The sequence below is a fragment of the Streptomyces sp. NBC_01314 genome (assembly GCF_041435215.1).
In the GTDB taxonomy this organism is placed as follows: Bacteria; Actinomycetota; Actinomycetes; order Streptomycetales; family Streptomycetaceae; genus Streptomyces.
The window spans coordinates 4,710,704-4,767,483 of sequence record NZ_CP108394.1 but is presented as its reverse complement, the minus strand read 5'-3'; the positions used below and the strand labels follow the sequence as shown (position 1 = coordinate 4,767,483).

The 56,780-nt window shown below is 70.4% G+C and carries 50 protein-coding genes and 3 pseudogenes (2 of these 53 running past the window's edge); 27 read left to right on the top strand and 26 right to left on the bottom strand.

The features are described 5' to 3' along the window. The 4 genes and pseudogenes from OG622_RS20950 to OG622_RS20935 all read right to left on the bottom strand — a co-directional run. Window positions 1-472, bottom strand: partial view of an SRPBCC family protein gene (locus tag OG622_RS20950; RefSeq protein ID WP_371578049.1) — the 5' portion only. Its footprint begins 737 nt before the window's first position; 472 of the gene's 1,209 nt are visible here — the first part of the coding sequence; the start codon lies at window positions 470-472; its stop codon lies off the left edge, out of view. 308 nt (window positions 473-780) lie between these two features. Further along, window positions 781-2,022: an NAD(P)/FAD-dependent oxidoreductase gene (locus tag OG622_RS20945; RefSeq protein ID WP_371578047.1), complete on the bottom strand. Its 1,242-nt coding sequence runs from the start codon at window positions 2,020-2,022 to the stop codon at window positions 781-783. Between the two features lie 644 nt (window positions 2,023-2,666). After that, a pseudogene (locus OG622_RS20940) lies at window positions 2,667-2,909 on the bottom strand (transposase); the annotation flags it as partial. Window positions 2,910-3,083: 174 nt separating this feature from the next. Further along, a complete protein-coding gene (locus OG622_RS20935; RefSeq protein WP_371578045.1) occupies window positions 3,084-4,016 on the bottom strand; it encodes a phosphotransferase family protein in 933 nt (310 codons plus the stop codon). A gap of 128 nt (window positions 4,017-4,144) precedes the next feature. On the opposite strand from OG622_RS20935, the gene OG622_RS20930 reads away from it, so the two are divergent. Continuing rightward, complete coding sequence (locus tag OG622_RS20930; RefSeq protein WP_371578044.1) at window positions 4,145-5,425, top strand: PLP-dependent aminotransferase family protein; 1,281 nt, start codon at window positions 4,145-4,147, stop codon at window positions 5,423-5,425. Between the two features lie 49 nt (window positions 5,426-5,474). On the opposite strand, the gene OG622_RS20925 is transcribed toward OG622_RS20930, so the two are convergent. Next, window positions 5,475-6,335: a DUF4253 domain-containing protein gene (locus tag OG622_RS20925; RefSeq protein WP_371578042.1), complete on the bottom strand. Its 861-nt coding sequence runs from the start codon at window positions 6,333-6,335 to the stop codon at window positions 5,475-5,477. Window positions 6,336-6,399: 64 nt separating this feature from the next. Further along, the gene (argS, locus tag OG622_RS20920; RefSeq protein WP_371578040.1) at window positions 6,400-8,172 is read right to left on the bottom strand and encodes an arginine--tRNA ligase; all 1,773 of its coding nucleotides are present in this window, start codon (window positions 8,170-8,172) and stop codon (window positions 6,400-6,402) included. A gap of 168 nt (window positions 8,173-8,340) precedes the next feature. Here argS and OG622_RS20915 point away from each other — a divergent pair, with 168 nt between their 5' ends. Together OG622_RS20915 and OG622_RS20910 are read left to right on the top strand one after the other, a co-directional pair. Next, on the top strand, window positions 8,341-8,916 hold the full coding sequence (locus OG622_RS20915) for an IS607 family transposase (RefSeq protein ID WP_371578038.1): 576 nt from the start codon (window positions 8,341-8,343) through the stop codon (window positions 8,914-8,916). Next, window positions 8,909-9,052, top strand: a complete 144-nt coding sequence (locus tag OG622_RS20910) for a hypothetical protein (RefSeq protein WP_371578036.1) — start codon at window positions 8,909-8,911, stop codon at window positions 9,050-9,052. Before OG622_RS20915 ends, OG622_RS20910 begins: the two co-directional genes overlap by 8 nt. 145 nt (window positions 9,053-9,197) lie before the next feature. Here the strand turns inward: OG622_RS20910 and OG622_RS20905 are convergent, their stop codons facing one another. The 3 genes from OG622_RS20905 to OG622_RS20895 all read right to left on the bottom strand — a co-directional run bounded on the left by OG622_RS20905 (window position 9,198) and on the right by OG622_RS20895 (window position 12,685). Next, complete coding sequence (locus OG622_RS20905) at window positions 9,198-10,151, bottom strand: sigma-70 family RNA polymerase sigma factor (RefSeq protein WP_371578034.1); 954 nt, start codon at window positions 10,149-10,151, stop codon at window positions 9,198-9,200. 10 nt (window positions 10,152-10,161) lie between these two features. Further along, window positions 10,162-11,250: an ABC transporter permease gene (locus tag OG622_RS20900; RefSeq protein ID WP_371578032.1), complete on the bottom strand. Its 1,089-nt coding sequence runs from the start codon at window positions 11,248-11,250 to the stop codon at window positions 10,162-10,164. Window positions 11,251-11,485: 235 nt separating this feature from the next. Next, complete coding sequence (locus OG622_RS20895) at window positions 11,486-12,685, bottom strand: NAD(P)/FAD-dependent oxidoreductase (RefSeq protein WP_371578031.1); 1,200 nt, start codon at window positions 12,683-12,685, stop codon at window positions 11,486-11,488. Window positions 12,686-12,791: 106 nt separating this feature from the next. On the opposite strand from OG622_RS20895, the pseudogene OG622_RS20890 reads away from it, so the two are divergent. Further along, window positions 12,792-13,530 (top strand): annotated as a pseudogene (locus tag OG622_RS20890) (IS200/IS605 family accessory protein TnpB-related protein); the annotation flags it as partial. A 213-nt stretch (window positions 13,531-13,743) separates the two neighbouring features. Continuing rightward, on the top strand, window positions 13,744-15,510 hold the full coding sequence (gene lysS, locus OG622_RS20885; RefSeq protein WP_371578029.1) for a lysine--tRNA ligase: 1,767 nt from the start codon (window positions 13,744-13,746) through the stop codon (window positions 15,508-15,510). A 72-nt stretch (window positions 15,511-15,582) separates the two neighbouring features. Here the strand turns inward: lysS and OG622_RS20880 are convergent, their stop codons facing one another. The 3 genes from OG622_RS20880 to OG622_RS20870 form a co-directional block, all read right to left on the bottom strand. After that, window positions 15,583-16,992 carry a DUF2637 domain-containing protein gene (locus OG622_RS20880; protein ID WP_371578028.1) on the bottom strand — a complete coding sequence of 470 codons (1,410 nt, stop codon included), beginning with the start codon at window positions 16,990-16,992 and terminating at the stop codon, window positions 15,583-15,585. A 133-nt stretch (window positions 16,993-17,125) separates the two neighbouring features. Next, window positions 17,126-18,097, bottom strand: coding sequence for a hypothetical protein (locus OG622_RS20875; protein WP_371578026.1), 972 nt, complete (start codon window positions 18,095-18,097; stop codon window positions 17,126-17,128). 113 nt (window positions 18,098-18,210) lie between these two features. Further along, complete coding sequence (locus tag OG622_RS20870; RefSeq protein ID WP_371578024.1) at window positions 18,211-19,101, bottom strand: DUF3558 domain-containing protein; 891 nt, start codon at window positions 19,099-19,101, stop codon at window positions 18,211-18,213. A 205-nt stretch (window positions 19,102-19,306) separates the two neighbouring features. Between OG622_RS20870 and OG622_RS20865 the strand changes: the two genes are divergently transcribed. Together OG622_RS20865 and OG622_RS20860 are read left to right on the top strand one after the other, a co-directional pair. Continuing rightward, on the top strand, window positions 19,307-20,500 hold the full coding sequence (locus OG622_RS20865) for an RtcB family protein (RefSeq protein ID WP_371578023.1): 1,194 nt from the start codon (window positions 19,307-19,309) through the stop codon (window positions 20,498-20,500). A gap of 100 nt (window positions 20,501-20,600) precedes the next feature. Continuing rightward, window positions 20,601-20,936, top strand: coding sequence for a YnfA family protein (locus tag OG622_RS20860; protein ID WP_371578021.1), 336 nt, complete (start codon window positions 20,601-20,603; stop codon window positions 20,934-20,936). Window positions 20,937-20,987: 51 nt separating this feature from the next. Here the strand turns inward: OG622_RS20860 and OG622_RS20855 are convergent, their stop codons facing one another. Further along, a complete protein-coding gene (locus tag OG622_RS20855; protein WP_371578020.1) occupies window positions 20,988-21,431 on the bottom strand; it encodes an ester cyclase in 444 nt (147 codons plus the stop codon). 106 nt (window positions 21,432-21,537) lie between these two features. On the opposite strand from OG622_RS20855, the gene OG622_RS20850 reads away from it, so the two are divergent. Further along, window positions 21,538-22,314: an SDR family NAD(P)-dependent oxidoreductase gene (locus tag OG622_RS20850; RefSeq protein ID WP_371578018.1), complete on the top strand. Its 777-nt coding sequence runs from the start codon at window positions 21,538-21,540 to the stop codon at window positions 22,312-22,314. After that, a complete protein-coding gene (locus tag OG622_RS20845; RefSeq protein WP_371578017.1) occupies window positions 22,314-22,502 on the top strand; it encodes a hypothetical protein in 189 nt (62 codons plus the stop codon). Before OG622_RS20850 ends, OG622_RS20845 begins: the two co-directional genes overlap by 1 nt. Here OG622_RS20845 and OG622_RS20840 read toward each other — a convergent pair. Beyond that, window positions 22,486-23,343 (bottom strand): DUF6597 domain-containing transcriptional factor, encoded by an 858-nt coding sequence (locus OG622_RS20840; RefSeq protein WP_371578016.1) that lies wholly within the window; start codon window positions 23,341-23,343, stop codon window positions 22,486-22,488. The two genes, OG622_RS20845 and OG622_RS20840, sit on opposite strands and share 17 nt — an antisense overlap. A gap of 157 nt (window positions 23,344-23,500) precedes the next feature. On the opposite strand from OG622_RS20840, the gene OG622_RS20835 reads away from it, so the two are divergent. Beyond that, window positions 23,501-24,616, top strand: a complete 1,116-nt coding sequence (locus OG622_RS20835) for an LLM class flavin-dependent oxidoreductase (RefSeq protein ID WP_371584163.1) — start codon at window positions 23,501-23,503, stop codon at window positions 24,614-24,616. Further along, window positions 24,613-25,251: an FMN reductase gene (locus tag OG622_RS20830; RefSeq protein ID WP_371578014.1), complete on the top strand. Its 639-nt coding sequence runs from the start codon at window positions 24,613-24,615 to the stop codon at window positions 25,249-25,251. Before OG622_RS20835 ends, OG622_RS20830 begins: the two co-directional genes overlap by 4 nt. A 57-nt stretch (window positions 25,252-25,308) precedes the next feature. On the opposite strand, the gene OG622_RS20825 is transcribed toward OG622_RS20830, so the two are convergent. Beyond that, window positions 25,309-26,613, bottom strand: coding sequence for a glycosyltransferase family 4 protein (locus tag OG622_RS20825; protein ID WP_371584162.1), 1,305 nt, complete (start codon window positions 26,611-26,613; stop codon window positions 25,309-25,311). A gap of 329 nt (window positions 26,614-26,942) precedes the next feature. Between OG622_RS20825 and OG622_RS20820 the strand changes: the two genes are divergently transcribed. Continuing rightward, window positions 26,943-27,692: a response regulator transcription factor gene (locus tag OG622_RS20820; protein WP_371578012.1), complete on the top strand. Its 750-nt coding sequence runs from the start codon at window positions 26,943-26,945 to the stop codon at window positions 27,690-27,692. Between the two features lie 13 nt (window positions 27,693-27,705). Further along, window positions 27,706-29,280: an ATP-binding protein gene (locus OG622_RS20815; protein WP_371578010.1), complete on the top strand. Its 1,575-nt coding sequence runs from the start codon at window positions 27,706-27,708 to the stop codon at window positions 29,278-29,280. Window positions 29,281-29,351: 71 nt separating this feature from the next. Here OG622_RS20815 and OG622_RS20810 read toward each other — a convergent pair whose 3' ends face one another. After that, window positions 29,352-30,104, bottom strand: coding sequence for a transglutaminase domain-containing protein (locus OG622_RS20810; protein WP_371578008.1), 753 nt, complete (start codon window positions 30,102-30,104; stop codon window positions 29,352-29,354). A gap of 579 nt (window positions 30,105-30,683) precedes the next feature. On the opposite strand from OG622_RS20810, the gene OG622_RS20805 reads away from it, so the two are divergent. Both OG622_RS20805 and OG622_RS20800 read left to right on the top strand, forming a co-directional pair. Continuing rightward, on the top strand, window positions 30,684-31,175 hold the full coding sequence (locus tag OG622_RS20805) for an ATP-binding protein (RefSeq protein ID WP_371578006.1): 492 nt from the start codon (window positions 30,684-30,686) through the stop codon (window positions 31,173-31,175). A gap of 99 nt (window positions 31,176-31,274) precedes the next feature. Continuing rightward, window positions 31,275-32,264, top strand: a complete 990-nt coding sequence (locus OG622_RS20800) for a phosphotransferase enzyme family protein (RefSeq protein WP_371578005.1) — start codon at window positions 31,275-31,277, stop codon at window positions 32,262-32,264. Window positions 32,265-32,360: 96 nt separating this feature from the next. Here the strand turns inward: OG622_RS20800 and OG622_RS20795 are convergent, their stop codons facing one another. The 4 genes from OG622_RS20795 to OG622_RS20780 form a co-directional block, all read right to left on the bottom strand. Next, window positions 32,361-32,756, bottom strand: a complete 396-nt coding sequence (locus tag OG622_RS20795) for a molybdopterin-binding protein (protein WP_371578004.1) — start codon at window positions 32,754-32,756, stop codon at window positions 32,361-32,363. Window positions 32,757-32,869: 113 nt separating this feature from the next. After that, window positions 32,870-34,045, bottom strand: coding sequence for a pyridoxal phosphate-dependent aminotransferase (locus OG622_RS20790; protein ID WP_371584161.1), 1,176 nt, complete (start codon window positions 34,043-34,045; stop codon window positions 32,870-32,872). A 190-nt stretch (window positions 34,046-34,235) separates the two neighbouring features. Next, complete coding sequence (gene bla / locus OG622_RS20785) at window positions 34,236-35,135, bottom strand: class A beta-lactamase (protein ID WP_371584160.1); 900 nt, start codon at window positions 35,133-35,135, stop codon at window positions 34,236-34,238. 108 nt (window positions 35,136-35,243) lie between these two features. Continuing rightward, a complete protein-coding gene (locus tag OG622_RS20780) occupies window positions 35,244-36,275 on the bottom strand; it encodes an Lrp/AsnC family transcriptional regulator (RefSeq protein ID WP_371578003.1) in 1,032 nt (343 codons plus the stop codon). Between the two features lie 149 nt (window positions 36,276-36,424). Between OG622_RS20780 and OG622_RS20775 the strand changes: the two genes are divergently transcribed. Together OG622_RS20775 and OG622_RS20770 are read left to right on the top strand one after the other, a co-directional pair. Beyond that, window positions 36,425-38,086, top strand: coding sequence for an AbgT family transporter (locus tag OG622_RS20775; protein ID WP_371578000.1), 1,662 nt, complete (start codon window positions 36,425-36,427; stop codon window positions 38,084-38,086). Between the two features lie 41 nt (window positions 38,087-38,127). After that, window positions 38,128-39,330 (top strand): M20 family metallopeptidase, encoded by a 1,203-nt coding sequence (locus OG622_RS20770; RefSeq protein ID WP_371577999.1) that lies wholly within the window; start codon window positions 38,128-38,130, stop codon window positions 39,328-39,330. Window positions 39,331-39,540: 210 nt separating this feature from the next. Here OG622_RS20770 and OG622_RS20765 read toward each other — a convergent pair whose 3' ends face one another. Further along, window positions 39,541-40,248, bottom strand: coding sequence for a nucleotidyltransferase domain-containing protein (locus OG622_RS20765; protein WP_371577997.1), 708 nt, complete (start codon window positions 40,246-40,248; stop codon window positions 39,541-39,543). Window positions 40,249-40,524: 276 nt separating this feature from the next. After that, window positions 40,525-40,962 carry a hypothetical protein gene (locus OG622_RS20760; RefSeq protein WP_003974483.1) on the bottom strand — a complete coding sequence of 146 codons (438 nt, stop codon included), beginning with the start codon at window positions 40,960-40,962 and terminating at the stop codon, window positions 40,525-40,527. A 1,145-nt stretch (window positions 40,963-42,107) separates the two neighbouring features. On the opposite strand from OG622_RS20760, the gene hemL reads away from it, so the two are divergent. The 9 genes from hemL to OG622_RS20715 all read left to right on the top strand — a co-directional run bounded on the left by hemL (window position 42,108) and on the right by OG622_RS20715 (window position 52,693). Beyond that, window positions 42,108-43,427, top strand: coding sequence for a glutamate-1-semialdehyde 2,1-aminomutase (hemL, locus tag OG622_RS20755; RefSeq protein ID WP_371577995.1), 1,320 nt, complete (start codon window positions 42,108-42,110; stop codon window positions 43,425-43,427). After that, on the top strand, window positions 43,424-44,098 hold the full coding sequence (locus OG622_RS20750) for a histidine phosphatase family protein (protein ID WP_371577994.1): 675 nt from the start codon (window positions 43,424-43,426) through the stop codon (window positions 44,096-44,098). Before hemL ends, OG622_RS20750 begins: the two co-directional genes overlap by 4 nt. A 316-nt stretch (window positions 44,099-44,414) precedes the next feature. Continuing rightward, window positions 44,415-45,683 carry a hypothetical protein gene (locus OG622_RS20745; RefSeq protein WP_371577992.1) on the top strand — a complete coding sequence of 423 codons (1,269 nt, stop codon included), beginning with the start codon at window positions 44,415-44,417 and terminating at the stop codon, window positions 45,681-45,683. A 338-nt stretch (window positions 45,684-46,021) separates the two neighbouring features. Then, the gene (locus tag OG622_RS20740) at window positions 46,022-46,624 is read left to right on the top strand and encodes a TlpA family protein disulfide reductase (protein ID WP_371577990.1); all 603 of its coding nucleotides are present in this window, start codon (window positions 46,022-46,024) and stop codon (window positions 46,622-46,624) included. A gap of 1 nt (window position 46,625) precedes the next feature. Continuing rightward, a complete protein-coding gene (locus tag OG622_RS20735) occupies window positions 46,626-47,420 on the top strand; it encodes a cytochrome c biogenesis CcdA family protein (RefSeq protein WP_371577989.1) in 795 nt (264 codons plus the stop codon). A 4-nt stretch (window positions 47,421-47,424) separates the two neighbouring features. Further along, entirely contained in the window at window positions 47,425-49,323 is a 1,899-nt protein-coding gene (locus tag OG622_RS20730) for a cytochrome c biogenesis protein ResB (protein ID WP_371577987.1), read from the top strand. Next, window positions 49,323-50,459, top strand: coding sequence for a c-type cytochrome biogenesis protein CcsB (ccsB, locus tag OG622_RS20725; RefSeq protein WP_371577985.1), 1,137 nt, complete (start codon window positions 49,323-49,325; stop codon window positions 50,457-50,459). Before OG622_RS20730 ends, ccsB begins: the two co-directional genes overlap by 1 nt. Window positions 50,460-50,580: 121 nt before the next feature. Next, entirely contained in the window at window positions 50,581-50,853 is a 273-nt protein-coding gene (locus OG622_RS20720) for a hypothetical protein (protein ID WP_371577983.1), read from the top strand. Between the two features lie 178 nt (window positions 50,854-51,031). Continuing rightward, window positions 51,032-52,693 carry an alpha/beta hydrolase gene (locus OG622_RS20715; protein WP_371584159.1) on the top strand — a complete coding sequence of 554 codons (1,662 nt, stop codon included), beginning with the start codon at window positions 51,032-51,034 and terminating at the stop codon, window positions 52,691-52,693. A gap of 160 nt (window positions 52,694-52,853) precedes the next feature. Here the strand turns inward: OG622_RS20715 and OG622_RS20710 are convergent, their stop codons facing one another. The 3 genes and pseudogenes from OG622_RS20710 to OG622_RS20700 form a co-directional block, all read right to left on the bottom strand. After that, window positions 52,854-54,797: a hypothetical protein gene (locus OG622_RS20710; protein ID WP_371577982.1), complete on the bottom strand. Its 1,944-nt coding sequence runs from the start codon at window positions 54,795-54,797 to the stop codon at window positions 52,854-52,856. A 73-nt stretch (window positions 54,798-54,870) separates the two neighbouring features. Continuing rightward, window positions 54,871-55,128 carry a DUF397 domain-containing protein gene (locus tag OG622_RS20705; protein WP_371577980.1) on the bottom strand — a complete coding sequence of 86 codons (258 nt, stop codon included), beginning with the start codon at window positions 55,126-55,128 and terminating at the stop codon, window positions 54,871-54,873. Window positions 55,129-55,165: 37 nt separating this feature from the next. Further along, window positions 55,166-55,954 (bottom strand): annotated as a pseudogene (locus OG622_RS20700) (Scr1 family TA system antitoxin-like transcriptional regulator); the annotation flags it as partial. Window positions 55,955-56,289: 335 nt separating this feature from the next. Here OG622_RS20700 and OG622_RS20695 point away from each other — a divergent pair. After that, the gene (locus OG622_RS20695) at window positions 56,290-56,727 is read left to right on the top strand and encodes a hypothetical protein (RefSeq protein ID WP_371577978.1); all 438 of its coding nucleotides are present in this window, start codon (window positions 56,290-56,292) and stop codon (window positions 56,725-56,727) included. A 14-nt stretch (window positions 56,728-56,741) separates the two neighbouring features. Here the strand turns inward: OG622_RS20695 and OG622_RS20690 are convergent, their stop codons facing one another. Continuing rightward, window positions 56,742-56,780 carry the final stretch of a GntR family transcriptional regulator gene (locus tag OG622_RS20690; protein WP_371577976.1) on the bottom strand. It continues 348 nt past the right edge of the window, so 39 of the gene's 387 nt are visible here — the last part of the coding sequence; its start codon lies off the right edge, out of view — the gene reads right to left on this strand; its stop codon occupies window positions 56,742-56,744.

Below are 56,780 nucleotides of genomic sequence, written 5' to 3'. Positions count from 1 at the left end.
CGAAGACGACGCCGTGGCGGATCTCGGTGCGGATGGGCAGCAGACCGTTCTTCTCCTTCTCGAAGAAGTGGTCGAAGTAGGTGCCGTTGAGGCTTTTCAGCTTGCCGTTCCGGTCGTACACCCAGCAGTGGTAGAGGCATACGAGGCTCTGCCGCTTGCCGCTGGCCTCCTCCACGAGCTTGTAGCCCCGGTGCCGGCAGTAGTTGTGGTACGCCTGGATGCCGTCGTCGCCGTGGAGGAGCAGGACGGAACCGCTGCCGATGTTCAGGGTGCTGTAGGCGCCCTTCTCCCTGAGGCGGGAGACATGGTCCACCGGGAGCCAGTGCCGGCCGTAGATACGGGACATCTCCCGCCGGAACTGCTCCCCACCGGTGTAGAACTCGTGCGACCGGCCGATGCCGCCGGACTCGAAGTAGGGCCGCTGCTCGGTCTGCTCGCTGATGAGGTCGAACATGCTGGACGCGCGCGTCATGTGCTGGGCTCCCTCGGGGTGAGGTGCGTGGAAGGCGGTGACGGAGTGCCGGGCCCGGGGCCCGGGGCGAGGGGAGTGTGCGCAGGGAGCCGTGGCGCCACCAGGCCGGCCGCCGGGGTGCGCGGGGACGCCCGTCGCCACGTGGTGCACGCCGTACGCAGGTGATCTCCGGGACGCGAGACGGTGCGGCGTGGGGTCACGGCGCCAGGCGCTCGGGGCGCTCGGCTGTCCGGTTCACGCCGGTCACTGCGATCGCTGAGGTCACTTCGCGGGTACCGGGGCCCGCCCGGGGCCCCGGTACCGGGAGGTCACGCGGTCGGGTCGTAGACCCGCTCCTCCTGCGGTACGCCCGCGTCGTCGTAGAGACGTTCCAGGGCCTCCGGCGCGTAGATCTCATAGTCCGGGACGACGCCGCCGATCAGGCCGAGCATCTTGTTGGTCCACTCCTGGTCGACGCTCATCGCGCTCATCGTCGCCTTGAAGAACGGCGGGAGTTCGGTGAGTTCGCCGAGCGTGGTGGTGAAGTCGTAGACGCCGGCGCTCTCCTCGTCACGCACCTTGTTGTACTCGGCCAGCGCCTCGTCCATCGGCCGTTCTCCGGACAGCCCCTGGTGGACGCGCTCGGCGAGCAGTTCACCATGGAGGAAGGCGTCGGTGATGCCCCATCCGGTGTAGGGGTCCTTGTGGTAGCCGGCGTCGCCGACGAGGGCCCAGCCCGGGCCGTGGGCGCGGCGGTAGTAGTTGTCGGGGTAGCGCATGGGGCGGAAGTCCTCCTCGCGCCGCCCGCTCTCGCGCAGTTGGGCGCCCATCAGCGGGTCGACGTCGTCGAAGACGGCCTGGAAGCGGCCCTCCACGTCCTGGCGGAAGTCCTTCAGCTGGCCGCGGGTACAGATGATGGCCAGCATGTTGAGCCCGTCGTTCGTGGGCCAGCTGCCGAACCAGCGCTCGTTGAGGCCCGTTTTGTGGTGCAGGCCCCAGTCGAGGCCGCTGTAGTACGAGTAGTAGATGAAGCCGGCCGCGGGGCGCACGTTGTACAGCGGCGCGCCGACCTTCTTCGCGACCGTGGAGTGGAAGCCGTCCGCGCCGATGACCAGCGAGGCCCGGAACTCCCGCTCCGGCCCGTCGCCCTCGCGTCCGCGGATGCCCGTCACCTGGCCGTCGGAGGCGATCACGTCGGAGACGGTGAAGCCCTCCAGCACCTCGGCGCCGGCCCGGCGGGCGGCGTTGACCAGAATCTCGTCGAGCACGGTGCGGCGCGGGCAGTACACGGCGTCGATCCCGTCGACGGGGTCGGCGAAGCCGTTGAGCTCGATGCCCCGGTAGGCATAGTGCATCGTGCGGAGCGCCGGCGTCTTGGCCGCCACGATCTCGTCCAGCAGTCCCCACTCCTGGAGCTTCAGCAGCCCTGCCTGGTGGATGTAGTGCGTCGAGACGGTGTCGCTGGGAAAGGAGGACCGGTCCACCACGAGGACCCGGTGTCCGAGCCGCGCCAGGAGCATGGCGACCGGTGATCCGGCGCAGCGGGCACCCACAACAATGACGTCGTACACGCAATCCCCCATGAATAAGTTCAGCGCCTGAGAGAGCATCAGGCACGGTTCCGGCGCTCCGTGGTCAGCGGCGCCGATATCGACACGCAGGCTATGCGTATTGGCCAAAGAAGTTCAAGAGTTGGTACTGGGATAGTAATTACACACCCACTGTCATAAGGCACCTGAATGTTTCATTCCGTTCCGCACGGTGAAACCCGGCCAACCTTATGGCCCGCTACGCACCCTTCGAGATGGTCGCTTTCTGACGTATTGGTGCTTATGTCACCGGCGGAACACCGGCTCGCACGACCACGCTCGGTGAGAGATCCCGCGCGTCCGACACATAGAGTAGGTAAAGTAAAAAGCCTGCTTCCGGGAATTTACTTTCCGCGCCCGCCTTCTAATTACCCGGTTGACGTAACCCGAGAAATTACACGAATAAATCGCGCCAGGGCATGGCCGAATCTCGTCATTCAGCCCTTTCGGGCGAGGGTGACGATTAACCTCGGAATTTCGTGACGGCTCGTCAGTGGAACTGGTGGGCCGTTTCGGCTTGCTGGGCTGATGGTGGGCAGCGTGTGGGCCCGGCTGTCGCGTCGGGTGGGCGCCGGGTTCCCACGGCTCCGTCGGGATGGCTACTCACGGAAAAGGGAACGTGCTGGTCAGTAGGGGTTCGGCAGGGCTTCGAGCCGGGCCGGGGCCTCGGTGACCACGCCGCTCCACGGCCAGTGGTGGGCGAGACGGAGGATGCGGCGGCGGCCGGTGGTGACGAGCTGGGCGGCGGTGGAGAACAGCCGCAGGCGCAGGCGGCGGGGTGCCGACAGGCGGGGCTCGCAGGTCAGGGCGAGCATCGGCATCCAGGCGAGCAGGCCCAGGGCGACCTGGACGATCTCCAGCCAGATCTGGCCTCCTCGGCAAGGGCGTCGAGCCGGTCCAGCAGCTCACGCAGCCGGTCACCGGTCGTCGGGTGCGGGGGCGTGGGGGCTGGTCGCGCAGTTCCCCGCGCCCCTGAAGGCGGGGCTTCGCCCTCCTTCATCCTCCAGCCGTCCCCCGGCCGCTCCGCCGGCCGTCCCCTTTCGTCATCCCCCGGTTCCGAACCAGGTCTCCGCCAGCGACTCGAAGTTCTGGCTGGGCGGGGCCGGCAGGCTGCGTAGGTACCAGTTCAGGTCGCTGTAGACGTGGAGGAGGGTGTAGGCCATCAGCTCGCGGGGGGCGAACGGAGGCCGGCCGTATGCCTCGTAGAAGAGTTTCAGCAGGGTGGGGTCGGCTCGGGTGAGGAAGAGGGCGACGCTGACGAAGTCGTAGGCGGGGTCGCCGACCATGGCCGGCTCGAAGTCGAAGAGGCCGGTGAGGCGCCAGCCGTCGTGCGGGTCGACGGTGAGGTGCTCGCGCATGAACTCGGTGTGCAGGAGGACCGGGCGGCGCCGGGCGGTCAGGGGCACGGACCGCAGGAAGTCCGGGATCTGTTCCAGCCAGGGGCCCGAGAGGCCGCCGCTCTGCTGCTGCTCGACCGCCGCCGCGCGCTGTGCGGCGATGAACCTGCCCCAGTCCGGCGGCCCGGTGAGGGGAACGACCGGGGTGGCGTCCAGGGCGTGCAGGGCGGCGAGACCCTCGGCGGCCTCGACGACGACCCGCTCCTGGTCCGGCCGGGGGATCCGGGGCCAGGCCTCGTTGAGGTCCTCGCCGGGCAGGCGGGACATCAGCACATAGCGCCAGCCGTTCTTGTACTGGTCGGCCGAGTGCAACCTGGGTGTGGGGATGGGAAGTTTGCCCCACAGTATCGACAGCAGGCGGGCCTCGCGGACGGCTTCGGCCGCTTCGAAACCCGGATAGAGCTTGAGGACGAGGGCATCGCCGACGGAGTACACCGGCAGCGAGCCCTCGGGGAAACGTACGATCCGCGCGCCTGCGAGACCGAGCTGACCGCAGAGATCCTGGGCAGCAGGTCGCAGCAGCGCCTCGTCACCGACGACTTCTTGCAACTCGTCGTTCGTGTCCACGCTGGGCAGCATGGGCGCAGCCTAGAGCGTGCGGAGCGCGGTCCGCATCGCGGAAATGGTGGGTGTAGAGGGCATGCACCTGTCTAGGGTGCGGGCAGGGGCGGGGTCGTGCCGTCCTGGAATGGCGAAGGAGCCGTGGGATGGGTGCCGTGGATGCTGTGCGTGCCGCGCATGACGTGGGGTTTGTCGCGGAAGTGGGGGTCGAGGGCGGTTCGGGGGGCGAGGAGGCAGCGGGTCCCGGGGCGGCCGTGCCCGGCTTCGCCGAGCGGGTCACGGCGGTCGGAGGTTCCCCCGTTCGGGACATCCTCGCCGTCACTTCTCGTCCCGAAGTCGTCAACTTCGCGGGCGGGTTGCCGGCCCCGGAGCTGTTCGACGCGGAGGGGATAGCGGCCGCCTACCGCGATGTGCTCGCCGAATCCGCGGGTCGCGCCCTGCAGTACGCGACGACCGAGGGCGAGCCGGTGCTCCGGGCGGCGCTCGCCGCGCGGTACGGGGCACGCGGGCTGCCGACCGGCGCGGACGGCGTGCTCGTCACCACCGGGTCGCAGCAGGCGCTGTCGCTGCTCGCCACCGCCCTGCTGGAGCCGGGGGACGTCGTCCTGGTCGAGGATCCCTGCTATCTGGCGGCACTTCAGGCGTTCCGGTTCGCGGGGGCGCGGGTGCTGGCCGTGCCGGGCGACGAGCACGGAGTGGACCCGGCGGCCCTGGAGGAGTTGGTGGCGCGGACCCGGCCCAAGCTCTTCTACACCGTGCCCACCTTCCAGAACCCCACCGGGCGCACACTCCCCGCCGAGCGGCGGGCGGCCGTCGCCTCCGTGGCCGCCCGGCGCGGCCTGTGGATCGTCGAGGACGACCCGTACGGCGAACTCCGCTTCGAGGGCGACCGGGTGCCGTGGATCGCCTCGTACCCGGGTGCCGAGGACCGTACGGCGCTGCTGGGCTCCTTCTCCAAGGTGATGGCCCCCGGGCTGCGGCTGGGCTGGCTGCGCGCGCCCGCCGGGCTGCGCCGGGCGTGCGTGGTCGCCAAGCAGGCGGCCGACCTGCACACCCCGACCGTCAACCAGCTCGCCGCGGCCCGCTATCTCGCCGACCGTGACCTGGACGCCCATGTCGTCCGGGTCGCCGCCGCCTACCGGGAGCGCCGCGACACCATGCTCGACGGCCTGGCCGAGGCCCTCCCCGAGGGCTCCACCTGGAACCGGCCCGAGGGCGGCATGTTCCTCTGGGCCCGCCTCCCCTCCTCCTACGACACCACCGCCCTCCTCCCGCGGGTGGTCGAGGAGGACGTGGCGTACGTGCCCGGCGCTCCCTTCTACGCCGGTGAACCGGACCGGTCGACCCTGCGGCTCTGCTTCGTGACGCAGACGCCGGAGGAGATCAGGGAGGGGCTGCGGAGGCTGGGGGCGGGGCTGCGGGGGTGACGGCCGAGGGGCCCGGTGGGGGCGCTCGGCCGCCCGTCTCACCGGTGCCTCAGTCCCACCAGAAGGACCAGGTGTGTTCGCCGAGGAGGGTCTGGGCGTAGGAGTGCCGGGTGCCGTCGGCCGTGCCCTGCCAGATGTTGTCGGGGCAGAAGGCGAAGTGTTCGGCGGCGACGGCTGCGGCCTCGGCCTCGGTGGTGGGCGGGGCGGCGACGGAGAGGACGAGCTGGTCGTAGGTGAGGGCGACGACGCGTATGCCGAAGCGGTCCTCCCAGGAGCGCAGGACCGCGCAGAGCCTCGCCACGTCGTTCTCGTGGTTGACCGGGCCGGTCCAGCCGATCGCCGCCGGGATGTCGGCGCTGCGGCGGGCGGGGACCAGGGCGAGGCGGGGTTCCCTCAGCCGTGAGGGGTCCTTCGTGAGGGCGTCGGCGGTCTCGGCGGCGAGGGCGTCCGGGTCGGCGACGACAGCGGTCGTGGTCGTGCCCGGGGCGCCGGGCACGGGGTCGACCGGGTCCGGGGCGGGGCCCGGCGCGGGAGGTTCCGCGAGGCCGGGCCACTCCTCGTCCTCGGCGGTCGCGTACTCGTCCCAGAACTCGGCGAGGACGTCGTCGGCGTCGTGGTCGCCGGGGTAGGACGTCTCGCCGGGCGTCAGCTCCCACTCCTCCGGCCCGCCCTGGCCGCCGCCGACGTCCAGCAGGACCGGGAGGAGACCGGCCCCGCGGCGCGCGGGCCGGACGGCGGTCCAGGCGCCGGGCGTGGCCGGCTCGTCCGCGCACCACAGCAGCGGTTCGTGCCACGGGCCCTCGTCGGTCGCGTCGATCAGCCTCCCCTGAGGAAGCGGGAGTTCAAGCCCGAGCACACGCCCGCTCGGGTCGGCCGCCAGCTTGGGCAGCGGGTTGGGAAGTGTCGCCATGCGGGTGACTGTAGGGGTCGGCACTGACAGAGCCCCGGCCCCGCAGGGCGACCACGGGGGTGGTTCAGAGCTTCTCGGGCGTCCTGATGCCCAGCAGCGCCATCCCCCGGTGCAGGGTGCGGGCCGTCAGGTCGACCAGGAACAGGCGGTTCTCCACCTGGGCCGGGGTGTCCGCCTTCAGGACCAGGCACTGGTCGTAGAACGTGGTCAGCAGGGTCGCGAGCTTGAAGAGGTACGCGGCCAGCTTGTGCGGCTCGTACGACTCCGCGACCTCGGCCACGGCCTCGCCGAACTGGTCTAGGTGCAGCCCCAACGCCCGCTCCGCCGGGGCCAGTTCGAGTTCCGGGTGGGCGGCCGGGCTCGCCTCGCCCGCCTTGCGGAGGATCGACTGAATACGGGCGTAGGCGTACTGGAGGTAGACGGAGGTGTCGCCGTTCAGCGACACCATCTGGTCCAGGTCGAACTTGTAGTCCCGTACGGCGGAGGTCGACAGGTCGGCGTACTTCACCGCGCCGATGCCGACGTACCGGCCGTTCTCGACGATCTCCTCCTCGGTCAGGCCGACCTTCTCGGCCTTCTCCCGGACGACGGCCGTGGCCCGGTCGATCGCCTCGTCCAGCAGGTCGACCAGGCGGATCGTCTCGCCCTCGCGGGTCTTGAACGGCTTGCCGTCCTTGCCGAGGACCGTGCCGAAGGCGAGCTGGAACGCCTTGACGTCCTCGTCATTCAGCCAGCCCGCCCTGCGAGCGGTCTCGAAGACCATCTTGAAGTGCAGGGACTGGCGGGCGTCGACGACGTACAGGAGGGAGTTCGCCTTGAGGTTGAAGACGCGGTCCCTGATCGCGGAGAGGTCGGTGGCCGCGTAGCCGTAGCCGCCGTCCGACTTCTTGACGATCAGGGGGACCGGGTTGCCGTCCGGGCCCTTGACGTCGTCGAAGAAGACACAGAGAGCGCCCTCGGAGCGGACCGCGACACCCGACTCCTCCAGGAGGCGGCACGTCTCGTCCAGCATGTCGTTGTAGCCCGACTCGCCGACGATGTCCGCGTCCCGGACCTCCATGTCCAGCTTCTCGAAGACGGAGAAGAAGTAGATCTTCGACTCGTCGACGAACTTCTGCCAGGTGGCGAGGGTGTGCGGGTCGCCGGCCTGGAGGTCGACGACCCTGCGGCGGGCCCGCGTCTTGAACTCCTCGTCGGAGTCGAACAGCTTCCGGGCGGCCTTGTAGAGACGATCGAGATTCGACATCGCCTCCTCGCCGCTCACCTGGGCGTCCTTGTGGTCCAGCTCGTGCGGGTGCTCGTCCAGATACTGGATGAGCATGCCGAACTGGGTGCCCCAGTCGCCGATGTGGTGCCTGCGGACCACGTTCTCGCCGGTGAACTCCAGGATCTGGACGACCGCGTCACCGATCACGGCGGAGCGGAGGTGGCCGACGTGCATCTCCTTCGCCACGTTCGGCTGGGCGTAGTCGATGACCGTCGTGCCCGGGTGCGCGGCGAGCGGCACGCCGAGACGGTTCTCCGCGTCCGCGTAGCGCTCCGCGAGGTTCGTGGTGATCGCCCGGTCGGTGAGCGTGATGTTCAGGAAGCCGGGGCCGGAGACCTCGATCTCCTTGATCACCTCGCCGGACTCCACCTGGGCGACGACCTGCGTGGCCAGCTCCCTGGGGTTCGCCTTCGCCTTCTTCGCGAGGGCGAGGATCCCGTTCGCCTGGTAGTCCGCCCGGTCGCTGCGTCGCAGCAGCGGGTCGACTCCGTCGGCCGCCGGGAGGGCGGAGGCGAGGGCGTCGGCGAGGCGCTGGTGGACGGAGGCGGTGAGGGACGTGACCGGGGTCATGAGGGGGGAGCCGTTCTCCTCGGGGTACGGGTGGATGTCGTTCAGTATCCCACGGGGGTAAAGGGGTTTTTCTGGGCGAGGTGGGCGCCTCAGGGGGTCTCCACCTGCTGGCCCACGAAGTCGGGTAAGTGAGCGTAACCATGTGTGAGTGAGTGTTGTTGTCAGGCTGTGAATCTGACGGAATGGGCAAAGACACAGGGTGTGCATCCGCAGACCGCGTATCGCTGGTTCCGTGAGGGGACGTTGCCGGTACCGGCTCAGCGGGTCGGGCCGCGCACGATCCTGGTGAACATCGACGCGAACACCACGCCCGAGGCCATCGGCGGTCTGGGACTGTATGCCCGCGTGTCCTCGCACGATCAGAAGACCGATCTGGAACGCCAGGTCGCTCGGCTGTCGGCGTGGGCGGTGAAGGCCGGTCACCGAGTCGTTCGTGTGGAGGCGGAGATCGCTTCCGGGATGAACGGCTGCCGTTCCAAAGCCCGGCGTCTGCTGGCCGACCCGAACGTGACCACCGTGGTGGTGGAGCATAAGGACCGGCTCGGCCGGATGAACGTCGAACTTGTCGAGGCCGCCTTGTCCGCGACGGGCCGTCGCCTGCTGGTGGTGGACGACGGCGAGGCCGAAGACGACCTGGTGCGGGACATGGTGGAGGTACTGACGTCGTTCTGCGCCCGTCTGTACGGGCGCGGGTCGGCGAAGAACCGCGCCCGCAAGGCACTGGAAGCGGCCGAACATGGCTGACCTCCGCCTGCGCGACATCGCCAAGCGGCTCGTCATCACAACGGGCGCGAAGAAGGGCCAGCACCCCTCACCTGCCACCGTCATGCGGATGCTGCGTGAACACGACGAGCGGGCCGCCACGGCAACGAGCGCATGATCACTCCGCTACTTTGCGGCTGGTGTCTGAGCTAGGACACCGGGGCCGATTCCCACCGCTCACGCCACTCGGCCTCGGTGAGCTGCGCTCTGTCAAGGTTGCTACGGGTGCCCAGCAGCTGTGCCTGGTCGCGGTCGGCGCCGGCTCACCACTGGGTGATGAGCGGTGTGTCCGGTCCGTGCTGCCGCCAGGCTTCGGTGAGGCGGACAAGGCGGGCGGGGGCGGCGATGCCGCGCACGGTTGCGATCTTGCCGCCTGTGATGTCGAACGTCACGGCGCCGACGACCTTGCCGTCGGGCACGAAAAGGATGGCGGGGGCGCCGTTGACGAGCGCGTAGTGGACAGCAGAGATTCCGCCGGCAAGTCGCTGTTTTGCGGGTGTGGATTTGAAGCCGGCCCGTGCGATGGCGGCGATGCGCTGCGGAGTGTCGTACCGCAGCAGCTTCTCGGTCAGGCCGGCACCGTCGGAGATCGCGGTCGCGTCGTCGGTGAGCAGCGCCACCAGGCGTTCGGTGCGGCCCGAGGTCGCAGCGGCGAGGAATTCCTCGACGATCCTGCGGGCGGATGCCGGGTCGACTTCGCCGCCGCCGCGGCGCGCGGCGGTGATGCGGTGCCGGGCCCGGTGGAGGTGCTGCTGGCTTGCGGAATCGGTGATGTCGAGGATCTCGGCGATCTCGGCGTGGTTGTGGGAGAACGCTTCGCGCAGGACGTAGACGGCCCGCTCCAGCGGTGACAGACGCTCCATGAGAGTCAGCACGGCCAGGGAGACCGATTCGCGCTGCTCGAATGTGTCGGCCGGGCCGAGCATCGGGTCGCCGTCGAGGAGCGGTTCGGGCAGCCAAGCACCGACGGTGCGTTCGCGGCGGGCCTGCGCCGAGCGGAGCCGGTCGAGGCACAGGTTGGTGACGACCTTGGTCAGCCATGCTTCCGGCACCTTGATCCGCTGCCGGTCGGCAGCCTGCCAGTGCAAGAACGCATCCTGCACGGCGTCTTCCGCGTCGGCGGCGGAGCCAAGCAGCCGGTACGCCAGCGAGGCCAGCCGGTTCCGGCTGGCCTCGAACCGGCTGGTGTCGAAGCGATCACTGGCGGTGCTGTCCACGCGGAACACCCTAACTAGACGGCTGCGCTGGCACGTTCTCGGCGGACCCGGCGGACCCGGCGGACCCGGCGGACCCGGCGGACCCGGCGGACCCGGCGGACCCGGCGGCCGGGCGGCGCTCGTGCCTGGGCAGACCGCCGGCCAGACAGAGCGCGACACCGAATCCGAGCCAGGTCATGAGCACGAGGACGGAGTGGGTGGAGCCGTGGCCGTCGAAGAAGGCTGTGGAGCGCAGCAACTGGCCGCCCGCCCCGGGCGGCAGCAGCTGGCCGAGTGTGCCGGACCAGCCCGGCAGCATCTCGGGTGCGGTCGAGGTGCCTGACAGAGGGTTGCCGATGAGCATCATGGTGACGGCGCCGAGGCCGAAACCGGCGTACCCGAGCTGTGACCCCAGCCCGATGATGGTCAGGGATATGGCGGCGATGGCCAGGGCGATCGCGCCGGTGTTGGCCAGGTAGGAATCGTCCAGCGAGCCGAGCCAGAACTGCAGGATCGCTGCCACGGCCAGGCCTCCGGTGATCGCGAAGGTGAGTGCCCCGGCGACCTGGCGGGCGATGCCGCGGACGAGCCTGGTCAGTAGCAGCGCGGCGAGCAGGCCGCCCATGACCAGGGGCAGGGCTCCGGCGGCCAGGCCGGCGCCGCGGGGGTCGTCGGCCGGCAGGGCGACGATGTCGCGGACAGGGGACGTCTTGCTGGGTCCCTGCGCCTGACCGAGCCCCACCGCGACGCCCTGCAGGGTCTGGGCGACCGCTGCGCCGGCGGCCGAGGCTGTGATGACCTGCGGAGCGCCGGAGCTGACGTCTATCGCCCCGTACACCTCCCGGTCGCGGATCAACCGTTCGGCGGCTGTGGTGTCGGCGACCTCGGTGATCGCGAAGCCGCCTGGCAGACGTTGGTCGAGCGCGGCGCTGACCTGCTTGACCGCGGCGGGCGGTCCGGCGACGGCGATCGGCACGTCGTGCGCATGCGACCGCACCGACGGCCAGGCGAAGGCGGTGAGCAGCACACTGATGAGTGCTGTGAGCAGGACGACTGTCCTGGCCACCGTCGGCCAGGACGACGGCAGTGTGTCGGCTACGCGTGGGGCCGGAGTATCCATGCGTCCTCCTCGGACAGAGAGAGATTTCTTTGCCTGGTGACGGGGGGGGCTGGTTGCACACCCCGCGGGTCAGCAGTGGCTCCGCCCGGATGCTGGTCCGGCCTCGCAGGTGGGCGGCCGGTATCTGGCCCAGTGCCGGGGTGCTCAGGCGCGCACGGGATGGGGTGGAGGTGATCCGCCGCTGGCCTCGAAGCGACTGGTGTCGAAGCGCTGGGGCAGTGCTTGCCCACGGTGGCTACGCGGCCGCCTTCTCGGCGGACATGTCCGGTACGGCGACCAGGTGGCGCTTGCGCCTGGGCAGGCCGAAAGTCGGGTGCGAGGTGGTCCACAGCGACATCTTCAGGATGCCCGCCTTGATCCGCGCGGCCTTCCTGCCGCCCACGTACTTCGGCTTCGCCTGTGCTTCGCCGTCGACCATCTGCAGGATCCCGTCCCGCCGCCCGAGACTGATGTGGTTGCCGTGGTAGTCCAGCTTGGCGTTAGGGATCTTGCGCCCGGTCAGGCGTCCCACGATCGCGGCCGTGGCCTGCATGCCGGTGTAGCCGGCCGAAGCGCAGGACATCGGCAGCGGCCGGCCGTTGTCGCCGATGGCGTAGGCGCTGTCGCCCACGGCGTAGACGTTCGGGTGCGAGACCGACCGCATGGTGCGATCGACGACGATCCGACCGTTTTCGTTGACCTCCAGCCCGCCGGCGGCGGCGATGGGGTCTACCGCGAACCCGGCCGTCCACACGGTCGCGTCGGACGCCAGGACGGTGCCGTCGGTGCACAGCACCCGCGCCGCTTCGACGGCTTCGACGCTGGTGCGCTCCAGGACGGTGATGCCCAGCCGGTCACAGGCCTGGCGCAGATGGCTGCGGGCTCCGGCGGAGAGCGGGGCGCCCAGTTCGCCACGGGCGATGAGCGTCACCGACAGGCTGGGCCGGGATTCGGCGATCTCGGTGGCGGTCTCGATGCCGGTCAGCCCGTCGCCGACGACCAGCACACTCCCGCCTTCGCCCCGCGTGCCCAGGCTGTCCAGGCGCTCGCGCAGGCGCAGCGCCGCCGGACGACTGGTGACATGGGAGGCGTGCTCGGCCACGCCGGGGACGCCGTGGTCGGCGACGCGGCTGCCGAGCGCGTAGAGGAGAGTGTCGTAACCGAGCTCGCCGCCGCCGTCGGCGTCAGCCACGGCGACGACCTGCCGCTCGGGGTCGACGGCGGCGACACGGGCCAGGCGCAGCCGTATCCCCGTGCCCGCGAAGACGTCGGCGAGCCGTGGAGCCTCGATCTCCTGGCCGGCCGCGAGCTGGTGCAACCGCAGCCGCTGGACGAAATCCGGCTCTGCGTTGACCACGGTGATCTCGGTGCCTGCCGGGGACAGCAGACGGGCCAGGGTCCCGGCCGCGTAAGCCCCGGCATAGCCGGCGCCGAGAACGACGATGCGGTGCTTCATGTGATGCTCCTGTCGGTTCGCTGGCTCCCTGTCGGTGACTTGAGCGGGACAGCGCCCCGATTCCTGACAGGAACTACATGTGACGTGGATCACAGAGGGGTAGGCCCCACTCGAAGCCGCCCTCGCCGATGGCGTGGTCGGCGTGGACACCAACGCCGACCACCTCGCCGCATGGCGCCTGGACACTCACGGCAATCCGATCGGCCGGCCGCGCCGGTTCCTCTTCGACCTGTCTCAAGGCGCCCAGCACCGCGACGCCCAGGTACGGCACGCCCTCACGCGGCTGCTGAACTGGGCCAAGACCTGCGGCGTCAAGGCCATCGCGGTTGAAGACCTCGACTTCCAGACCGAGAAAACCAGAGAGAAGCGCGGGCGCAAGCGCCGATTCCGGCAACTCATCTCCGGCATGCCGACCGGCAAACTCCGCGCCCGGCTGACCTCCATGGCCGACGCCACAGGTATCGCGATCATCGCCGGGGACCCGGCCTGCACCACCAAGTGGGGCGCCCAGCACTGGCAAAAGCCGATGGCCGGCCCCACCCGTAAGACCACCCGGCACGATGCGGCGAGCATCGCGATCGGACGACGCGCCCAGGGACACCCGATCCGGCGACGGATGACACCGCCCCTTGCACACCAGAGCGATGTGCAAGGGCATCGGACCATCCAGGCCGACCGGTGTGCCCCTGGGCGTGAGGGACCCCGCCCCCCGCATCCCCGGACCACGGACACGATTCGTGCCGCCGGACGCGGCGAGTCCGCGGGCAACCAGGACATCCAAAACCGTTCGGGGTGTCCGCAGTGACCAGGTATGGGTCCAAGACTCACTCCTGCTCACTGATTAGGAACGGTGGGGAAAGACACCGCTCGCAACCCATGCCGTTGAGGGGCGCGGGGAACTGCGCGACCGGCCCCCACCGGACCCGCACCCGCCGACGCACGGAACCCCCGAGTTATTGGGCGCCCGGTTCGACCCGCGGAGTGAAAGCCTGGGAGAATGGCGCGGTCGCCCGGGGACCGTACCCGGCGGCCATGGACAACCTTCAGAAAAAGAGGACGTGCCGATCGTGGCTCAGAGCACCGAGACCACCGACTGGGTCTCCCGTTTCGCGGATGAGGTCATCGAGGAGTCGGAGCGTCGGGCCCCGGGCAAAGCGACATCACTCGCTACCGCTCCGGTGGTCGTCGTCGCGTCCGGACTCTCCCCGTCCGGCCCGATCCACCTCGGCAACCTCCGCGAGGTCATGACCCCGCACCTCGTCGCCGACGAGATCCGCCGCCGCGGACACCAGGTCCGGCACCTGATCTCCTGGGACGACTACGACCGCTACCGCAAGGTCCCGAACGGCGTCGACGGCGTCGACGGCTCCTGGGCCGAGCACATCGGCAAGCCGCTCACCGCCGTGCCCGCCCCCGTCGGCTCCGCCCACCCCAACTGGGCCGAGCACTTCAAGGCGGCGATGGTGGACGCGCTCGCCGAGATGGGCGTCGAGTTCGACGGGATCAGCCAGACCGCGCAGTACACCTCCGGTGTGTACCGCGAGCAGATCCTGCACGCCATGAAGCACCGCCGCGACATCGACGCGATCCTCGACCAGTACCGCACCAAGAAGGGCCCGGCGAAGAAGCAGTCGCAGAAGCCGGTCGACGAGGCCGAGCTGGAGGCCGCGGAGGGCTCCGGCGCCGCCGCCGAGGACGACGGCAGCTCCGGCGCCGCCGGGTACTTCCCGTACAAGCCCTACTGCGGGCAGTGCGACAAGGACCTCACCACCGTCACCGCCTACGACGAAGACACCACCGAGCTGACCTACACCTGCACCGCCTGCGGCTTCGCCGAGACCGTCGCGCTGAACGAGTTCAACCGCGGCAAGCTCGTCTGGAAGGTCGACTGGCCGATGCGGTGGGCGTACGAGGGCGTCGTCTTCGAACCGAGCGGGGTCGACCACTCCTCTCCGGGCTCGTCGTTCCAGGTCGGTGGGCAGATCGTCGGGATCTTCGGCGGCGAGCAGCCCATCGGGCCGATGTACGCGTTCGTCGGTATCTCCGGCATGGCCAAGATGTCCTCGTCGAAGGGCGGCGTGCCGACGCCCGCCGACGCGCTGAAGATCATGGAGCCGCAGCTCCTGCGCTGGCTCTACGCCCGCCGCCGGCCCAACCAGTCGTTCAAGATCGCCTTCGACCAGGAGATCCAGCGGCTCTACGACGAGTGGGACAAGCTCGACGCCAAGGTCGCGGACGGGTCGGCCCTGCCGGGCGACGTCGCCGCCCACGCGCGCGCGGTGCGGACCGCCGCCGGTGAGCTGCCGCGCACCCCCCGCCCGATGTCGTACCGGACCCTCGCGTCCGTCGCCGACATCACCGCGGGCGCCGAGGCCCAGACCCTGCGCATCCTCAGCGAACTCGACCCCACCGACCCGCTGTCCTCCCTCGACGAGGTCCGGCCGCGGCTCGACAAGGCCGAGGCCTGGATCAACACGCAGGTCCCCGCCGACCAGCGGACCATCGTGCGCGAGGAGGCCGACGCCGAGCTGCTGAAGTCGCTCGACGAGCCGTCCCGGCAGTCGCTGCGGCTGCTCCTCGACGGGCTCGCCGAGCACTGGTCGCTCGACGGGCTCACGCATCTCGTCTACGGCGTGCCCAAGGTGCAGGCCGGATTCGCGGCGGACGCCACGCCGAAGGAGCTGCCGGCGGAGATCAAGACCGCCCAGCGGTCGTTCTTCGCGCTGCTGTACCACCTGCTTGTGGGGCGTGACACGGGCCCGCGACTGCCCACGCTGCTGCTCGCGGTGGGGCAGGAGCGGGTACGGCTCCTGCTCGGGGAGTAGACCGACCCCGCACGTACGACGATGGGGGCGCCCGGTGAACACCGGGCGCCCCCATCGTCGTACGTGCGCGGGTCACGCGATGTGCTCCTCCTCCAGCTCCGCCGCGTGGCGGTTCTGGAAGCGCAGCACCAGGCGCTTCGCCTCGGCGTCCAGGACGGAGACGCCGTAGGTCATCTCGATGTTGTCGCTGAACTCGCGGGGCGTCGGGTAGCCGCTGCCAGGGGCTATCGACTGCTTGAAGACCTGGTAGTACGACTCCTCGTCCGGGGCGGCGGGTTCGGGGGTGCCGCCGCCGTCGCCCAGCTCACGGGTGCGGCCAGGGCCGGCCGGGATGGGGAAACTGCCGGTCTCCTCCGGGGAGGGTTCCTGGGCCTGGAGCTCGGGGGCCTCGAACTGCTGCTGCTGGTAGCGGGGGTCCCGGGGATCCGGCTCGAACTGCTGGTACTGCTGGTACTGCTGGTACTGGTCCGGGTCCTGCTCCTCGTACCACTCCTCGTACTGCTCCTCGGGGTTGAACGAGGGGTCGTAGCCGCCCTGGTAGGGGACCTCCTGGGGGTGGCGGGCGTGGAGCCAGGGGCTTTCGTCCGGCGCCTGCTCCTGTGCCCCGGCGTACTGCTGCTGGGCGGGGATGTTCTCCAGCTGCGGGCGCTGCTCGCCGGGAGGCGCCGCTCTCTGTGGGACGGGTGCCGCTCCGGCGGCATGATCGCCCGCGCCCGCGCCCGCGGCCGCGTCGGCGGCAGGGAGGGCAGGGCTCGCGACCGAGGAGATCTCCACCGGCGGCAGCAGCGCCGGTTCAATGCCCGCCGCCGCCAGCCCAGCCGGGGCCGTTTCCGCCAGGGGGACGCCGTAGCGGGCCAGGCGGAGGGGCATCAGGGACTCCACCGGGGCCTTTCGGCGCCAGGCTCGGCCGAAGCGGGAGCGGAGGCGGGCCTGGTAGACGAGACGTTCCTGCTCCAGCTTGATGACCTGCTCGTAGGAGCGGAGCTCCCAGAGCTTCATACGGCGCCACAGAAGGAACGTGGGCAGGGGCGAGAGGAGCCAGCGGGTGAGGCGGACGCCTTCCATGTGCTTGTCGGCGGTGATGTCGGCGATGCGGCCGACCGCGTGCCGGGCCGCCTCGACCGAGACGACGAACAGGACCGGGATCACCGAGTGCATGCCGACGCCCAGCGGGTCCGGCCAGGCCGTCGCGCCGTTGAACGCGATCGTCGCCGCCGTCAGCAGCCACGCCGTCTGACGCAGCAGCGGGAAGGGGATGCGGATCCAGGTCAGCAGGAGGTCCAGGGCCAGCAGGACACAGATACCCGCGTCGATGCCGATCGGGAAGACGTAACTGAAGTTCCCGAAGCCCTTCTGGAGGGCCAGCTCCCGTACCGCCGCGTAGGAACCCGCGAAGCCGATCCCGGCGATGATGACGGCGCCGAACACGACCACGCCGATGAGAACGCGGTGCATTCGAGTCAGCTGCATTGGCGCGGTCACCCGTGCTCCCCTCCCCTTGCGTGTTGTTGCGCGCAACAGAGTGGCACATGTGTATGGCGAACGGGTTGCCGGAGGGCGCGGAGCCCGGCCCCCGAGGGGACCGGGCTCCGGCGAAACACCAGGCGGAGGGCGGCTACGACTTGCTCTTCCGGCTGCCGGACCTGGAAGAGCCCGAGTCCGAATCGGTATCCGAGCCGGTGTCCGAGTCGTTGCTCACATCCGCGCCCGAACCACCCGAGGACGACGCCTTCGTCGGCTTCTTCGTCGGCTCCTTGGAGGCGCTCTTCGACGGGGACGCCGAAGCGTCCGTACCGTCGTTCGCGTCCTCGATCGCCTCCACGGCCTCCTTGACGGCGGACTTCGCGGACTTCAGCAGCGCGGCCGTGTCCGGCGTCTTCTCGCCGGCCAGACCGGCCCCGTTGTAGTCGAGCGTGATGACCGCGTTCGCCGTGCGCACCACGATCGTCTGCTGCTTGAAGGTGTCTCCGTCCTTCTTCAGGTCGTACTTGACCACCGTCGCCTGGTCGCCCGTACCCGTCAGCAGCTCCGTCTTGACGTTCTTCGCCCCGTCCACGGCCTTCGCCGCGGTCACCTTCGTCTCGTACGCCTTGGCCGCGCGGTCCTCACCGGGGCCGTTCGCCGCGTTCGAGGCCAGCAGGTGCAGGGACACGCTCAGCCAGCGGTACTGGGAGCCGTCCACACCGTTGTTGTCGAGGCTGATCCAGCGGCAGTCGCCGGTCACGTTCTCCTCGGCCTTGTTGATCGCCTTTCCGGACTTCACACCCTCCGGGACGACCGCCTTCAGCGTCTTGTCGGAGAAGACCTCGCACGCGTCCGGCAGCGACGCGTACTTCCCCGCGACGACCTCCGGTGTGGCACTCTCCGTCGCCGACTGATCCAGCCCCGCCGGGGTCTCGTCACCGGAGGCGCTGTCGGAGCCGGAGTCCGACGAACAGCCGACCGCCATCAGCATCACCGGCACGACCGCGGCGCCCACGAGAACGCGGGTCCGGCCCGGACGCCCGCGACGTCCGGCACGCGCCACCCGCGGCGAACGCGCGACGCGCGGCGATTGATGCTGATCTGTCTCTGCGGCTCGTTGCATGGTTCCTTCGCAATCGGATCGGGTCTCCGAGAGGCCACCGTACGCGGTGAGGAAGAAGTGCGGTCCTGGTTCAGGGGGTTCACGCGGACGCCCGAACCGCCCCCGGGCGCCCCTCAGTCGTCGAACGCCTCGGCCAGCCGCTCCGCCAGATTCCCGGCCCTGTCCTGCATTTCCTCACTGTCCGGCACCACTGTCGTGGTCGCCGGCTGCTCCTCGTACTGCACCGTCACGATCACGTTCGACGTGCGGAAGACCACAGTCACCGTCCGCTGCTTGCTCGTTCCGAGCGCGTCGTCGAGGAAGGCCTCGGCGCCGAGACCGTCGAGCGTGCGGGGCTGGAGGGAGGAGGGGGTGCCGGACGCGGAGGGGGAGGGGGAGGCGGAGCCGGAAGAACCGGAGGAACCGGAGGAACCGGAGGAACCGGAGGGCGATGCCGAGCGGGAGGCGGAGGTCGAGGGGGTCGCCGACGGATCGGCGGTGGTCCCTTCCGGCGTTCCCGGCTCGTCCGTCTCCTCGTCCGTCCCCTCGCTCTCCTCCTCGGAGTCGGTCGGCGTCGGCTCTGGGAGGTCGGCCGCCTCGACCTTGCCGCCGTACACCTCCTGCGCCTTGCTGTCGTCACTGACCGCGTTGTCCCACGACACGAAACGCTCGAAGTCGACGAACAGGTAGTGGGTGCCGTCCGTGGACTCCACCTTCCAGCGGCAGCCGGCCTTGCTGTCCGTGTCGTACGTCTGCGTCGCCTGGCCCTCGTACGCCTGCTTGCGCTGGGTCGCGTCGGGGAGTTGCCTGATGCCGGGGAGGAGGGTGTCGAGGGTGGTGTCGTCGACCGAGCCGCAGGGTTCGGGGAGCGTGTCGTAGCGGCCGGGCTGGGCGACGGTGGCCGACGTGGTGGCCTCGCCCGGCTTGGGGTCTTCGGGCGAACTGCTGTCGTCCGATGCCGTGCACGCGGCCAGCAGTGCCGCGAGGAGCACGGCGACGACGGGTACGTACGCCTTCCGCTGCACGGTGGGGCTCCTCTCGACGGGGTCCCTCGGGACGCCTGCGCTGTCCTGCCTGTGGTTATTCACTTGCCGCCGGGGGGTGACCCCCGGGCACCATGTGTATCGCACGCACTGCCGTGGACGCCGGTCCGGCATCCCTTTTCGCGGACCTTGGCGCCGGTTTTGCGTTTTGAGACTTTCATCTGTTCTTCGGGGGAATGAGGGCGCTATGTCGTATGTCGAGATGCCGGGTGCGAAGGTAACCATCCGCATGTGGACCGATCCCGCGTCGGTCGACGAGGGGGCCCTGCAGCAGCTCCGCAACGTCGCCACCCTCCCCTGGATCAAGGGCCTGGCCGTCATGCCGGACGTCCACTACGGCAAGGGCGCGACGGTCGGGTCCGTCATCGCGATGCGGGGGGCCGTGTGTCCCGCGGCGGTGGGTGTCGACATCGGGTGCGGGATGTCGGCGGTGAAGACCTCGCTGACGGCGAACGACCTGCCGGGGGATCTGTCCCGGCTGCGCTCGAAGATCGAGCAGGCGATTCCGGTGGGGCGGGGGATGCATGACGATCCCGTCGATCCTGGGCAGCTGCACGGCTTCGCCGTCGGGGGGTGGGACGGGTTCTGGGGGCAGTTTGACGGCGTTGCGGAAGCGGTCAAGTTCCGTCGTGATCGGGCAGGGAAGCAGATAGGAACGCTGGGGTCCGGCAACCACTTCGTCGAAGTTTGCACTGATTCGATCGGTTCTGTCTGGCTCATGCTGCACTCCGGCTCCCGGAACATCGGCAAGGAGCTGGCGGACCATCACATCGGCATCGCCCAGAAACTGCCGCACAACCAGGATCTGGTCGACCGCGACCTCGCCGTCTTTGTCGCGGACACCCCGCAGATGGCGGCGTACCGCAACGACCTGTTCTGGGCGCAGGAGTACGCGAAGTACAACCGCTCGATCATGATGGCGCTCCTCAAGGACGTCGTCCGCAGGGAGTTCAAGAAGGCGAAGCCGACCTTCGAGCCCGAGATCAGCGCTCACCACAACTACGTGGCGGAGGAGCGCTACGACGGCATGGACCTCCTGGTCACCCGTAAGGGCGCGATCCGCGCGGGCTCCGGCGAGTACGGGATCATCCCGGGCTCGATGGGCACCGGTTCGTACATCGTGAAGGGGCTCGGGAACGAGAAGGCCTTCAACTCGGCGTCGCACGGCGCCGGTCGGCGCATGAGCCGGACGGCGGCGAAGCGCCGCTTCTCGACGAAGGACCTGGAGGAGCAGACGCGGGGCGTGGAGTGCCGCAAGGACTCCGGCGTCGTGGACGAGATTCCGGGCGCCTACAAGCCGATCGAGCAGGTCATCGACCAGCAGCGGGACCTGGTGCAGGTGGTGGCGAAGCTGAAGCAGGTCGTGTGCGTGAAGGGCTGACGCACGACGCCCCCGTGGAAACCGGGGGCGAGCCGTGGCGGTGGCTCAGCCGTCCTGCCTGCCAGGCTCCCACCCGGGGCACCGTGCAAAGCTGCTGTCCATGGTCATCGCCCGCTCCGCCGCCCTGTTCGTGCTTGCCGCGCTGTTCGAGATCGGCGGGGCGTGGCTGGTGTGGCAGGGGGTGCGGGAGCACCGGGGGTGGGTGTGGATCGGGGCGGGGGTCGTGGCGCTCGGGGCGTACGGATTCGTCGCGACGTTCCAGCCGGACGCGCACTTCGGGCGGATCCTCGCCGCGTACGGTGGGATCTTCGTCGCCGGGTCGATCGCCTGGGGGATGGTCGCGGACGGCTACCGGCCCGACCGCTGGGACGTGTCGGGCGCGCTGCTCTGCCTCGCGGGCATGGCGGTGATCATGTACGCGCCGCGCGGTGGGTGACCGATGTGACCGATGTGGTGGCCGCCGCTGTGACGGACAGGGGCCGCCGCTCTACGACGGCTGGGCCAGTTCCTCCGGCAGCAGGCCGAGCTGGTTCAGGAAGTCCAGCTGGTCGAAGTAGAGCCGGTAGCTGGTGATCTGCCCGTCCCGGACGGTGGCGAAGTCCACGCCGCGCATGCTGATGTTTTTTTGGGTCGCGGGGATCGACGTCCCGTCGGGGAACGCCAGCGGGCCGGTGTTCCTGCCGCTGAAGATTCCCTCGTCGATGGCGGTGTCGCCGACCTCGAACGAGGCGAGTGACTCGTACCTGGCCTCGGGCATGGCGTCCGTCATCTGCCGCCAGTACTCGGCGATGTCGTCCCGGCCGTGGAGCTCGCCGCCGTCGGGGGTGTGGGCGACCGCGTCCTCCGCGAAGAGGTTCGCGACGGTCTTGGGGTCCTGGTGTGTGGTGAGCGCCTCGGTGAGCTGGTCCATCAGCTCGCGCGCCTGTCCCATGATCCACCTCCTGTGCAGGGGATCACCCGTCTCATTGTCTCACCGCCCGCCTATCCTGGCCGGACAGAGACCGACGTTCGATCCCGTATCGCCTCAGGAGCAGCTCATGGCCACCGCCGCACCGTCCGCCGCCTCCCGCATCGCCGTCGTCACCGGTGCGAGCGGCGGGATCGGCGCCGCCACGGCCCGGCAGCTCGCCGCCGCGGGGTACCGCGTGGTGCTGACCGCGCGCCGCAAGGACCGTATCGAGGCGCTGGCCGAGGAGATCAACGACGGCGGTGGGCAGGCCACCGCGTACCCCCTGGACGTCACGGACCGCGCGGCGGTCGACGAGTTCGCGACCGCGTTCAAGAAGATCGGTGTGCTGGTCAACAATGCGGGCGGTGCGCTCGGCGCCGACCCGGTCGCGACCGGCGACCCGGCCGACTGGCGCACGATGTACGAGGTGAACGTCATCGGCACGCTCAACATCACCCAGGCCCTGCTGCCCGCGTTGACCGCGAGCGGTGACGGCACGGTGGTCGTGGTGTCGTCGACGGCCGGGCACGGCACGTACGAGGGCGGGGCGGGCTATGTCGCCGCCAAGCACGGCACGCACGTCCTCGCCGAGACGCTGCGGCTGGAGATCGTCGGCACGCCGGTCCGGGTCATCGAGATCGCGCCCGGCATGGTGAAGACGGACGAGTTCGCCCTGACCCGCTTCGGCGGCGACGCGGAGAAGGCGGCGAGCGTCTACGACGGCGTCGCGGAGCCCCTGACCGCCGACGACGTCGCCGGCACGATCACCTGGGCGGTCACCCGGCCCAGCCACGTCAATGTCGACCTCCTCGTCCTGCGCCCCCGCGCCCAGGCCTCCAACACCAAGGTCCATCGGGAGCTGTGATGGCGCCCGAGGACGGCCCGGCGCCCGAGGGCGACCTGACACCCGAGGGCGACCTGACACTTGAGAAGCGTCGGCTCGCCGAGGAGCGGAAGAACGAGCGGTATGTGTGGTGGTACCTCGCCTACTTCCTCTTCGGCATCCACATCGTGGCCTTCGTGATGATCTACGCGGTCATGCACGCGAAGTAGGCGATGACGGGACCACCGCCGCGGCGGCCGATGCCGCTTCCGCGTACGCCGTGGGCGGCACCCCCACCGTCGCCGTGAAGTCGCGGACGAGGTGGGCCTGGTCGGCGTAGCCGAGGTCGGCGGCGAGGGCGGCCCAGTCGATGGCCCGGTCGGTCTCGGCGCGTTCCAGGGCCTCGTGGATGCGGTAGCGGAGGATGACCCACTTGGGGCCGACGCCGACGTACGCGGAGAACAGGCGCTGCAGGAGTCGTACGGACACGCCCTCGGCGCGGGCGAAGTCGGTGACGCGGCGGATCGTGCGGTCGGTGCGGATGCGGTCGACGAGGGCCATGGCGAGGTCCGCCTGGGGGTCGGGGTCCGGGGCGATCCCGGTCAGGAACGCGTCGAGGGCGGCGACGCGGGCGTCCTCGTCGTCGGGGGCGAGGATCACGGCAGGGTCCGTGTCGCGGAAGGCCTCGGGGAACGCCTCGGGCTGTCGTACGCGGCGGCCGGTCCAGTGGGTCGCGGGGTGGGACGGGGTGAAGGGGCGGAAGCCGCCGGGGCGGAACTGGATGCCGCAGACCCGGCCCGCGCCCTCCAGTTTCTGGGTGAAGAGGCCGAGGCCGATGCCGGAGATCTCGACGAAGGGCTCCTGCCCCTCGTACCGCTGGAAGACGACGTTCACCGACGGGTGCGGGACGACCTGGGAGACGTACGGCTCGGGCAGGTCCCAGTCGATCAGCCAGTAGTGCTCCAGGTGCGGGCGGAGCGGTTCGGCGGGCTCGCGGCGTCGGAAGCGGACGCGGGCGAAGAGCTCCGGGGCGTCGACGATGCCTCGGGTGTCGCGGCGTGGGGCGGCCATGAGGAGATCGTAGGGACGACCACTGACATTGATACTCGTAAGCGGGTTCCGGTGGTCGTGGCTCTGCCACTGACTGACAGCGGAGGAATAGTGGCGAAGGGGGAGCCGTTCACGGGTATAGTTGAATCGTGAACAACCTGGGAGGGTGGCAGCGATGATGCAGTTCGGGATCTTCAGCGTCGGAGACGTGACGCCGGACCCCACCACGGGCCGGACGCCGACCGAGCGCGAGCGCATCAAGTCGATGGTCGCGATCGCGCTGAAGGCGGAGGAGGTCGGGCTCGACGTCTTCGCCACCGGTGAGCACCACAACCCGCCGTTCGTGCCGTCGTCGCCCACGACGATGCTCGGTTACGTCGCCGCGCGGACCGAGAAGCTGATCCTCTCCACCTCCACCACCCTCATCACCACCAACGACCCGGTGAAGATCGCCGAGGACTTCGCGATGCTCCAGCATCTGGCCGACGGTCGGGTGGACCTGATGATGGGGCGCGGCAACACCGGGCCCGTCTACCCGTGGTTCGGGCAGGACATCCGGCAGGGCATCAACCTCGCCGTGGAGAACTACGCGCTGCTGCGCCGCCTGTGGCGCGAGGACGTCGTGAACTGGGAGGGAAAGTTCCGCTCGCCGCTCCAGGGGTTCACCTCCACGCCCCGCCCGCTGGACGACGTACCGCCGTTCGTCTGGCACGGCTCCATCCGCTCGCCCGAGATCGCCGAGCAGGCCGCGTACTACGGTGACGGCTTCTTCCACAACAACATCTTCTGGCCGGCCGACCACACCAAGCGGATGGTCGAGCTGTACCGGCAGCGGTACGCGCACTACGGACACGGCACGCCCGAGCAGGCGATCGTGGGGCTCGGCGGGCATGTGTTCATGCGGAAGAACTCGCAGGACGCGGTCCGGGACTTCCGGCCGTACTTCGACGTCGCGCCGGTGTACGGCAACGGGCCGTCCCTGGAGGACTTCGCCGACCAGACGCCGCTGACCGTCGGGTCGCCGCAGCAGGTGATCGAGAAGACGCTGGCGTTCCGGGAGTACGCCGGTGACTACCAGCGGCAGCTGTTCCTCGTCGACCACGCGGGGCTGCCCCTGAAGACCGTCCTGGAGCAGCTCGACATGCTCGGCGAGGAGGTCGTGCCGGTGCTGCGCGAGGAGTTCGCGAAGGGGAGGCCGGCGGATGTGCCGGACGCGCCGACCCACGGGTCGCTGCTGGCCGGGGCGGACAAGGGCACGAAGGCGCACGCGGAGAAGAAGGAGAGCGTGGCATGAGGCTGGTCGTCGTCTCGGCGGGGCTGAGTGTGCCGTCGTCCACGCGGTTGCTGGGGGACCGGCTGGCCGCGGCGGTGGTCGGGCACGACGCCTCGGTGGAGGTCCAGGTCGTCGAACTGCGGGACCTGGCCGTGGAGATCGCCCACAACCTCACCAACGGGTTCCCGGGCCGCAAGCTCGCCGCCGCGTTGGACACGGTGGCGGGGGCCGATGGACTGGTCGTCGTGACGCCGGTGTTCTCGGCGTCGTACAGCGGGCTCCTCAAGTCCTTCTTCGACGTGCTCGATCGGGACGCGCTGGCCGGGAAGCCGGTGCTGGTCGCCGCCACCGGGGGGTCGGCTCGGCATTCGCTGGTGCTGGAGCATGCGATGCGGCCGCTGTTCGCGTACCTGCGGGCCGTGGTGGTGCCTACGGGGGTTTATGCCGCGTCCGAGGACTGGGGTGCGGAAGGGCTGGCCGGGCGGATCGAGCGGGCGGCCTCGGAGTTGGCCGGGTTGATGGGCGGGCTGTCCCGGAGGGGGGCCGCCGCGCCGGTCGAGCCCGAGGGGTTCGAGCCCGAGGGGCCCGAGAGGTTCGAGCCCGAGGGGTTCGTCGTCGTTCCCTTCGCGGAGCAGTTGGCGGCGTTGAAGAGCTGAGTCTCGCCGTTGGGGACGTTGAAGGGCTGGGTTTCGCAGTTGGGGGTGCGGAGGGCGTCAGGCCGCGGGTTGTTTGTGGTCGCTCGCGCCCGCGCGGCGGAGCCGCACAGATGACAGTCCCGCGCCCCTGAACAGAGCCGGGGCTGCCCTCTTCCCCGCGCGCACCCGGTGCCGCAGCCAGGACTTCGCCCTCGTCGATCCCCGTTCCCAGGTGCGGTGGAGCCTTGTCTCGCGCAGTTCCGCGAACAGGTGCTCGTACCTGGTGACGATCGGGGCCGCGTCGTAGCGGTGGGCGCTCGCCAGGGCCGCCCGGCCCATGGCGCGGCGGAGGTCCGGGTCGGCGGTGAGGTCGAGGATGGCCTCGGCGAGGGCGTGGGGGTCGTCGACGGGGACGAGGCGGCCGTCGGTGCCGTCGGTGATGATCTCGGCGGGGCCGAGCGGGCAGTTGGTGCTGACGACCGGAACCCCGCAGCGCATGGCCTCCACGAGGGTCATGCCGAAGGACTCGGCATCCGAGGCGCTGACGACGATCGAGGCGCGTGCGAACTCCTCCTCGATGGGGGTGTGCGAGCCCATCAGATGCGCGCGTTCGGTGAGCCGGAGGTCCTCGATGAGGGTTTCCAGACGGTCCTTCTGCTTGCCGCCGCCGTAGATGCGCAGCTGCCAGTCCGGTTCCTTCTCGGCGACCTTCGCGAACGCCTCCAGAAGGAGGTCGAAGCGTTTACCGCGGGCGAGCCGGCCGGCGGCCGCGATGACGGGGGCCGTGCCGTCCGACGGGGCGACCCCTGCCACCGGGACGATGTTGGGCACCGACATCACCCGTACGCCCGGCAGATTCATCCGCGCGTGGTACACCGCCGCGTCCGCCTCCGTGGTCGTGACGAGCGCGTCCAGGGCGCGGTAGTGGCGGGCGAGGACCTTGCGGAGCTGTTTGGTGTGGGCGTCGTGGCGCAGGTGTTCCTGCCCGATGCGCAGGGCGCGATGGGGGGCGAAGCGGGACACGTAGACGTTGATCCCGGGGCGGGTGCCGATGACGACGTCCGCGCCGCAGCGGGTCAGATAGGCGCGGACCCGGAGGTCGGTGAGGCGGCTGTACTGGCGGTGCCGCTTGTCCTCCGCGGGGAAGTCCGTGGCGGGCTGCACCTGAGCCGGATCGCGCAGGTCGGGGCTGTACGGGCGGATGTCCACCAGGGGGACGAGCGTGACCCGCGGGTCGACCGTGAAGCGTGGTTCGTCCAGGTGGCGGGCCATGGAGGCGATCTCCACGTCGTGGTGGTCCGCGAGCGCCGACGCCAGGTTCAGCGTCGTACGGACGGTGCCGCCGATGGCGTACACGTTGTGCAGCAGGAACACGATCTTCATGCGGCGGCTCAAGGCTCTACCTTCCCGACAGCGTGAGCGGTGCGGTGACACGGTGATGCAGTTGTGCGGTGCGGACATGGGTGACGCGGGTGGCGTGAGATTGTCCGATGATGCGGTTACTGATGATGGTTTGGCTGGTTCGGATGTTTCGAACCCTTTGTACTCCATCTGCTCGCTCTGGCCGGGTTCCCGTGCGGGCGGGTGTCACACGGACACGCTGCGCCGGAGCGGTAAGCCCGGCGCGCGGTCGGGGTGAGAGGCCGGTAAGAAGGGCGCCCCGGCGCTCCTGACGTGGTGGTGGGCGTCCGTGACCTTGGCAGACTGGTGGGGTGCCCCAGAACGTGCTGCTCGCCGAGGATGACCGCGCCATCCGCCATGCCCTGGAACGTGCGCTGACCCTGGAGGGGTACGAGGTCACGGCGGTCGCCGACGGCGTCGAGGCGCTCGCCCAGGCGCACCGCACCCAGCCCGACGTGCTCGTGCTCGACGTGATGATGCCCGGCATAGACGGCCTCCAGGTCTGCCGGGTGCTGCGCGCGGAGGGCGACCGGACGCCGATCCTGATGCTCACCGCGCTCGTGGAGACCGCCGACCGGATCGCCGGCCTCGACGCCGGCGCGGACGACTACGTCGTCAAACCGTTCGATGTGGAGGAGGTGTTCGCGCGGTTGCGCGCGCTGCTGCGGCGGACGGGCAACCCGGACGGTTTCGCGAAGCCGCTGCCGGCGTCGGCCGGCACGACGGCCTCCGCCGCCGGGGCCGCGGCCCCGGACGCCGACGGACTGCTCACGGCCGCCGGGCTGCGGATGGACGTACAGGCGCGCCGGGCGTGGCGCGGGGCGCGGGAACTGGAGCTGACCCGGACCGAGTTCGACCTCCTCGAACTCCTCGTCCGCAACGCGGGCATCGTGCTCGACCACGCGACGATCTACGACCGCATCTGGGGCTACGACTTCGGGCCGGGCTCCAAGAACCTCGCCGTCTACGTCGGTTATCTGCGCCGCAAGCTCGACGAGCCGGGGGCGCCGGCGCTGATCCACACCGTGCGGGGTGTGGGATACGCGCTGCGGGAAGACTGAGGGGCGGCGCCCGGTGCCGTCCCGTCCCGTCCGGGCGCTGTCCCGCCTGCTCTCCCGGCTGCGGCCGGTTCCCTCGCTGCGGGCGACCTTCACCGTGTCGTTCGTGGCGGTGGCGTGCGTCGTCACCGTCCTCGTCGGGATCCTCAGCTACAGCGCGGCGGCGCGGCTGGTGCGGGTCGACGAGCAGACCGTGTTCGCCGAGGTCGTGCGTGATCTGCGGGAGCTGGTCGAGCAGGACGCGCTGACGCCGGAGGACTTCGCGCCGAGCGGCAGCGGCGGCCCGCGCGACGACCTGATCCGCTCCGGCCGTACGGACGTCCAGGTGCTCGGCCCGCACGGGGAGATCCTCGAGAAGGGCGCCCCCGGCCTGCCCGTCCGCGATGCGGACCGCCGTACGGCCGACGCGGCCCTGGCCGGGGTGATGGTCGAGCACGGCGAGGTCGAGGTCGGTGACGACCGCTACCGGGTGGTGACCGTCGCGCTCGGCAGGGGCCGGGGTGCCGTGCAGGTCGCCCAGGAGTTCAGCGACACGGAGGATCTGCTGAGGGAGCTGCAGCAGCGGACCCTGCTGTTCGTGTCCGGCATCGTCATCTCGGCCGGGTTGTTCGGGTGGTGGCTGGCCCGGCGGCAGACCCGGCGGCTGGTGCAGTTGGCGGGAGCGGCGGAGGACGTGGCACGGACCGGGCATCTGGGCATCCAGGTGCCGGTCGCGGGCCGGGACGAGGTGGGTCGGCTGGGGCGTTCCTTCGACCGCATGCTGGTCCGGCTGGCCCAGTCCGAGGAGGACCAGCGGCGGCTGGTCCAGGACGCCGGCCACGAACTCCGCACCCCCCTCACCTCCCTCCGGACGAACATCTCCCTGCTCCGGCGCATCGACGAGCTGCCGCCCCGGATACGTGCGGAACTCGTCGACGACCTCTCCCAGGAGGCCCTCGAACTGACCGACCTGGTCAACGAGTTGGTCGACCTCGCGGCCGGGCAGTCCAGCACCGAGCCCGTGCAGCGGGTCGAACTGGCCGACCTCGCGGAGGAGGTCGCGGGGACCGCCCGCCGCCGCACCGGTCGCGAGGTTCTCGTACGCGTGGCCGGCGACACGACCGTCGAGGGGCGGGCCGGGGCCCTCCAGCGGGCCATCTCCAACCTGGTGGAGAACGCGGCGAAGTTCGACCGCGCCGGGTCGGGGGCGATCGTGGTCGTCGTGGCGCGGGGTTCGGCGGGGGGTCTGGGAGAGCTGGGCCGACTGGAGGAGCTGGGTGATCCGGCCGGGTCGGAAGGCATGGGGGGCTTCGGTGAACCGGGGGGCGCGCGTGCACCGGGTGCGGGCTCGGACGTCGTCCGCGTCGAGGTCCTCGACCGGGGCCCCGGCGTCCCCGACTGCGATCTCGAACGCATCTTCGACCGCTTCTATCGCGCCCCGGACGCCCGCAGTCTGCCCGGGTCAGGGCTCGGGCTGTCGATCGTACGAGCGGTGGCGGCGGCGCACGGCGGGGCCCCGTTCGCGTTCCGGCGGGAGGGCGGGGGGCTGGTCACGGGGTTCACGGTGCGCGGTGTGGACGGGGTGTCGGGGGGCCGGGGGTCCGGCCGGTGAACGGCAATCGGTAACCGGCAATCGGTAGCCAGCACTCAGTAACCGGTAACCGGTAACCGGCACATTCTCCGTCAGTGGGTGGGTCGGGTCGCTCCCGCGCTCCAGCGGCCGAGTACCGGTTCGCTGAGCGTGCGGGCGGTCCGGCAGAGGGTCTGGCCGTGGCGTTCGAAGAGTTCGTCGCGGTCGTCGAAGTGGCCGAGGTCGGCGACCACGTGGGCGGAGAGGTCGCAGGCGGTGCCGGGGGCCGTCCCGCAGGTGTCCCACTGGACGCCGGTACGCGCGATCGCGTCGAAGAGGGTCTCGCCGCCCCTGTTGGCGAAGCCGTCACCGTCGGGGGCGGGGGCGTCGAAGAGTTCACCGATCGGGACCCACGCGCCGCTGATCCTGAACTCCGGCCAGGCCAGCAGGACCTGGTCCGGCACGAACGGCTTCAGCCGCGGGAAGCGCGGATACCAGAACGTCCCGTCCACCAGCAGCCCCCGCACCCGCGTCCGTACCCGTACGGCACGGGCGACCGCCTCCAGTGCCGCCATCCGCTGACTGCACGAGCCGCGCCTCAGCCGCAGCGTCCGCGACACACGCCGGAGGTCCTCGACCGAGTACACCGGGCGTACGTCACGCGCGATGATCCGGTGCGCGGTCCGCAGCGCGTCGCGCGGCGTCGCCTCGCTCGACACCCGGCGCGCGAGGGCCCCGACCAGCGGGTCGTCGTGGTCCAGGATCGCGGTGGCCCGGGTGGACCCGACCACACCGGCAGGCTCCCGGGCCGGCACCCGGGCCCGTTTGGCCTGCGCGTTGTACGACATGAGCAACCGACTGGTCATGGCAGTTCCGTCCCCGTACCCGTTCTGTTTCCCGCTCCCCGCGGGAGGGCCGCCCGTCCCCTACGGGCGTCCTCCGCCCATCATCACACGGCGTCCCGGCCGGGCCGGGGGCGACTCAGGGTGAGGGTCGGGCCGGGGCTGCGGGGGCTCGGCGACGCGCTTTCGTAGTACTTCCAGCGACCCCATTGCGGCGGTGCGAACACGCCGACTACGGTCATTCCTGCGCTCACGGAGAGTGCTCACCTGATTACTCACGCGCATTCTGCCTGCATCTCGCCCCGCACTCGGACCCAGCCCCGGACTCAGCCCCGTACTCAACCTCGTACGCAGACCCACTTCGCCGCTCATCCGCAGACCGTCCGCCGTTCTTCCGTAAACCCGTCCGTAAGTCCGTCCGTAAGTCCGTACGTAAGCCCGTCCGCAGCCTCCGCAGTTGCCCAGCCGTTCGCGGCCGACCGTAATCCACCCCTGAGTACCGCCAGTTGAGAGCGCGCCCCGGGCCGTCGACACCCGAGGAGGAGCCACCGACGCGGTGGGGAGCCGAGCAATCCCTCTTCGTCGCAACGGAGTTGATCACCCATGACCGAAACTGCCCACCGCCTCCCCGCCCCAATCCCCAGCGCCACCCCCTGGTTCTCGCCCGCGGCGACGACGTACACCCTCTTCTGTCCGCCCCTCGACACCTCCCCGCACATCGCCCGGGACTTCGTCGCCACGGTCCTGCGGGCCCTCGGCCTCGACACCCTCGTCGACGCGGCCGCCCTGTGCACATCCGAACTGGTCACGAACGCCTGTGTGCACGCCAAGGGTGGAGGATCGGTTCTCCGGCTGGCGGTGGAGACCTGGCGGGTCAGGGTGATCGTCTACGACGGTGACGAGAACCCGCCGGTCATGCGGGAGTTGACCCCGGGCGGGTGGGAGGAGGGCGGGCGCGGCCTCTACCTCGTGGACGCCCTCACCGAGGGCCACTGGGGAACCGTCGCCGTCCGGGACGGCGGCGGCCTCTTCCACCCCGACGGCAAGGCGGTGTGGTTCGTCCTGGCGGCGTCGAGCGGATCCCTGTCGAGGTGACGGTGGCGCGCCTGCCTCTCGCGTGAAACCCGTTTGTGTCCGGTGGCTCCCGCGGCTTACATGCCGGGGGGATCCAGTGGGGCGACCGGAAGGTGACTTGTGCGGAACAGGGCCGAATTCATCGCGGATGTGTACTCCCTCGGTGGCGGGGCGTGGGACATGGTGCCCGTCGCCCGGGGCGCGCTGGGACAGATCTGGAGGCTGTCGGCCGGGGGTGCGGGCGCGGGGGCTTGGGCGGTGAAGGAGTTGCTGTTCGGGTGCGACGAGGGGCAGGTGGGGCGGGAGGCCGCGGTCCGGAACGCGGCCGAGGAGCTGGGGATTACGGCACCACGGCTCTTCGTGAACCGTGACGGGGCGTATGTGTCGCGGCTGCCGGAGTCGATGGGCGGGTCGTTCGTGAAGGTGTACGACTGGGTCGACGGGACCGAGGCGGATCCGGCCGATCCGGAGCTTCTGGGGTGGTGCGGGCGGACCCTCGCTCTTCTGCACCGGGCCGGGGAGGGGACGAAGGAGAAGCCGAACGACTGGTACGAGCGGTGTCCCGGCGAGGACGACTGGGCGGAGTTGTGTGAGGGGGTCCGCAGGGCCGGGTTGCCGTGGGCGGACGCGCTGGATCGGTTCGTCGCCACCTCGGCGGTGGAGTTGGCGCGGTACGTCACTCCGTCCGGGGGTGATGACGTGGTGATCTCCCATCTCGACATGCGGCCGCAGAACGTGCTGGTGGACCGGTCCGGGCCGGTCCTCCTCGACTGGGACAACGCCGGGCCCGTATCGGCGGAGCGCGAACTCGCCCACGCCGTCCATGTGTGGGCCGGTGCTGACGACTTCAGTGCTGAATCCGCCCGGAGGCTGGTGCGTGGCTACGTGGATGCCGGCGGGCGCGCGGTCATCAAGGGGGTGGAGTCGTTCTCCATGCTCTTCGCGACTGACCTGAACTACGTGCGGGTGCAGGCCGAGTGCGCGATCGACCCGAACGTGACCGAGTCGCAGCGGGAGTTCGCGAGCGGGCAGGTCGTGGGCATGCTGGGGAAGCTGCCGGACCCCGCGGCCGTCTCCCGGCTGGTGGAGGCGCTGGCACCCGAGTGGTGACGCCTCCATGAGCCACCGAGGGAGGACCCGTTCAGGTCGGGGGAGGGGGCCCGTTCGTATCGCGGGAGGGCCCGTCCATGTCGTGGGTCGGCCCGTTCAGGTTCGGTCGATGTGCACGTTCGTGGACTTCACCCGGGCCGTGGCCTCCATGCCGACCTCCAGGCCCAGTTCCTCCACGGCCTCCCGGGTGAGCAGGGAGACCAGGCGGTGCGGGCCCGCCTGGATCTCGACCTGGGCCGCCACGTCACCGAGTTTCACGGCGGTGACGATGCCGGGAAAGGCGTTGCGGGCCGACGTGTACGGGGCTTCGGCCTCGTCGGTGGTGTCCGAGGCCAGCTCCACGGAGAAGGCCGCGAGGTCCGTCCCGTCGATGAGCCGGCGCCCGTTCTCGTCGCGCCGTGTCGCCACCCGGCCCGCGTCCGCCCATCGCCGCGCGGTGTCGGGGCTGACCCCGAGCAGCCGAGCGGCCTGACCGATTGTGTAGGACTGCATGAACGCCAAGATATGTGCCGCCGGGCGCCCCTTTGGTGCCCGTGGGTTCACGAACACGCGGACTCACTGGGTAGCACTCACCTGACCAGGGGATATGGCGTTGGGGCCGTGGCTCACCGCAGTGTGGTGACGAACTTCCCCAGTCGGGCGATCCCCTCGCGCAGCTCGTCCGCGGAGGCCGCGTAGGAGAGGCGGACGTGGGTGTCGGCGGTCTGCGTGCCGAAGTCCCGGCCGGGCGTGAGCGCGACATGCGCCTCCCGCAGGGCCCGCTCGCAGAACTGCCAGGACGTGAGGCCGGTCCCGCTGACGTCGAAGTAGACGTAGAACGCCCCGTCGGGCGGCACCGGGACCGGCAGCCCGATCCGCGCCAGCCCGTCCAGGACGAGCGCGCGCCGCTCACCGAACTCCACCCGGCGGGCCTCGCAGACCGCCAGGGACTCGGGGGTGAAACAGGCGAGGGCGGCGTGCTGGGCGGGGGCCGAGGCGCAGAGGAAGTAGTTCTGGGCGAGGCGTTCCAGGGCCGGTACGAGGGGTTCGGGGACGACGCACCAGCCGAGCCGCCAGCCGGTCATCCCGAAGTACTTCGAGAAGCTGTTGATGACGACGGCCCCGGGGTCGTACGACAGCGCGCTGCGCGGCGGCCGGCCCCGCTCGTCATGGTCGCCGAGGTCGAGGTAGATCTCGTCGACGAGGCGCCACGCGTCACGCTCGCGGGCGAGGTCGCAGAGGGCGGCCAGCTCGTCGGCGGGGACCGAGGTACCCGTGGGGTTGGAGGGGGTGGCGACCATGAGCCCGCGCGTACGGTCCGTCCAGTGCGCCCGCACGGTCGCCGCGTCCAGCTGGAACCGGCTCGCGGCGGTGGTGGGGACGAGGGTGACGTCGGCGCCGAAGCTTTCGACGATCTGCCGGTTGCACGGGTAGGAGGGGTCGCCGATGAGTACCTCGTCACCGGGGTCGACGAGCGCGGCGGTGGCCAGCACCAGCGCGGCCGACGCGCCGGCCGTGACGACGATCCGGCCCGGATCGACCTCGACGTCGTGCCGCTCGCCGTAGAACCCCGCGATGGCTTCCCGCAGGGCCGGCAGCCCGAGCGCCGCCGTGTACGTCATCGGCCGCCCGTCCATGACGTCGCGCATCGCGTCCACGACGGCCGGGGGAGCGCCGAAGTCCGGTTCCCCGAGGCTGAGTTTGACGACGTCGTGGCCCTGGGCGGTCAGTGAGGCGGCCTGCTTGGCGAACTCCATGGCGTAGAAGGGGGCGACGGCCCGGGCACGCCGCGAGATGCGCACGCCGCCCGAGCCGCCCGAGCCGTCCGTCCCGTCCGTACTGCTCATCCCGCCCATGCCGCTCGCGCTGCTCACGTCGTTGACGTCGTTGACGTCGTTGACGTCGTTCACGTTGCTCATGACGCTCATGCTGCGGCCCGGAGGGGGCTCGGGGCCAGTGGCGGCCGGGAGGTGGACGAGCGGGCCGGCGCCCTTATGACGTGAGTGCCCCCGCCACCAGCCCCGCCGCCCTTGCCACCAGCGGGTTGTCCGTGGGGCCTTCGGGGGCGTACTTGGTCGACAGGACGGACAGGACGAGGGGCGGGCGCCGGGGTGGCCAGACGACGCCGACGTCGTTGGCGACCCCGTACGGCGCTCCGCCGCCGGTCTTGTCCGCAAGCGTCCAGTCGGCGGGGAGACCCGCGCGGAAGCGCTGGACGTTGGTCGTGTTGGCGATCAGCCAGCCGGTCAGCAGTTCCCGGTCCGCGTCCGGCAGGGCCCGGCCGAGGATGAGTCGCGCGTAGGTCCCGCCGATCGCCCGAGGGGTGGTGGTGTCGGTCTCCCGCCACGGTTCCGCCGAGTTCAGCTCGGGCTCCCAGCGGTCGAGCCGGGTCGTCCGGTCGCCGAGCGAGCGGCAGAAGCGGGTGATCGCGGTCGGTCCGCCCAGCTCGCGCAGGAGCAGGTTGGCCGCCCCGTTGTCGCTGTGCGAGACGGTGGCGGCGCACAGCTCCCCGACGGTCAGGCCGGCCGCGACGTTCTCGTCCGTGCCCGTGACGGGGCAGTAGCCCGCCGCCGTGACGTACTCCTTCGTGTAGTGGATCCGCTTGGCGAGGTACGCGCCGTCGCGGTCCAGGTCCCGTAAGACCGCCCCCGCGGCGAGCGTCTTGAACACCGAGCAGACGGGGAACCGCTCGTCCGCCCGGTATGCCACCGTGCGCCCCGTGGCCGTGTCGTGGGCGAGGATCCCCAGCCGCGCGGAGTACTCCCGCTCCAGCTCGCCCAGTTGCCGGGAGAGCCCCGCGTCGCCGGGAGCCGAAGCGTGCGCCGTGCCGGCACCGAGAGTGCCGAGGGCGCCGAGGGTGCCGACCGTGCCCAAGCCGCCGAGGCCGAGCACCGCGCGACGGCGAGGGTGTGATCCCGTGGTTTCCAAGGTCGTCTCCACATCTGGTCGTGATCTCTGTCCGACTCCGGAGACGCCACTACCGCGAGACCGGTTTCCCCTTCACAGCAGCGCGGGCGCGTGGAACGTCCCGAGGCCCGTGCCGAGGTCACGGTCCAGCCAGTAGCGGCGGGGCTCGGCGAGCATCACGTCGACGCTGACCGTGAGGAGGCCGGGGATCTCGGCGAGTTCGTGGTCGATGAAGGCCGCCAGGGCGGAGCGGTCGGTGACCAGGCCGGTGGCGAGGACGGACATGTCGCTGGCCACGTGGGCGACGAGGCGGGTCTGCGGGAGCCGGTCGATACGGCGCATGACGTCGGGGGTCTCGCCGGGGGCGACCCGCAGCCGGAGGATGAACGGCGTCTGGAAGCCCAGCCACTCCGACACGATCTCCAGCCGGGGCCGGACCCAGCGTTCGTCCAGGACCCGGCGGACGACGCGGTGCGCGGTGGAGGTGGCCAGCCCCGCGCCGCGTCCGATGCTCGCGGAGGAGGCCCGGCCGTCCAGGATCAGCTGGGCGACGACGGTGCGTTCGACCTCGCTGAGGGGCTTGGCGGGGGGCATCGCGGTCGCGGTCGCGGTGCCCTCCAGCCGCCCGCCGGTGAGGCTCAACAGCTCGGCCCGCTCGGTGTCGGCCAGGAACTGCGGGTCCCAGGTGATGCCCCGGCGCAGCGTGCTGAGCGCGGGCAGCGCGTTGACGCGGCGCACGCCGGGGACGGAGAACATCCGGTCGATCGCCTCGCTGGTGGCCGCTTCGGAGGGGGCGTGCACGACGGCGTAGAGCGGGTAGTCGCCGGAGATCTGCGCCAGGAGCTGGAGGTGGGGCAGGCCCCGGAGCCGGTCGAGGACGGCCAGCGGGGTCTCGCCGGTGATGTCCAGGAAGACGTGCACCGGCATCGCCGTGGAGTGCATGCCCCAGTCGGCCTGCCCGATGACGCGGATCATTCGGGCCTCGTGCAGCCGGTCGTAGCGGCGTTTGAGGGTGCCGGCGTCGGCGGACAGGATCCCGCCGATGTCGTCCCAGGTCGCCCGGGGCGCCAGGTGCAGTGCCCCGATGAGGCGCCGGTCGAGCTCGTCGAGGAGAGGGCGGGTCATGCTGCCCCACCTTAGATCCACCCCACCTCGAATCCACCCCGCCCCAGCATGCCGATTAATCCCGCCGTTACGTCTGAAGGCTAGGAAATCTCTCACAGCCCTGCCATGGTGTGCAGGAACATCCCTCTCCAGTGTGTGAAGAGGTACCGATGAGCGCCACCTCCGCCCAGCCACAGCCGCCCGACCCGACGGATTCGCCCGACCCGGCCGATTCGCCTGCCCCGATCGGTTCGCTTGCCCCGACCGGTTCGCCTGCCCCGATCGGTTCGCCTGCCCCGACGGATTCGGCCGAGCCCCGGTCGAAGGCCCTGCGCGCCGCGTTCCGGGGTTTCGCGGCGATAGAGAACGTCGGCAACAAACTCCCCCACCCCTTCTGGCTGTTCTGGATCCTCGCGGCCGTCGTCGCCGTCCTCAGCGCCGTACTGGCGGCGGCCGGGGTCGGTGCCGTGCACCCCGGGACGGGCGAGAGGATCAAGGTGCTGTCCCTGCTCAGCAGGGACGGGGTCACCATGGCTGTGGAGGGGGCGGTCGAGAACTACGCCGCCTTCCCGCCCCTGGCCACCATCCTCACCGTCATGTTCGGCATCGCCGTCGCCGAGCGCAGCGGCCTCTTCTCCGCACTCCTGCGCCGCATGGTCGCGCGGGTCCCCGGCCGGTATCTGACCTTCGCGCTGTCGATGACGGCCATGGTCAGCCATGTCGCCGGCGACGCCGCGTACGTCACCCTCATCCCGCTCGGCGCCCTCGTCTACCGCGCGGCGGGCCGCAGCCCGGTCCTCGGCTGCATCGTCGCGTACGTCTCCATCTCGGCCGGCTACGACGCCTCGCCGTCCCTCACCACCACCGACGTCCTGCTGTCGTCGATCTCGACCGCCGCCGCCCGCACCATCGACGCCGATCACGTCGTCACCCCGGTCGCCAACTACTTCTTCGGGCTCGCCTCGTCGGTCCTCGTGGCCCTGGTGATCACCCTCGTCGTCGACAAGGTCCTCGCCCGCCGCCCCGACCTGGAGCCCGACGAACCCGTCACCGCGCTGAGCGCCGACGAACTGAAGGCGATCGAGGTCACCCCGCGCCAGCGCCGCGCCCTGCGCACGACCGGGCTGGTCGCGCTCGGCTGTCTCGCGCTCCTGGCCGCCGCCATGGTCCCCACGTCCTCACCGCTGCGCGGCGAGCACGGCGGCATCGTCGACTCCACGCTCATCGGCGGGATGGCACTCGTCCTCGGCGTGTTCTTCGCCGTCCTCGGCACCGTCTACGGCCGGATGACCGGCACCTTCTCCGCCGCCCGCGACATCATCACCGCGATGGCCGACGGCGCCCGGTCGATGGCGCCGATCCTCGTCCTGTTCTTCGCGATCTCCCAGTTCCTCGCCTACTTCAAGTGGACGAACATCGGCAACGTCCTCGCCGTCTCCGGCGCGGAGACGCTGCGCGACCTCAAGCTCGACGGCTGGACCGTGCTGGTCGGCATCGCCGTACTGATCACGCTGATGAACCTCCTCATCACCAGCGGATCCGCGCTCTGGGCCCTGGCCGCACCCGTGTTCATCCCCATGCTGATGCTCATCGGCATCGAGCCCGCGACCACCCAGGCCGTCTACCGCGTCGCCGACTCCGTCACCAACTGCGTCACCCCGATGAGCCCGTACTTCGTGATGGCTCTGGGCTTCGTCCAGCAGCACCGGAAGTCCGCCGGCATCGGCACCCTCGCCTCCTTCACGATCCCGATCGCCGCCGTCGTCTGGGTCGTCTGGATCACGTTCTTCGTGGCCTGGTACCTGCTGGGCCTCCCCTTCGGCATCAACTGACCCGCCGACCAGGGCAATCGAGAAAACCGAGAAAGCAGACCATGACCGCATCGCACACCGCACCCACCCCCGCCGCCCTGACCGCCCGCGCCCAGGACGTCACGGCGGAGATCGTCGCCGACATCCTGACGCTCGTCCGCCACGAGACCAGCAGCTACGACCTGCCCGCCCTCGCGGCCGGCCTGGACGTCCTGCGCGAGGTGACCATCACCCGCCTCGGCCCGCCCGACCACGAACACCGCCACCCCGGCGGGGCGTACGGGGACACGCTGACCCTGACGTACACGGGCACCGGCGGCGGTACCGGGCACGTCGCCCTCGTGGGCCACTACGACACGGTGTGGCCGACCGGCACGCTGGCCGGCTGGGAGCAGCCGGAGCCGACGGACGAGGACGGGCGTGCGCGGCTGAGCGGGCCGGGCATCTTCGACATGAAGACCGGCCTGGCGCAAGGGATCTGGGCCCTGAAGCTGGCCAGAGAGAGCGGCGCCCCCGTCCCCACGGTCACGTTCCTCTTCAACGGCGACGAGGAGATCGGCTCCCTCGCCTCCCGCCCGGTGATCGAGGAGACCGCCAGGAAGGCCGACGCGACGCTGGTGCTGGAGCCGACCGCGCACGGCGCGGTGAAGACCGCCCGCAAGGGCACCGGGATCTTCAAGGTCACGGCCACCGGCGTCGAGGCGCACGCCGGGCTGGCGCCGCAGGACGGGGCGAGCGCGATCCTGGCGCTGTCCGAGTTCGTGATCGCCGCAGCGGCCGTCGCCGCCCCCGAGCGGGGTACGACGGTCAACACCGGCCTCGTCAGCGGCGGTTCGGCGGTCAATGTGGTCGCGGGATCGGCCACCGCCGGCATCGACATCAGGGTCGCAAGCGAGGCCGAACAGGCCCGAGTGGACGCCGAGTTCGCTGCCATCGAGGTCACCGACCCCCGCGTACGCATCGAGGTCGACCACGACTGGAACCGTCCCCCGATGACCCTCAACGCCGCTTCCGCCCCTCTCCTCGACCTCGCCCGCGAGGTCACCCGCGCCCAGGGCCGCGACGAGTTGCCCACCGCCGCCGTCGGCGGCGCCAGCGACGCCAACTTCATCGCCGCCCTCGGCCTGCCCGTCCTCTGCGGCATGGGCGCGGTGGGCGACGGCGCGCACGCCCAGGGCGAGTACATCCACCCCGACACGGTCCCCGCCCAGACGGCCCTGGTCGCCGGGCTGCTGAGCCGCCTGATCCGGCCGCTGCGCGACTGACCGGCGGCCGGATACGGGGGAGACGAGCACGGGGGCTCGTGTGTGAAGCACCCGCCATGGACGTCCCCATCGCCGTACTCCCGTACCTGAACTCCGCCCGGGCAAAGGAGGTGCTGGAGCTGCTCGCCCCCGGGCTGTCCGTGCGGTCGTGATCAGGGTGGTGCCCGATCGTGGTCACGCGTACGAACCGGCACCGGTGGCCGGTCCCGCTCATGGCGTCCAGCCGGAGCGCCTGTAGCCGGCCCAGAACCGGCCGCCGGCCTGCCCGAGTACCTCGTCCACCACGCCGATGAGGGGCTCGACCTGACCCTCCAGTACTTCGCGGACGGCGTGGTGCAGGCGCAGGCCGAGTCCTGGTGCCGTGGTGTCGAGACCGCGTGCCAGCCACTTCCCGCTTGCGTTCCAGGATCCGCCGACGGCCAGCGCCAGCTCGCCGGTTCTCCGGGCCAGTTCGGTGGCGATGAACAGCTGCTCGCCCTGGTCGGTGCTTCCCGAGAGATCGTCGAGGAGGTCGGTGATCGCATAGCGGCGGTCGTCGATCTCCTCGGCCGGCACGCCGGGTGGTCCCGCGGTGGTCAGCTTCCGGGCGTCGGCGGCGATGCGCGCGCCGACTCCGTCGGTGTCGAAGAGCAGCAGCCCGGCGGCACACATCCAGAGCAGCGGTGACCGGCGTTTGCGTACCTCCCGCTCGACATACGCGTACCAGGTCGCCTCGGTGTGCACGAACAGCTCCACCGGCCAGCCATCGTGCCGGAAGCTTGCCCGGTACGGCGCTGGGGCCCCACGGAGCACCACCACGATGTCCAGGTCGGACATCGCCGTGCGGCGGGCCGTCACGACGCTGCCTCCCAGGAACGCCGCCCGGGCGTCAGGGTGATGTTCCTCGACAACGGCGCGGGCGGCGTCAATCGCATCCATACGGCAACTATCCGCATCCTGTGCGTAACGCGCACGGGGTTTTGCGCACCGCCCGCGGCCGCGTACGTCGCCGGAGGGGAAGTACACGATCTCGACGAGGACGCCGTCGGTGTGGCTGAGCAGGACGACGACGGAGACCCGCCCGCTGCCCAGGGCACATCAGTGCTCCAGCGAAACCGATGTGCCCTCAATGTGCCCTGGCCGCCTGACGGCCCCTCCCCGCTCATGACGAGGGCGGAGCCCGAAAGCCCCGCCCGAACACCATGAATCCCTGGATCAGGGCCAGACCAGGCAGTACGGCTGATGCCCCGCCTCGTGCAGGCGGTGGCTGAAGTCCTGCCATTCGTGGAGGAGTTGGTAGACGTTGAAGGCGTCGCGGGGGCCGCCGCGGTCCGGGACCGTCGACCAGATGAAGGCGGCCGCGCCGACCGCCTCCTCGCCGATGCCCCTGAGGGGGTCGACGACGGTCATCGGGAGCTTCACGACGGCGTAGTCGGGGTGGAGGACGACCAGTTCGAGCGGGGGCACCTTGTGGAGGGGGACGCCTTCGATGCCGGTCAGCACCATCGCGGCCATCGTCTCCGGCTTGATCTTGGTGAACATGCCGTTCATGCCGAGTTCGTCGCCGCCGAGCTCCTCGGGGCGCATCGAGATCGGGACACGGGCCGCGGTCGCGCCGTCGGGCGCGCCGAAGTATTTGTAGGTCACCCCCACCCGACCACCATTCCCGCTCCCCGCCCGGAGCCGGTTGACCACGTGGTCCAGGCCCTCCACACGGTCCGCACTCTCGATGCGGTCCGGACGGTCCTTGCGGTCCGCACGGCTCCTGCGCTCCGCGCGACTCCTGCGATCCACCAGGTCAGGCCGGTCCATCCGGTCCGTCTGATCCATTCCGTCCACACGATTGACGCGATCCACATGATCGGCGCGATCCATACGGTCCATACCGTCCATACGGCTGCGCCGCCCGATCCGCTCAGGTCCACCGCTCTGGATCCGGTCGGACCCACTGGACGGGACCCGGTCGGGACCGCTCTGGATACGGTCGTCGCCGGTCCCGGACCGGCCGGAACCCGCTTCCGTACGGTCGGCGTGGTCATTGCGGTCGGCGTCGCCCCGCGGACCGTCTGCGTCGTGTGTGCCGTGTGCACTCTGCGGACCGTACACGCCCGGCTGACCCTGTGGGACGTACGGGGGCTGTGACCCCGGTGACCCCGAAGGCACCGGTGGCGTCGACGGGGCCGGCGGCACGGGTGGTACCGGAGGCAGTGCCGGCAACGAATCCCGCGGGTCCGGCGGCGATCCCTGCGGCGCCGGCCCCGCCGACGCGCTCAGCTCGCCCGGTATGCCGGGTGCGCTCCGCTCCGGGGGCGCACCGCGGTCCGTGGATCCGCTCCGGTCGGTCGACCCGCTCCGCTCCTGCCGGGTCTCCGCGGCCTCCTCCGCCTCGCGTCGGTGCCTGCCCCGCCGGGCACGACGAGGACCGAGGTCACCGGTCCCGTCGCCCAGTCCGCCACCGCGATGCATATCTCCACCCGAACGCATTTCTGGGCCGCGTGACCCCCGCCGCGCAACCCGATCATCGTGTCAGTGACCTCCCCCGCGACCGCCCGCCGAAACGTGCGCGCAAATACCAGTCGGCAGGATCTTCGGAGCCTCTGACACCATGGCCTGTGTGAGCTATCCGTACGAAACCCCAGTCTCTCAGACCATTGAAGGCTGAGGCGCGGGCATCGTGTCGGCGGCCGGTACGTCGGTGGTCCGTGGCTCAGATCTACCCCCCGGTGGCCGGAGGGCGCTGGCCTACGCTGAGGGCGGCACGAGTGACGGAGCCGGAGAAGCTGGAGAAAGCGCAGGTCATGCCCCAACGACCCTATTCATATGAAGCCCCGGTCTCGCAGACTCTTTTCGAGCGCGCGGCGGCCGTCACGCCCGGCGGCGTGAACTCTCCCGTGCGCGCCTTCCGCGCCGTGGGCGGTACGCCCCGGTTCATGGTGTCCGGTACCGGTCCCTATCTGACGGACGCCGACGGGCGCGAGTATGTGGATCTTGTGTGTTCGTGGGGTCCCATGATCCTCGGGCACTCCCGTCCCGAGGTCATCGCCGCCGTCCAGGACGCCGTCTCGCGCGGCACGTCCTTCGGTACGCCCGGTGAGGGCGAGGTCGCGCTCGCCGAGGAGATGGTGGACCGGGTCGGGCCGCTGGAGCAGGTGCGGCTCGTGTCCAGCGGGACCGAGGCCACCATGTCCGCGATCCGGCTCGCCCGCGGCTTCACCGGCCGCGCCAAGGTGGTCAAGTTCGCCGGGTGTTACCACGGTCACGTCGACTCGCTGCTCGCCGCCGCCGGGTCGGGAGTCGCCACCTTCGCCCTCCCCGACACCCCGGGCGTCACCGGCGCCCAGGCCGGCGACACCATCGTGGTGCCGTACAACGACCTCGACGCCGTGCGCGCCGCCTTCGCCGCCCACCCCGGCGAGATCGCCTGCGTCATCACCGAGGCCTCCCCGGGCAACATGGGCGTCGTACCGCCGCTGCCGGGCTTCAACCAGGGCCTGAAGGACGCGTGCGCCGAGCACGGCGCCCTCTTCGTCTCCGACGAGGTCATGACGGGGTTCCGTACCAGCAGGGCCGGTTGGTTCGGGATCGACGGGGTCGTCCCGGACCTCATGACCTTCGGCAAGGTCATGGGCGGTGGCTTCCCCGCCGCCGCCTTCGGGGGGCGCGCCGACGTGATGGCGCACCTCGCGCCCGCCGGGCCCGTCTACCAGGCCGGCACGCTGTCCGGGAACCCGGTCGCGACGGCCGCCGGGCTCGCGCAGCTGCGGCTGCTCGACGAAGCGGCGTACGACGTGGTCGACGCCGTGTCGCGGCGGATCCAGGGGCTCGTCTCGGACGCGCTCACCAAGGAGGGCGTCGCGCACACGGTGCAGAACGCCTCCAACATGTTCTCCGTGTTCTTCACGGACACGCCCGTGCGGAACTACGAGGAGGCCAAGGCGCAGGAGTCGTACCGCTTCAACGCCTTCTTCCACTCGATGCTGTCGCAGGGCGTCTATTTGCCGCCGTCGTCGTTCGAGTCGTGGTTCGTGTCGACCGCGCACGACGAGCGGGCGGTTCAGCGGATCGCCGACGCCCTTCCGGCGGCGGCGCGGGCAGCAGCGGAGGCTTCGGCAGCATGAGTGACATCACGGTCGTCCACCTGATGCGGCACGGCGAGGTCGCCAACCCGGACGGAATTCTGTACGGGCGCCTCGACGGATACCACCTCTCCGACCTCGGGCGCCGTATGGCCGACCGGGTCGCCGAGCATCTGGCGCCCCGGGACATCACGCACGTCGTCGCCTCCCCGCTGGAGCGGGCGCAGGAGACGGCGACGCCGATCGCCAAGGCGCACGGGCTCGACCTCGCCACCGACGGGCGGCTCATCGAGGCCGGCAACGTCTTCCAGGGCAAGACGTTCGGCGTCGGCGACGGCGCGCTGAAGCGGCCGGAGAACTGGAAGCATCTGGTCAACCCCTTCAAGCCGTCGTGGGGAGAGCCGTACCTCGACCAGGTCGTCCGGATGATGGGGGCGCTCGACGCGGCGAAGGACGTGGCGCGCGGGCACGAGGCCGTGCTGGTCTCGCACCAGCTGCCGATCTGGATCGTGCGGTCGTACGTCGAGAAGCGGCGCCTCTGGCACGATCCGCGCCGGCGGCAGTGCACGCTCGCCTCCCTGACCACGTTCACGTACCAGGGCGACAGCATCGTCTCCGTCGGCTACAGCGAGCCGGCGCGTGATCTGGTGCCGCCGCATCTGCTGGCCGGGGCCAAGCCGGTCAAGGGCAAGGACAAGGCCTTCGGAGCGTGAGCGCTCCGCTGGGGGCGGGGCGGGGTGGGTGGGCTGAGGGTGGGCTGAGGCTGTCGGGCGACTGCGGGTTCGTCGTGGTTGCTCGCGCAGTTCCCCGCGCCCCTGAAAGACCGGCAGTGCCCCGTGCTTCGGAAGGGCTCCTGGGCCCCGCCCCCTGAAAAACCCTGGGCCCCGCGTCCCGTAGAGACTCGCAGTTCACCGTGTTCGCAAAAGTTCTGTGCTCGGTGGAGATCAATGGGAACCTTTACGCCCTTTCATGCCTCTAAAGCGGTGTGCTTCACGTGAACTGGTGCGTGGAATGACCATGGGGGATGCAATGCGCGAGATATCGCGAAGGGGGATGCTCGGGCTCGGCGTCGGCGCGGGCGTGGCCGCGGGGCTGGGGCTGACCGGGTGCGGTACGGGGCTCGGGGGCAAGCCGGGCGAGGGCGGTGGTGGCGGCAAGGGCCGGGGGAAGCACGGGAAGCCGGGGAAGACGGCGAAGCTGCTGGGTGACGGGTCGACGTCGTACACGGGGAAGCAGCCGAACCAGCCGGGGAAGCCGCGGCCGCTGGCGCCCGGCGAGACGCCGCCGCAGTTCGTGGTGTTCTCCTGGGACGGGGCCGGGGATGTCGGGAACGGTCTTTTCGAGCGGTTCCTGAAGGCCGGGCGGGATCACGACGCCCATATGACGTTCTTCCTCTCCGGTATCTATCTTCTCCCGGAGTCGAAAAAGCGCACCTATCTCCCGCCGAACAACGCGCCCGGCGCCTCCGACATCGGTTATCTGACGGATGAACACATCAAGTCGACGTTGGGACATGTGCGCACGGCGTGGCTCGACGGGCACGAGATGGGCACCCACTTCAACGGTCATTTCTGCGGTGGCAGCGGCTCGGTCGGGAACTGGACGCCGAAGCAGTGGCGCAGCGAGATCGACCAGGCGAAGTCGTTCGTCAAGGAGTGGAAGACCAACAGCGGGTGGACGGATGTCGAGCCGCTGCCGTTCGACTACGACAAGGAGCTCGTCGGCGGGCGGACGCCGTGTCTGATGGGGCAGGAGAACCTGCTGCCCACCGCGCGCGAACTGGGCTGGCGCTACGACTCCTCCTCGCCCGGCGGCCTCCAGGTCTGGCCCACGAAGAAGCAGGGCATCTGGGACCTGCCGTTGCAGTCCGTACCGTTCCCGGGCCGCGGCTTCGAGGTCCTCTCGATGGACTACAACATCATGTACAACCAGTCGCAGAACTCCACCCAGGCCCCGCCCGCCAACTACCCGGCCTACCGCACCCAGGCGACCGGCGCGTACGTCGCCGGGTTCCAGCGCGCGTACGAGACGAACCGGGCGCCGCTGTTCATAGGCAACCACTTCGAGGAGTGGAACGGCGGGGTCTACATGGACGCCGTCGAGGAGGCCATCAAGCACATCGCGCGGGCCAAGGAGAAGGCGCCGGACGGGGAGATACGGATGGTGTCCTTCCGGCAGTTCGTGGACTGGATGGACGTCCAGACACCGGAGACCCTGGCCAAGCTCCAGACCCTCGGGGTGGGGCAGCAGCCGACGGGTGGGTGGAAGGAACTGCTGGGGGCCGGTTCGACCGCGTGACTTCGCGCCACGTTCCTCGACCACCCGACATGTCACCGCCTCGACCATCCCGGGTTCGCCGCCTCGGCCACCCGGGCGTCGCTGCCTCGACCATCCCGGGTTCGCCGCCTCGGCCACCCGGGCGTCGCTGCCTCGACCATCCCGGGTTCGCCGCCTCGGCCTCCCCGGCGTCGCTGCCTCGGCCTCCCCGGCATGACCGCCTGGCCACCCCGGCATAACCGCCCGACCACGCCGCCCTTCGGTCGTCTGACCTCGACGTACGGCACCGGTCCGAGTCGCCGTGAGGCGGCCGTCGACCCCGGCGCAAGTCCGCGAAACGGGCATGCGAAACTTTTCACATGAGTGTCCGTACGAGCCGCAGTCGTGCCGCTTTGCTCTCTGCCGGGGCTGCCGCCCTGGCGCTGACGCTGTCCGCCTGTGCGGGCGGTGGCATCGAGGGCGGGGGCGGTGGGACCGGGTTCATCACCGGTTCCGACGGGATCGCGACGGTGGAGAAGGGGGACCGGGACGACGCGCCCGCGCTCTCCGGCAAGACCATCGACGGCGACCAGCTCGATGTCTCGTCCGCCTACAAGGGCAAGATCATCGTCCTGAACGTGTGGGGCTCCTGGTGTGCGCCGTGCCGCGCCGAGGCGTCCAACCTCGTGAAGGTCTCCAAGGACCTCGCCGACCAGGGCGTGCAGTTCGTCGGCATCAACACGCGGGACACCAGCACCCGGCCCGCGATCGCCTTCGAGGAGCAGTACAAGGTCGACTACCCGAGCCTGTACGACCCGACCGGCAAGCTGCTGTTGCGCTTCGAGAAGGGCTCGCTCAACCCGCAGCTGATCCCCTCCACGCTGGTCGTCGACCGGGACGGGAAGCTCGCGGCGCGCACCCAGCAGGCGCTCAGCGAGGAGAAGCTGCGCAAGATGCTCAAGCCGATCCTCGCGGAGAAGTGACGTGGCCGGGACGCCCGCGCAGGCCACGGCCACCGCGCTGACCACCGCCGCCGCCGAGCTGAACGAGACCGTCTTCAACGGGGCCCTGCTGCTCGCCCTGCCGATCGCCGTCCTCGGCGGACTCGTCTCCTTCTTCTCGCCCTGCGTCCTGCCGCTCGTGCCCGGCTATCTGTCGTACGTCACCGGAGTCGGCGGCACCGACCTGGCCGACGCCCGCAAGGGCCGGATGGTGGCCGGGGCCGGGCTGTTCGTACTCGGGTTCACCCTCGTGTTCGTCTCCGGCGGCGCGCTGTTCGGGTACTTCGGCCAGACCCTGCTGGAGCACCAGGGCGTGCTCAACAAGGTGCTCGGTGCGCTCATGATCGCCATGGGCCTCTTCTTCATGGGGCTGATGCCCTGGTTCACCCAGCGCGAGTACCGCTTCCACACCAAGCCGGCCACCGGGCTCGTGGGTGCCCCGATACTGGGCGCGCTCTTCGGGATCGGCTGGGTGCCCTGCATCGGACCGACCCTCGCCTCGGTCAACGCCCTCGCCCTCGAACAGGCCAGCGCCGGTCGGGGGGCCCTGCTGATGGTGGCGTACTGTCTGGGGCTGGGCCTGCCCTTCGTGCTCGCCGCGGTGGCCTTCCGCAAGGCGCTCGGCGCCTTCGCCTGGGTCAAGCGGCACTACGCGTGGGTGCTGCGCATCGGCGGCGGCATGATGATCACGATCGGACTGCTCATGCTGACCGGCGCCTGGGACCGCATCGTTCAGGAGATGCAGGTCTGGTCCGCCGGCTTCACCCCTGGGATCTGAGCCAATGACGACGACCGACTCCGGCAACCGCGAGAAGAACGCCGGCACACCTGAGGCGAGCGGCGACCGCGAGAACACCGCCCGGCGCGGAAGCGGGGCCGTTGACGACAACGACCTCGGGGCCGCCGGCTCCCAGCTCTCCACCGCCCCGCAGGAGGACGCTCTCAACCTGCCCTCGCTGGGCGTGATCGGCTGGGCCCGCTGGTTCTGGCGGCAGCTGACGTCCATGCGGGTCGCGCTGCTGCTGCTGTTCATGCTGTCGCTCGCGGCGATCCCCGGCTCGCTCATCCCCCAGTCGGGGCAGGACGAGAGCCGGGTCGCCGACTTCATGAAGCGGCACGACACCCTCGGGCCGCTCTACGAGAAGCTCGGGCTGTTCCACGTCTACGGCTCGGTGTGGTTCTCGGCGATCTACATCCTGCTCTTCGTCTCGCTCATCGGCTGCATCGTGCCCCGCACCGGGCAGTTCGTCGGCCAGCTGCGCGGCCGGCCGCCGGGCGCGCCCAAGCGGCTGACCCGGCTGCCCGCGTACGCGACCTGGCGCACGGAGGCCACGCCGGAGCAGGTGCGCGAGGCCGCGCTGAAGGAGCTGAAGAAGCGCCGGTTCCGCACGCACCTCGCCGGGGACGCCGTCGCCGCCGAGAAGGGCTATCTGCGGGAGGCGGGCAACCTCGCCTTCCACATCGCCCTGATCGTGATGCTGGTCGCCTTCGCCTGGGGCCAGCTCTACCGGTCCGAGGGCAACAAACTGATCGTCGAGGGCGACGGCTTCGCCAACACCCTCACGCAGTACGACGACTTCAAGTCCGGCAACCTCTTCACCGCCGAGGACCTCAACCCGTTCAGCTTCGACCTCAAGAACTTCCGGGGCACGTACGAGACGAGCGGCCCCAACAAGGGCACGCCGCGTATCTACGAGGCCTCCGTCGACTACGCCGTCGGCGCCGACGGCAAGGAGCGGTCGACCCGGATCGAGGTCAACAAGCCGCTGGAGATCGGCGACTCGAAGGTCTACCTGGTCAGTCACGGGTACGCCCCCGTGATCACCATCAAGGACGGCAGGGGCAAGGTCGTCTTCCAGGACGCCGCGCCGCTGCTGCCGCTGGACTCCAATGTCACGTCCACCGGCGCGATCAAGGTCATGGACGGTTACACCGACGCCAAGGACAAGTGGGACCAGCTCGGCATCCAGGCCTTCTTCCTCCCGACGTACGGCGGCAAGAACACCGCCGTGGTCTCGCAGTTCCCCGCGCTGCTGAACCCCGTGCTCAACCTGGAGCCGTACCACGGTGATCTCCGGGTCAACGCGGGCATCCCGCAGAGCGTGTACCAGCTCGACAAGTCGAAGCTGAAGGGGTTCAAGGACTCCAAGGGCGCGCAGGTGCGGGAGAACCTGAAGATCGGCGAGTCCATGACGCTGCCGAACGGCGCGGGCACGATCACCTTCGACGGGGTCAAGGAGTGGGCCGGCTTCCAGATCACCCAGCAGCCCGGTAGCGGGTGGGCCCTGGGTGGAGCGTTCACCGCCATCTTCGGTCTTGCCGGGTCCCTGTTCATCCAGCGTCGGCGGGTGTGGGTGCGGGCGGTGGCCGGCCCGGACGGGGTGACCGTCGTGGAGATGGCCGGGCTGGGGCGCAGTGAGTCGGCGAAGGTGCCGGAGGAGCTGGGTGACCTGGCCGCCGCCGTGCACGAAGTGGCCCCTACTGCCGCTGAGCCCGGCTCCGACAGCGAGCCGTCCGCCGCTGCTGAGGCCGAGGGCGGTGACGCCGACCGGCGCTCGCCGGGTGCCGCCGCGCCCACCCGTGCGGCCGCCCCAGCGGCACGATTGCCCGCAGCTACGACGGACTCGAAGACCCCTGACCCCCAAACCCCAGCCGTGCCTTCCGAAGGGGCTGAGCAGTAGTGACTCTCGCCGCCGCCACCAACGAAAACCTCGCGAACATCAGCAACACGCTGATCTACTCCGCGATGGCCGTGTACACCCTCGCCTTCTTCACGTACATCGCCGAATGGCTCTTCGGGAGCCGGAGCAAGGTGGGTCGTACGGCTGCCGCGCTCACCGCCGATGCCGGTGCCGGTGTGGGTGCGGCGAAGAAGGCGGACGCGCCCGCGGTGACCGTGAAGACGGCCGGCGGGACCAGCGTGCTGGAGCGGCCGAAGGTGGTCGTGCGGGCCGCCGCCGGGGCCCGGGACGTGCCGGACGGGCCCGGCGCGCACGGCGGAGACGCGCAGGGCGACCTCTACGGCCGTATCGCCGTGTCCCTCACCGCGCTCGCCTTCCTCGTCGAGTTCGGCGGGGTGCTCACGCGGGCCCTCTCGGTGCAGCGGGCGCCGTGGGGCAACATGTACGAGTTCAACATCACCTTCTCCACCGTGGCCGTCGGCGTGTACCTCGCGCTGCTCGCGCTGAAGAAGGACGTCCGCTGGCTCGGGCTTCCGCTCATCACGACGGTCCTCCTCGATCTCGGTCTGGCCGTCACTGTCTTGTACACCGCCAGCGACCAGTTGGTTCCCGCGCTCCACTCGTACTGGCTGTACATCCACGTCTCCACCGCGATCTTCTGCGGCGCGGTCTTCTACGTGGGCGCGGTCGGCACGATCCTGTACCTGTTCAAGGACTCCTACGAGAGCAAGCTCGCGAGCGGCGGCCGGCCCGGCCGGTTCGCGACCTCCGTCATGGAGCGGCTGCCTGCCTCGGCCTCCCTCGACAAGTTCTCGTACCGCGTCAACGCCGCCGTCTTCCCGCTGTGGACGTTCACGATCATCGCGGGCGCGATCTGGGCGGGCGACGCGTGGGGCCGCTACTGGGGCTGGGACCCCAAGGAGACCTGGTCGTTCATCACCTGGGTCGCCTACGCCTGTTACCTGCACGCCCGCGCCACGGCCGGCTGGAAGGGCCGCAAGGCCGCGTACATCGCGATCGCCGCCTTCGCCTGCTGGATGTTCAACTACTACGGCGTCAACATCTTCGTCAGCGGCAAGCACTCCTACGCCGACGTGGGCCTGGCCGTGCTGCACTCCGTCGGAGGCGGCGCCTGACGGTTCGGCTCCGGCACCACCGCTCCCGTACGACTTCCGTACGCCGAAGGCCGGTTCCCTTGTGACGCGGGTCACGGGAACCGGCCTTCGCTGTACGGACAGTGGGAGTACGTGGAGACGAATGACGGGGACACGGGGGACCGGAGTGCGCTGCGCGCGGATCAGAGACGGGGACGCGGAGGGCGGCTTGCCGCGCCCGTGGCTGCTCGGCATCGCCACCAACGTGGCCCGCAACATCCGCCGGGCCGGCCGGCGCCATGCCGCCGCCGTCGCGCGGCTCCTCGGCTCGGGCGTGTTCGAGCACGGGGACGAGGGCGACACCGACTTCGACTTCGACTTCGGGCTCGACCGGGTGCTCGACGGCATCGAGGTCCTGGTCGAGTCGCGACGCTGATGCCGGTCTCCCCGCCTCCCTGAGAACACGACCTCTTCCCCTACAACTCAGGTATCACCCCACACTGTTGTGTCATTCCCAGGGAGGAGGGAGGCACGGCCCGGCGAGGGATCCGCATGCATGGCCGCTTCCTGAATGATCGTTCCTGTCCGAACATGTGACCGGAAGGATCGATTTCGTGCGCAGACGACGTCTCGTGCCCCTGTTAGTCGTGAGTGTCACGGCAACGCTGGCTCCCGCACTCGCCACCTCGACGGCCACCGCTGCTCCGGCGGCCTCCCCGTCGACCATCTCCCGCTCGACCGCCTCCTCGTCCGCCGCCGAGGGCGCGCTGGACCGGTATGTGAAGCAGAAGCCGAAGTGGAAGCGGTGCGACGCCGACGCTCCCGCGAAGTTCCAGTGCGCCACCATCAAGGTCCCGCTGGACTACCGGGCCCCCGGCGGCAAGCGGATCGACCTGGCCATATCCCGGATCAAGAGCACCGCGCCCGACAAGCGCCACGGTGTCCTGTTCTCCAACCCCGGCGGCCCCGGGGGCTCGGGGCTCTACATGCCGCTGGGGATCCAGGAGGTGCTCCCCAAAGCCGCACAGCGGAAGTACGACCTCATCGGCTTCGACCCGCGCGGTGTGGGACGTAGCAGCCCGGTTTCCTGCGGTCTGAAGCCGGGGGAGGAGAACTGGCTGCGGCCCTACAAGAAGGCGACGTTCGCCAAGGACGTCGCCTGGGCACGCGGCGTCGCGAACAAGTGCGAGAAGAAAGCGGGCGACACGCTCCGGCACATCACCACGCGCAACACCGCGCGTGACATGGATCTGATCCGGGCGATCCTGGGTGAGAAGAAGATCTCGTACCTGGGTTACTCGTACGGCACCTACCTGGGCGCCGTCTACACCCAGCTCTTCCCGCGCCGGGCCGACCGGTTCGTGCTGGACAGCGCGGTCGAACCGGCGCGCGCCTGGCGAGGGATGATCCAGTGGTGGGCGGAGGGTGCCGAGCCCGCGTTCGACCGGTGGACCGAGTGGGCCGCCGCGCGTTCGGCGACCTACGGCCTCGGTGACACCCCGAAGAAGGTCGACCGGACCTTCTGGGACCTGGTCGCGCGGGCCGAGAAGAAGCCCATCGAGGTGGACGGGCAGCCGACCACCGCTGATGACATCCGGATCGGTATGCGCGGGGCGGTCTTCACCCCGGAGTACGCCTCCGAGGCGATGGTGGAGCTGAAGAAGGCCGCGGCCGGCAAGCCTGCCTCCGCGAAGAAGCTCGCGGTGTTCGCCGGCTCCGCGGGGACCGGGACGGCAGGCGCCGCCGGCGGTGCCGCCGAGGTGCCGTCCGACAACTCGATGGCGAGCTTCTGGGCCGTGGTGTGCGGCGACAACTCGGCCGCGTGGTCCCGCGATCCTGAGAGCTACCGACGGGATGCCATCGCGGACAAGCGCCGGTATCCCCTCTTCGGTGACTTCGCGTCCAGCATCAAACCCTGTGCGTTCTGGGACAAGTCCGTGGAACCGGCGACCAGGGTGAACAACAAGGTCGGCTCCCTGGTCGTCCAGAACGAGTGGGACTCGCAGACCCCGTTGCCCAGTGGTCAGGCCCTGCACGCCGACCTGAAGGGCTCGAAGATGGTCACCGTCCTCGGCGGCGAGGGCCACGGCGTCTACCCGAACGGCAACGCCTGCTCGGACGGCGCGGTCAACGGCTACCTGTTCAACGGAAAGCTCCCGGCGAAGGACGTGACCTGCGAGGCGACGACCGGCTCGAACGCGGAGGCACGGGAGAACCAGAAGCGGGAGGTGCTCCCCGGTTCTCCGCTCCCGGAGCGCGCCCCGGACCGTTTCTGAGCCCGGCCGCATGACCCATTACCAGCATGACCCGTTGACCCGCATGACCCGTTGACCCGCACGACCCGCACGACCCGCATGACCCGTTGAAGATGGGGCGGAATCTCCTGGTGAGGTCCGCCCCATCGCGCGTCGCCGTCGCCGGAGTCGAGACCTCCGGTCACCCCACGCGCAGCGGGCGGCCCGCGACCGCGTCGTCCGGCCAGTCCCTCGACGCCCGCCACAGGAGCACGTCGTCGGCCGGGCGGGTGGCGGAGAGCTGTTCCAGCTCCCGGCGCACGCGTTCGGCGACTTCCGGGTCCGGTAGGACGAGGGGATCCGTCAGCTGCCACACCGCGTGCAGCAGACGGCGTACGCGCGGGTGAGGGGCCGGGTCCGGGCGTGTGCCCGGGCGGCCGAGTGCCACCACGCCCCGGTCGTCCGGGCCGTCCGCATACGGGGCCGACGCGATGAAGACCAGGGACTTCAGCCAGGTGCGGGGGTCCGCCTCGTGGAACGTGGCGCTGAGGTGAGCCACCGCGAAGTCCGCGTCGCCCAGGGCGAGTTCGTGGTGGGCGCGGTGGAGGGGGCGGGCGCTGCCGTAGTGGGTGGCGAGCGCGCGGTGGGCGTCCCGCCAAGCCGTGCGGTCCGGGCGGTCGCCGTTCCCGTGGCGGAGTCGCAGCGACAGCAGGGTCCGGAGGAACGGGTCGCCCACGAAGTGGTCGGGGGCGGGGGCGTGGCCTTCCGCCGCCAGGCGGTCTTCCAGGGCCCGTACGCCCGACGCGCCGAAGCCGGCCGGGAGCTGGGAATCGGCGAGGGTGACGGCCGAGTCGTGGTCGTGGGCGATGGCGAGGACGGTCAGCTCGTCGAGGTGGGCCTCGTCCGGGAGGAGTCGGTCCAGCATCATCTCGTAGGCGGGGCGTCCGGCGTGGTCGGCGAGCAGCAGGTCGGCCGGCCCGGTGAGCCCTTGGGGGAAATTCTGGCGCGCCGATTCGGCCATGAGCGACGTGCCGAGGGGGTTGCCTCCGGTCAACCGGTGCGCGGAGGAGGGGAGTCGGGGTGGGATCGGCTGTCCGGGACCGCAGGCCGCCTCCATGGCCTGCCGTGTCTCGTCGGGGGACAGCGGCGGCAACGACACCAGGAGGGCGTGCGACGACGGCGTCCCGCCCGGCGCCCAGCCGCTGGTCCGTGTCACCTCCGGCAGGGTGCGGCGGGCCGCGTTCCGCAGCGCCGGGTGGCCCTGCCCCCGCAGCCCGGCGAAGAACGTCACCTGGTCGGTCCTGCCGTCGGCCCGGCCCCGCAGCACCGATTCCAGCAGCCGCCGCCCCGCCGCCTCCTGCACGTTGTCCAACAGGATCACCGGCCGTCCGGTTCGCTGCGTACGCGGTACGACCCCCGCGTACGCGTCGTCCAGGTCCGCGAGCAGCGCCCGTACGAGATGGTGCTCGGCGTGGGTCCGGGCGTCGCCGCCCACCCTGAAGTGTTGGGAGAGGAGGACCAGGCCGCGCTTCGGGTTCCCGGCCGCGTTCGGGTGGTCGCGGTACCAGACCGCGCCCCGGCGCAGCCGCCGGTGCGAGGACGACATCCCCTCACTGAACGCCTCCAGCGCGGCCTCGATGATCGCCTCGACCACCGGCTGCCCCTGCACCGACATCGACGACACCAGCCGGGCCACGGCCTTCCCCACCCACCGCCCCGCCAGCCAGCCGCCCGTGTCGCTCAGCAGCAGGACCCGCTCCGCCTCCGTGCAGATCCTCGACAGTCCGCGATCCCCCCAGCCACCGGCCGCGACGGCGAGCAGCCCGCACGCCAGCCGGGGGAACGTGATCCGCCCGGCACCGTCCACAGGCTCCCCGAGCTGCTCCGCGATCACCGCCAGCGCCTCGTACGCGGGCGACCAGGACGCCGGGGGGCGGCCTGGGGGAGGCCGGTCGAACCGCGTCTCCTCGCCGTCGATCAGCGCGACGGGAGCGCGACCCCGGTACGCCGCCCGCAGCTCCCGCAGCATCGTGCTCTTGCCGAGGCCTCGCGCTCCGGCCAGCACCACGAAGGGGGGTCCCTCCGGGGGTTGGTGCGCGGTGGGTATGTCGAAGAGGGCGTGGGTCTGCGCTGTTGCCGTTGTCATAGCTGTTGTGGGTATCAACAGCTGGGGAATGACGGGCAGTTGCTTCGGAGTAGGGGTGAAGCTGCCCGTTCGCTTACGACTCCGACCGAACAGCGCCTATGAAGGAGAGCCAGGCGGAGCGGTTGATGACCAGTACCGGGCCGTGGGGGTTCTTGCTGTCACGGACGGGGACGAGTCCGGGGATACCGGTGGCGATTTGGATGCAGTCGCCGCCGTTGTCGCCGCTGTGGCTGCTCTTGATCCAGGTCGCCACTTCCAGGCAGTTGCCGCCGTCGTTGCCGCTGTAGCTGCTCTTGATCCAGATCGCCGCGCTCAGGTCGTACCTGTCCATGAGGCTCGTACCCCTCCATCACGTCGCTGATCAGAGCGGCGGACTCGCGGGCTGACGGGATGTCCGCTCTGAGCACATCATAGGTCTGGCTGTCGCGGGCGTAGGCCGCCGGATCATTGTTGAAGTGGCCGCTGTGCTGCGACTCCGAGTAGACCCACCGCTCGCCGGGAAGGTCGATCAGCGACATGGAGACCTTGGGGCGGATGAGTCCGTAGAGATCCGCCGGGACCACCTGGACGCGGATGTTGGGCCGTCGTCCAACGCTGAGCAGATGCGCGCACTGGTCACGCATGACCTCCGGGCTCCCGACCGAGTTGCGCAGGCAGCTCTCGTCCAGGACCGCGACATACAGCGGACCGCCGTCGGCCAGGAAGCGTGGCTGGCGGCTCATCCTGGCCCGGACGCGCTCATCCGCCTCGTCACCGGGCAAGACCTGGGAGAACAGCGCGTGTGCGTAGGCCGGTGTCTGCAACAGGCCCGGGACGACCTGCTCTTGGTACTCCCGCAGCCCGACGGCCACCGCGTCCATCTCCACCCGGCGCTCGAACCAGTCCGGATGTTGGACGGCCGGATACCAATCCACCTTGGCCCAGATCCGGGCCAACACCCCACCCGTGTCCAACACTTCATCGCACCGCTTCGCCAGCTGCTCACTCGGCACCCGTGTGCCCGCCTCGACCTTCGCCACCTGGGAGCGGTCGCACGGGATCTCTCTCGCCAGGGACTCCTGCGTCAGCAGGGCCGCTTCACGGTAGTGGCGCAGCACCTCGCCGAACAGGACCGAACTCCCGGCCCCACCGGCCCCTTCCGCGTTCCGCCTGGTCATGACGTCCCCCTCGCGCTGTCCGTGGCAAAGGCCCAGTGCCACACGTACCGCATTGATTGCGACCGTTCCCCTCGGCGACGCTGTGTACACCCAGAGTGACGAAGCAGGGCTGTGGAGTGCGCGTGGAACCAGAGGGACAGCTTGTCTACGATCCGCGGACGCGGCGCGTGGGGGAGTACCGGGACAAGGTCGGGCCGTACGCGATGTTGCGCCCGGTGGGGGGCGGCTAGGGAGTGGGAGGCGGACCCGGAGACGCTGCGGCCGGCGACTGCGACGGAGCGGATCGGGGCACAGGTGAAAGCGGTCAACCGTCGGTCGAAGAGGAGGGTGTGAAGGTGCGTCAGAGATATGAGAGTGATCTCGGTCGCCCGCCTGTTCCCGTGCCCGGCTGTGCGACGTGCGCCGGGTTGGCCGTACGGCGGGACGAGGCGCGGGCCCGGTACGACGGGAGCGCGGAGACCGACGCGAACGTGTTGCTGCGTCACCATCAGCGACGGGAGCATGCCGGAGGCGCCCGCCCGCGCCGTGTGCTCCGGTACGTGCCGTACGTCATCGCGCAGGACGCGACGGCGGAGCCGGAGTACGAGGCGCGGTGCGTCTCGGGCGACGAGACGGAGTGCGGCGCGGAGTCGGGCATGCGGACTGATCCGGCGGCGGTGGAGGAGTGGCAGCGCGGACACACGCAGGAGACGCGGCACCTGCGCTACCGCCGGAGCTTCGGGGACTACTCGGTGCTGGAGCCGCTGGAGCCGCTGGAGGAGGTGCCTCTGTGACTGGGCGGGCTCGCTCAGGACCGGTCGGGGCCCAGGGCGTCGCGGACGGCGGT

Bases quoted from the DNA above. Each gene is read 5' to 3' on its own strand.
- OG622_RS20850 (WP_371578018.1), top strand. From the start codon at position 21,538: ATGGCCACCGCCGCACCGTCCGCCGCCTCCCGCATCGCCGTCGTCACC.
- OG622_RS20845 (WP_371578017.1), top strand. From the start codon at position 22,314: ATGGCGCCCGAGGACGGCCCGGCGCCCGAGGGCGACCTGACACCCGAG.
- OG622_RS20900 (WP_371578032.1), bottom strand. From the start codon at position 11,250: ATGGATACTCCGGCCCCACGCGTAGCCGACACACTGCCGTCGTCCTGG.
- OG622_RS20740 (WP_371577990.1), top strand. From the start codon at position 46,022: ATGAGTGTCCGTACGAGCCGCAGTCGTGCCGCTTTGCTCTCTGCCGGG.
- OG622_RS20730 (WP_371577987.1), top strand. From the start codon at position 47,425: ATGACGACGACCGACTCCGGCAACCGCGAGAAGAACGCCGGCACACCT.
- OG622_RS20805 (WP_371578006.1), top strand. From the start codon at position 30,684: ATGACCGAAACTGCCCACCGCCTCCCCGCCCCAATCCCCAGCGCCACC.
- OG622_RS20925 (WP_371578042.1), bottom strand. From the start codon at position 6,335: ATGGCGACACTTCCCAACCCGCTGCCCAAGCTGGCGGCCGACCCGAGC.
- OG622_RS20810 (WP_371578008.1), bottom strand. From the start codon at position 30,104: ATGACCAGTCGGTTGCTCATGTCGTACAACGCGCAGGCCAAACGGGCC.
- OG622_RS20795 (WP_371578004.1), bottom strand. From the start codon at position 32,756: ATGCAGTCCTACACAATCGGTCAGGCCGCTCGGCTGCTCGGGGTCAGC.
- OG622_RS20865 (WP_371578023.1), top strand. From the start codon at position 19,307: ATGTCGTATGTCGAGATGCCGGGTGCGAAGGTAACCATCCGCATGTGG.
- OG622_RS20745 (WP_371577992.1), top strand. From the start codon at position 44,415: ATGCGCGAGATATCGCGAAGGGGGATGCTCGGGCTCGGCGTCGGCGCG.
- OG622_RS20765 (WP_371577997.1), bottom strand. From the start codon at position 40,248: ATGGATGCGATTGACGCCGCCCGCGCCGTTGTCGAGGAACATCACCCT.
- OG622_RS20860 (WP_371578021.1), top strand. From the start codon at position 20,601: ATGGTCATCGCCCGCTCCGCCGCCCTGTTCGTGCTTGCCGCGCTGTTC.
- hemL (WP_371577995.1), top strand. From the start codon at position 42,108: ATGCCCCAACGACCCTATTCATATGAAGCCCCGGTCTCGCAGACTCTT.
- OG622_RS20830 (WP_371578014.1), top strand. From the start codon at position 24,613: ATGAGGCTGGTCGTCGTCTCGGCGGGGCTGAGTGTGCCGTCGTCCACG.
- OG622_RS20930 (WP_371578044.1), top strand. From the start codon at position 4,145: ATGGGTGCCGTGGATGCTGTGCGTGCCGCGCATGACGTGGGGTTTGTC.
- OG622_RS20780 (WP_371578003.1), bottom strand. From the start codon at position 36,275: ATGACCCGCCCTCTCCTCGACGAGCTCGACCGGCGCCTCATCGGGGCA.
- OG622_RS20910 (WP_371578036.1), top strand. From the start codon at position 8,909: ATGGCTGACCTCCGCCTGCGCGACATCGCCAAGCGGCTCGTCATCACA.
- OG622_RS20840 (WP_371578016.1), bottom strand. From the start codon at position 23,343: ATGGCCGCCCCACGCCGCGACACCCGAGGCATCGTCGACGCCCCGGAG.
- OG622_RS20705 (WP_371577980.1), bottom strand. From the start codon at position 55,128: ATGGACAGGTACGACCTGAGCGCGGCGATCTGGATCAAGAGCAGCTAC.
- OG622_RS20895 (WP_371578031.1), bottom strand. From the start codon at position 12,685: ATGAAGCACCGCATCGTCGTTCTCGGCGCCGGCTATGCCGGGGCTTAC.
- OG622_RS20710 (WP_371577982.1), bottom strand. From the start codon at position 54,797: ATGACAACGGCAACAGCGCAGACCCACGCCCTCTTCGACATACCCACC.
- OG622_RS20825 (WP_371584162.1), bottom strand. From the start codon at position 26,613: ATGAAGATCGTGTTCCTGCTGCACAACGTGTACGCCATCGGCGGCACC.
- OG622_RS20835 (WP_371584163.1), top strand. From the start codon at position 23,501: ATGCAGTTCGGGATCTTCAGCGTCGGAGACGTGACGCCGGACCCCACC.
- OG622_RS20855 (WP_371578020.1), bottom strand. From the start codon at position 21,431: ATGGGACAGGCGCGCGAGCTGATGGACCAGCTCACCGAGGCGCTCACC.
- OG622_RS20720 (WP_371577983.1), top strand. From the start codon at position 50,581: ATGACGGGGACACGGGGGACCGGAGTGCGCTGCGCGCGGATCAGAGAC.
- OG622_RS20750 (WP_371577994.1), top strand. From the start codon at position 43,424: ATGAGTGACATCACGGTCGTCCACCTGATGCGGCACGGCGAGGTCGCC.
- OG622_RS20775 (WP_371578000.1), top strand. From the start codon at position 36,425: ATGAGCGCCACCTCCGCCCAGCCACAGCCGCCCGACCCGACGGATTCG.
- OG622_RS20875 (WP_371578026.1), bottom strand. From the start codon at position 18,097: ATGCAACGAGCCGCAGAGACAGATCAGCATCAATCGCCGCGCGTCGCG.
- OG622_RS20770 (WP_371577999.1), top strand. From the start codon at position 38,128: ATGACCGCATCGCACACCGCACCCACCCCCGCCGCCCTGACCGCCCGC.
- argS (WP_371578040.1), bottom strand. From the start codon at position 8,172: ATGACCCCGGTCACGTCCCTCACCGCCTCCGTCCACCAGCGCCTCGCC.
- OG622_RS20935 (WP_371578045.1), bottom strand. From the start codon at position 4,016: ATGCTGCCCAGCGTGGACACGAACGACGAGTTGCAAGAAGTCGTCGGT.